Here is a 57,671-nt window from a genome sequence, read left to right as displayed (position 1 = left end):
CTTTGAAGATCATATAATTCATCAGAATAGACAAGGAACATTTGCTGGTTGTCGTTTCTTGAGATCTGATCCGGCTTCTTTTGGTCGCTTAGTTTCTTGGCTACTTCTGGAACCGACTGTTTGTCAGCCTGATAAATATAGGACTCCTGATTTCCGTTTTTGGATACGGAGGTCAGCGGATAGCCACCGGTAACGGCTGGCTGTCCGGAGCCGGATGCGGAGCATCCGGTTAAAAGGGAAGCCCCGAGTACAATAGCCAATACAATTTTTATGCTGTTTGACAATCGCTTAATCATATTTAACGCTTCCTTTTTTTCATGACTGAATGATCCTGACGTCCATTGGCAGGACATCCTCTCCCTCATACAACATCATCTGGCCAGCCTGCCATTCAATACGGAGCAGTTTCCAGTTATCTGATTGAAAGTCCCAGAGATAGCGTTCATCGGAGGATGAAAAAGGCGTGTCACCTGAAGAGTGAGCTGTACCAACCGCTTGATCCTCCATATGATACAATGTCTCTTCCATTTCAATGGTCGTTGGAATTTCATTGATGTCTTCAAGACGCCCGTCAATTGCCTTATAAAGCGCGAGATCCAATTTTTCTCTTTTAGTCACCCGTAAATATTTGATTGAACTGCCATCCTTTAAAGTGAAGAAGGCTTCCCGACGCTGCGGAAAAAACATTTTTCCCGCAACCGTATAACTAGAAAGAGAGATATCAACAATATCACCTATAGATAAGGTGTAAGGCGTTTTTTCTTCAATTGGGGGTTCGGGCTTCTTCACTAAATTGATGATTCGATGAAATAGGGACATTTTTTATCTCCTTTCAACTTGCAAAAATAAAACCGACAGCCGTCTTTTGTGATTTTCTCGGCGTGCCGGCTCATTGATTTGCCTATTGTTATCCCTTATTTTTTATGCTGTTCGATGAGCTGTGCCAGCTCATCTTCGACCTTCTTGTCCTTCCCTAGGTTTTCAAACTCTTCATCGATGGACTTCTCTTTTTTATAGACTTCTCCGCTCGCCTCAGCTTCGGCCTCCATCTGCAATGTCTTTTCTTCCATGCGTTTCAGCCCAGCCATCGCGGTATTTGAATCAAAACCAGACATCGTGTCATTAATTTTTTTCTGAGCTTCCGCGGCGTTAACCCGTGCGACAAGAGTTTCCCGTTTATCCTTCAGCTCGGCAACCTGCTTTCGCATCTCGTCTAGTTTTTGACGAAGATTTTCTGCAGACACCTGATTTTGTTCGTAGCGTTCCTTGTACTCATTCATTTTTCGTTCAGCGTTTTGCTTATCCTCGATAACTCTTCGTGCCAGATCCAAGTCTCCTGTTTCAACAGCGAGGTGCGACTGTTCTTCACGTTTAGCCACAAGAGCTTTTTGTTCCTCGTAAAGGGCCTTGAATTTTTTTTCAAGAGCAATTTGTGCAGCGACTCCCCGTTCAGCTTCTTGTAAGTCCTCCTGCATATCGCGTAGATACTGATCGGTCATTTTAACTGGATCTTCTGCCTTTTCGATCACAGCATAAATATTTGAAACGGTAAGGTCACGCAGTCTTTTAAATAGTGACATTTAATGAAACCTCCTGATTGTTTTTCATGTCGATATCGGATCCCCTTAAAAGGGTGACCAACACTTTTTTTACCTTATTGACAAGTACATTCGTCATTTGCTGTTTTATATCAACGATACGCCCCCCCTTCTCTACTGCAATAAGATTACACGTTAAATGTGTAGAAACCATGTAAAAGTGATATTTCTCTAAAAAGAGAATTGAACATGATTTTGAAACATCAAAGCTACCCGCTTTTTTACTTTAATTCATTGTCTTGTTTCTTTTATGGTATTAAAAAAAGTGCCGCTAACCCATTTCGGGCGAGGCACTTCTTAACAATTAATTCTGTCCGACAACATCGTATCCTTGTTCTTCAACTGCTTCCTTCATCTTACTGAACTGAACCCTTGCCTCATCATATTCAACTGAGGCCTTACCTTTTTCAAGATCCACTGAAACAGCAGATACACCATCTAATCCTTTTAAAGCATTTGTAACTGAGGCCTTACAATGTCCGCAATGCATGCCCTTTACATCAAGTGTCGTCTTTGTCATCGTTTCAATCTCCTTTTTTATACTGAAAATTTTTTATTTAAAGATGAATGGACAGATTTAAACGTCAGTGCTGTCCAACAACATCGTATCCTTGTTCTTCGACGGCTTCTTTCATTTTGTCGTATTGTACTTTCGTTTCATCATAGTCGACAGCGGCTTCACCTGTTTTCAGATCAACGGAAACAGCAGATACCCCGTCCAGACCATTCAATGTTTTGGTCACCAGATTCTTGCAATGGTCTCCCATCATACCTTTAACATCAAGCTTTGTTTTTGCCATAAGTCGTCAATCTCCTTTTCATCTTTTTTGATGCTCTACAGCTTCTCAGTCAAAAAACCTTTCAATTTCAGACTTTGACCCGTTTCAGACGTAAACTGTTCGTCACGACGGATACGGAACTAAAGGCCATGGCAGCGCCGGCTACCCAAGGCGCAAGCAGGCCGAGTGCGGCCACTGGAATGCCAACCGTATTATAGAACAGTGCCCAGAACAAGTTCTGACGAATGTTCCGCATCGTTTTCCGACTCAAATCAATCGCTTTTGGAATATGAAGCAGATCGCCACCGACCAATGTGATATCAGCTGCCTCAATTGCCACGTCTGTTCCAGTGCCAATTGCCATGCCGATATCTGCTGTAGCCAATGCCGGAGCGTCATTTATTCCATCACCAACCATGGCTACCTTCAGTCCCTTTTCTTGAAGAATTTTCACTTTAGCTGCTTTTTCCTCGGGAAGAACCTCGGAAAACACATGGTCAATGCCTGCCTGTCTGGCAATCGCCTGAGCCGTCCGCTCATTATCGCCCGTAATCATATACACCGAAAGACCACGTGTCTTTAATTCTTCAATGGCTTGCTTCGAAGATGTCTTGATCGTGTCTGCAACGGCAATAATACCCTGAAGCTTGCCATCGTAGGCAACAAACATTGCCGTTTTTCCTTCAGATTCAAGCTTCTTCATCCGTTCCTCAGTCTCAGAATAAGAAATGCCTTCCTCTTTCATCAGCCGCCGTGTGCCGATTACTATTTCCTTCCCGGAAACTATTGCTTTAATACCATAACCGGCAAGGGCTTTGAACTGATCCGGTGATGGGAGATCCGGGCTGCTTTGCTTTCCATAGGTAACAATCGCCTGCGCCAGCGGATGTTCACTGGCTGATTCTGCCGAAGCAGCAAGTGTTAAGAGTTCTTCTTTTGCTGCGCCATTCAGTGCAATAATGTCAGTAACTTCCGGCTTACCATTAGTAATTGTCCCCGTCTTATCGAACAGAATGGCCTGCAGACTCTGGGTTGTTTCGAGATATTCACCTCCTTTAAAAAGAATGCCGTTCTCAGCCCCCTTGCCGGTTCCAACCATGATGGATGTCGGCGTTGCCAAGCCTAAAGCGCAAGGGCAGGCAATCACAAGGACACTAATAGCCGCAATCAGTGCTGGGGCAAACTGACCGGGAGTGACAAACAGAATCCAGACAAGAAATGCCAGCACCGAAATACCGATCACAATCGGGACAAAGATACCCGAGATACTGTCAGCGAGCCGCTGGATCGGTGCTTTTGATCCCTGGGCTTCCTCAACAATCTTGACAATCCCGGCAAGTGCCGTATCTTTCCCAACTTTTTCAGCCTTCATGGTCAGCGTTCCATTTGCATTCACCGTTGCGCCGATTACTTTGTCATCTTTTCCTTTTTCGACAGGGATGGATTCACCAGTAATCATTGATTCGTCAACAGAAGAACGGCCGTTGACAACGATACCATCTACAGGTATTTTTTCTCCAGGTTTGACACGTAACAAATCACCGACAGCAACCTGATCGATCGGTACTTTTCGTTCCTTCCCGTCCTCAATGATTGTCGCCTCTTTGGCCTGCAGTCCCATCAGTTCAGTAATCGCCGCAGTCGTCCGCCTTTTTGCACGTGATTCAAAATATTTACCCAACAGGACAAGCGTAATTAAAATCGCACTCGTTTCAAAATACAGCTCAGGACTGGTGAGTCCGCCGAACTGATAACGGAGTGTCTCGAACGCGCTATAAAAGTAAGCAGCACTCGTACCCAGTGCAACCAGAACATCCATATTGGCACTCTTATTTAATAGAGCCTTTGTACCACTGATATAAAACTGGCCGCCAATGTAGAACTGCACAATACCAGCCAAGATGAGCTGGAACCATGGATTCATCAGCAACTGAGGGATCGGTAGGCCTGTGTTAAAGGGCAAGTGTGCAATCATGGTGTAAAGCAACGGCAGCGAAAGAACAGCGGACAAGACCAGTTTCTGCAGCTTTCTTTTAAGTTCCTTCTCTTTTTCGTCCGTCGCCTGTTCTTGTTTCGGGACAGCCTTGTAACCGAGTTTCTTGACTTGATCATAAATCGCAGTAGGTTCGGTGATCCCGGGCTGAAAGATCACAGTTCCAGACTCAGTCGCTAGATTAACCTGGGCTGATACTACACCTGCCATACGGCTCAATCCCTTTTCAATACGCGCGGCACAAGAGGCACAGGTCATACCAAGAATATCCGTATCCAACCTTTGCGTTCGCACGCCGTAACCCAGCTTTTCAATCTTTTGTACAATGTCCGTGGGTTTTGCTTTTTCCTCATGGATGGTCACCTTCGCTTTTTCCAATGCGAGGTTGACATTCGCTTCGACGCCATCCATCTTATTGAGCGATTTTTCAATCCTTGTCGAGCAGGAAGCACAGGTCATCCCTGTAATCCCAATCTGCATTGCCTTTGAACTCATCCATTTCATCCCCTTATATCCGTTCATCCAGAAGTCAATGTGAACCCCCAGAATAAATGATTTGTATTTATTCCAACTAAAGATTCAGGTTAGCAGCTCCTGCCATCTTCTTTCAGCTTTATTATACCCATAGGGGGTATGCGCGTCAAATGATAAATCGAGCGATCTGTTATACCTAGTCGTGAGGCTTTTCGTAATTAAATGAAGGCACTGCTTATCCCTTGGTCTCATTTATTCTAATGAACAGATGTGTAGTTTTTGTTAGGATATGAAAAATATCATATCTTTTTTGAAATCATTTGCGAACAAGCACGAATAGAAATGGAAAATCAGAGAAACATCAGGTTTCCTTATTCCCTCAGTTCTAAGGAATGATACGATCTCTGCCTTTTATATTTAACATTTAATAGCTATAGATTTCTTGATCATTACGATCTCTAGATACATTGATTTAAACTTTATTTTTATTGAGTATTTATAAATCTTCACAGTTTCTCCACATTTGTTCGATACACTTGTGGAAACGAGATAAGGAGAGTGTACCCATGAAAAAGTTTCTTTTCGTCGCACTGGCAATTTTCACACTACTCATCATTACTGCGTGCTCTGCGACTACAGAAAATAGCAACAAAACAGCCAACAAGCAGGCTGCGAGCAGCGAATCAGCTGCTTCAGAATCACCCAAAATATTGAGAGGGCCAAATATTACGCTTGTTGCCGAAAAAGGGACACAAAAATTGAGCAACGGCGTTACTGTCCCAGTTTGGACGTTTAACGGATCAGCACCCGGACCGGAAATTCATGTACAAAAAGGCCAGAAAGTGCGTGTCACCTTAAAGAATGAGCTTTCTGCACCCGTTTCGATTCACTGGCACGGTTATCCAGTTCCTAATAAAATGGATGGTATCCCAGGTGTCACACAAAACGCTGTAGCCCCAGGAAAGAGCTTCACTTATGAGTTCGTTGCTGACAAAGCAGGCACTTATTGGTATCACTCTCACCAGGATTCAGTGAATCAGGTGGACCGAGGGTTATATGGGGCCTTCATTGTTGAAGATCCTAAAGAAAAATATGATAAGGATTACACCCTAATGCTGGACGAATGGGTGACCGATAAAAATCAGATCAACAGTCAGATTAAAGCGATGACACCTGCGGGTCAAAGCAATAAAAACAACGGAGATTCCGGAATGGGCAGCATGCCCGGCATGGATATGGGCGGTTCAGATCAAGGCAGCTCAAATAGTGGTGGCAGTAGTGGAATGAATATGGATAATATGGACAACAGCAGTTCAGATAGCGGAAACAGCAACGTCATGAATATGCCCGGGAATATGATGGCCGATAATATGAGCATGTACGACTTGTACACGATTAATGGAAAAAGCGGCAGTCTGGTTAAACCTCTGACGGTCAAGAAAGGGGATAATGTTCGGCTGCGTTTCATTAATGCCGGCTACCTCCCGCATAACATTCATATCCATGGTCACAACATTAAAGTAATTGCAACTGATGGTCAGCCTATAAACAATCCGCAGGCCGTTAAAAACCAGGTCATTTCCATCGCACCAGGTGAACGATATGATGTAGCCTTTACTGCGGACAATCCGGGAAAATGGTATATCGAAGATCATGGAACAGCAAAGGGTACGAACGGGATGAAGGCCTTAATTGACTATGAAGGTAGCAAGGCTACAACCGATCAACCTAATGCAAGCACACAATTGCCGGCTATAAACTTTGCTGACTACGGGTCTAAAACAAAACCTGAGTTTACGCTGAATCAAAAATACGACGTCACCTATACCATGAACCTTAATGCAGGTATGAACAATAATGGGATGATCTATACGATCAATGGGAAAACCTTCCCAAATACAGATCCGATTAAGGTTAAAACGGGGGATCGCGTGAAGGTCAAGCTGGTCAATCGTGATCATATGAATAACCATCCAATGCATCTCCATGGCCACTTTTTCCAGGTTTTGAGCAAAAATGGCAAACCGGTCAACGGTTCCCCCATTTACAAAGATACGTTGAATGTAAAACCGGGTGAAACTTATGAGGTTGCCTTCCTAGCCGATAATCCGGGTAACTGGCTGTTTCACTGCCACGATCTGCATCACGCGAACGCAGGGATGATAACCGAGGTCCAGTATACAGATTTCCATTCAAGTTATGTTCCAAGTTCTTCGAGTAACAATAAACCAGAGTAAGTATTCTTAAATTAGAGGCTAAACGATCATGTTACAATAGTCTCAAAGGTGGTGGTAGATATGATGGGATGGAATGGTGGTATGATGAGTGGTTTTGGCTTAGGTATGGGTTTTATCGGATGGCTTGTGCAACTATCACTGTTTATTGCCGTGATCTATCTAGTGATTACCCTAATTAAAAAAATGAATCACCATTCAGACACCAATAAACAAGGGTACGCGATTTTAAAAGAACGATTTGCCCAAGGTGAAATCACAGAGGATGAATACAAAAAAATGAAAAAGATCTTGGATGACTGATCATGAGATAGGTCTTAAATAAGTGTGAGGGGGAAAGTCAATATGACTTTCCCCCTCACTTTTTTGCATGAGTAGCTACTAATTCATAGAAAAATTAAAATCTGCAAAATGAGCATCGGTATACCTTGAATAAAAGGAGAGGAAAGAACGAATAATGATCAAAATATAGATGAATTATCGAGATATCAATTCATCTTCAGTCACCCATTTATGGTTTTTTATCACTTTTCCAGTCTTAGTATCAGTATAATTGACCATATAAATATTCGTTTGCTTAGCACTGTCAATTGTTGCTTCTGCGCCCATCATCCCTGGCATATGGCTGGCATTTAGCTTAACCTTTGTCCCCGTTTTGAGAAGTCCTTTGTTGTGAGTCTGTAACTCTTGCTGGATAACCCACTTATGATTTCTAACCACCTTCCCACCGTTAGTTGGATGATAAGTAACAGTATACACATTAGTAGTATAAACTCCGGCAACCGTTCCTTTAGCATTCATCATACCGGACATATGATCTGTTTTCAGCGTCACTTTACTCCCCTTTTTAAATTCAGGATTCATTGTTGCCACAAGGCCCTGTGGAACATCGCGATCCGACATAGCGTGCTGATCATGATCTCTATTCATATCATGGCTCATGGAGCTTGAACTGTCATTTGTTCCCTGGTTTGTGCTACACCCAGTTAACGCCACAACAAGAACTAATAAAAAAAAGGATACGCAGAATTTTTTTATTGCCAACGCTGATCACTCCTGACACAATAAAATTAATCACATCAGGTAATATACCCTTTAAGATGAAAATAAATCGTATGCCCTGTCAGATTTGGGAACTGCGATGTCTCCCCTTCCAGGGCTTGTACTTACGTTATAATAAGGTTATAGAGTTCCTACGGAGGTATGCCAGTTGGCTAGTAAAGAGCTCGATAAAATCATTGAAGAATACAATACATACGAGATGCGGAATCAGTTTATCATACCTAGTTTATCAATGATGAACGCCTTAAAGCATTTTGTACCATAAAAAAAGCATTACTAAGGTGGTTACTGAAATTGAAAACAGTACCCTTGGCAATGATTTTAAGAGATACTTTAGTCCACCTAAAAAAAGAAAAAAAGCCCGAAAGAAAAATGCATTCTCTCATTTCCCCTCGTATTTTTCCTGTCAAGACAAAAAGACAGCCCGAATAAACTCTTCTTTTATAATGCTACGAAGTTGAACCATTAAGACTGTATGAGAATATTTCACCGAGTCCTGAAAAAACCTACTGGCAGCCGGTGGGTTAATATTAGGCACTTATTGAAAAAAGTAATCAAGAAGCTAAACTTCTTTTTTTCATCCAATACTTCTACTGATATTTTTAACTTTTCTGAGATAAATGGCTTAACTTCTTTGAACTAACCGAAATATTTTTTATTTAACAATCATCCAATTTTTATCTTTTTGCAGAGTCAAATCAAGCTGTGAAATCTGCGTCGCCTTTGTTTGCTGATCGAGATACTTCACGGATACTGAAACCTGCACTTGATTGCCCACTTTCCGATACACCGGATTGATCATCTCTGAAAAGACATAGTCCTTGCCAATCGGTTTCAGCACATTGTCTTTGACATAGTAGGACAGTTCTTCTTTACTTGCAGTAGGATATAGTTTAAAGAACGTTTTTAAAAATACGTTGATTTCTTCTGTCGTACCTCCATTCACCGTACCATCATTTTCTACTGCTTTTGGCTCATAACCTGACTTCACAGGAATCTCACAAATGGTGGGATTTCTGACGATGACCATGTTTCCGGCTTTATCCATATAGACTCCCACCTCATAAGAGGCATTCACCGCCTTTTTTGTGTCGCCCTCCGTTATCAGCTGATCAACGGAAAAAATGACGGCATACTCGTGTTCATCGATTTGCCTTACCTTCCAGATTTCCACGTCGTTAACTGAAGAAGAGGTAGGAATGTCCCTGCGAATGGTGTCGATGTTTAAATCCTGTAATTCTTTAGTCAGATACCCTTTGAGAGCTTCTGTCCGTTGGTCGATTACATTCTGGTTGTTTTTCCATGAATAATAGACTTTGGCAAAGTTTTTGATGAAATTTTCGATCGGGTTGATATTTATCACTTGTTTTTCAATCACTTTTGTTTCATGAACCGTGTGCCTATTGATGGCGGTAAAATTTTTGTAGATGCCAAAAGCAACACTGCTTATCAGCAGAATCCACAGAAAAATGACCCATTTTCTGTGGATTCCGACTTTCATCACGTGGATCTTTGGGGACTTGAGCTGCTTTTCTTTTTTTCTTATTTTCATAGCTTAAATCTTCCTTTCTATTTGTTTTTGATCCGACCGGCGCTGACTAGGTGTTTCTGCCAGTATGAGGTTGTAAGATCGGCATACCCAATCGGATCACCAGCTTGATACATGCGATTGTTACCGACATAAATACCGACGTGTGTGATATAAGTAGCTGCATTATAGGTATCGTGAAAAAACACCAAATCCCCCGGTTTCGCTTCCGATAGCGGAAGATGCTGCGTGACGTCATACTGTTCCTGAGCTGTCCGAGGCAGTCTAATGCCCGCTTTTCCAAAGCTCCATTGCGTCAATCCACTACAATCAAAGGACGTGTTGGGATTGTCTCCCCCAAACACATAGCGCCAGCCTTGATATTTCAAGGCTTCGTTCATGATTGCCTGAACGGTGGCATTGTCGAAATGTGCCACGGTCAAATATTGCGAGACCAAAGCGACATAGAACATATTTCCGTAACGGTATCGCCAGCCACTATTTTTCTTCAATGCAATCGGGTTTGTGTAAGAAACTTTTTCCCCATCGGATTTTTCTTTCGCAAAGTTCTCCGCAAGTTCAAAGGTGTATTTTTTACCGTGGCTCGCCACGTAATCGATGAAATTTCCTCCATAGTTGTAAGATTGAATCACGGTATTGATGTCGCCTCCTTTTTTCCTAGAAGACTTTAGTAAAGCCGCAAAATATTTGCACCCTTGCTGAATCGACTTCTCCACAGTAAAGGAATGCTGAGGTTGTCCGGTCGAGGCCATCGACTGCATGACATCTGTGCCACGACCTCCGCTTTCCACCTGCATGATGGCAAGCAAATCACCGACATAGCGTTCGATTTGATATTTCTTGGCATACTTTTCCACCATTGGCTGGTGGGCCAGTACTTCCTGTGACAGATTAGCACCTGCAAGATCGATCCCATTGCCGCTGCCGTCTCCATCCTCTTCATTTGAAATGAAAACAGCGACAAAAATTAGTAGGGAAATCAGCATAGCGAAAACGGCACCGAAGATTAGCCAAACGTTTAATCTCATTTTTGGCTTCCTCTCTGCCTACGAGTCACGCGTTGCCTTGTCTGTTGACCCGTTTCTGTCCGATTATGCCTGAGGGTTGCCTCTTGTTTTTTGATCATCGTGGCCAGTTGTCGGCTCTTTTTTGGTGTAAACGGTTGTCGCGTTGCGTTTGGATGAGTCGGTGCGTGCTCTTTCTGCGTCGCAACTGGGCTTCTCCTGTTAAGATCCTGCTTGGTGAGATCTTGGCGTACTGTAGAATCTGGCATCTGGACGACCGGCCGATTGAGCTCGGTATTTTTTGCTTGGCTTTTTTTCGCCTGATCCTTGAATGAGTGGATTGAGTTTATCGTCCTTTTGTTTGTCTTCAGCGTGGAATCAGGCATTACAGACCGTGCAGGTGCCGAATGAGGCCTTGCCGTTTTTTGCTTCTTGGCTGGTTTATCTTTTGTTAATTTGGTTTTAGGCCGTTCAACGAAATCCTGTTCGGTTGCCTTTTGTTGACGGTCCCGGTTAAGTTCCAGTCGGCGTTGCGCAATCGTCGGACGCTGCTGCATTTGGTTCTCTTCACGGTTCTGTTTTTTGTCCGCGATTTTTTGCACTGTACGACTTTTGGCGTCCTCTGTCTTTTTTGTCATCGTGTCGTGCTTTTCTGTCTTCCCATGAATCAAGACTTGGCGGGTATTCAAAGGTAAAGCCGCTGTTTGCTTCTTTCTTGGATTTGGGTTGTCCGTGCTTCGCTTTATTGTCTCTTTGCCCGCACCCGCTGACCGACCTGTACGGGGCTCAAGCTGGGATTTCTTTGATCCTTGTGTTGGACGTTGGCTGCGGGTTTGCGTCCGTTGGGAAGCTCCGGACCTCGAAGCTTTTGCCCTTGCCCCAGGGCCAGCTGCCGCACCGGTTGCTCCGGCCGTAAAAAAGCGACCCATTTTCCGCTTCCATCGCCGCGTCTCGCGATGTAAGAACCGATAAGGCCGTTGCAGGATTTGGCTTCCCATCTGCTGAGAATCACTCGCCTGCAAGTGGAATAGACCCATAAGGTCACCCAGTTTGGCGTAAATACCTGCAAAAGTCACAATCTGTAAAAAGGCAATCAGGAAAAACGGGAATTCTCCGGATAGGGCGTAAAGCATGGTGGAAATGGAAAAGGCAATCGTGACAATTAGCGTAATGCCTGCCCGTGTCATGATGACATTGAAAAGCTTCATGATGGCCTGTTTGCCCATGCCATTAAAGCCCGGGATCATGGAAAGCAGAAAACTGATGGGCAGGAAGAGGGCATAGATGATGAACAGGATCTGCGAGAAAATCATGATCCCCGAAAGTAGAAACACGAAGATGGAAATCCCGATATTGAATAGAAACAGGAAGAACACCATCCCCAAACGTGGGGTCGCCTTGGTGAGTGTCAGGTTCTTATTGCCTTCTTTTTCAATTTCCTCTTTAACAACCGCTTCCCGGTCTGCGCCGTTGTTTGCGTCCGGATCTGCGGACAGCAGCTTTTCCACCCGTTTCTGTCCGATTTTAGTCATATCAGAATTGCCATACTGTAGAAGCAGCCAGGGCTGCTGCACTTGTATCGAAAACAAGTTATCCCGGATGAGGGCTGCGCTGTCCTGGCCATGACTTCCCGAGTGTGGCATCACCATTTTTGTCCCCAGCGACAGACTAGCCTTGCTGATGTCCGCCGAAAATCCATTGATTTTGCCGATATAGTCTGGGGCATAGGCAATAAAGGAAGCGGACAGAAGAAAAACCACCAAAAAGTTCATCACGGCGTGAATCACTTTGGTGGTCTCTCGCTTGATCAGCCCCACATAGGCCACATAGATCCCGAGGATTAAAATAAAAATCAGCAGGAACCCTGGATAAAAGCCAGAACTATGAAAGCCGCTGGGCGAAATTCCTGCCAATGTTTGCATGTTTTTTCCAATCGCGTTTGCAGTCTTGGAAACGAAATCTAAGGAATAGGCTTCCTGTACGAGATACCCTGTCGCATTGGACAGGTAAAGAGAAAGCGTCCAAATAAAATTAGTGATCGCGTATAGCCCATACATGACCTGTTTGCCAATGCCATCGGTCCAATTCCACGGCAGCCAGTCCCATGAATTATCCACATAGAAATCGAGCTGGTAATTGCCCAAAGGATATTTAGAGTAAGCATTCTGAGCACTGACCGTATCATCGACAAGACCGGCCGCATGGGCAATCGTTCCAAGCAGTGCGAAGAAAAGCAGCGATCCAACCGTGACCAAAAGAACAGCCATGAAAATTTTACGTCTCTTTTTCAGGTGCATTTAGGTCACCTCTTTTCTGACCGGTGGACGGGTGTCAAAGGCATGGAGCAGTTCCTCAAAGACCGGATGAATCTGGATGACACCTACACGGCCATACAAGTCAGAGATAAGGCACTGGCCATTTTCAAGTTCACGTAATCGTTTCTGGTTTTGTTCATCCTCCTTGTCCACGCCGAAGAATTCCAGTGTCTTCTTGATTTCGTGTATATCCGTCGAACGAAATGCAAATTTCAGACCGATATTGTTTTTCATCTTCTCATCCAGTAAATCATCTGCGTTCTGGGTTACGAAATAAACACCGGCATTCATGGCGCGACCAGCCCGCACCAGCTTGTTGGAAAGGGTCTTCCCCTGTGCCACCTGCAAAAAGCTCCAGGCTTCATCCAAGTCCACCATTTTAAACACGCTGCGGTTGGAGTGAATGAAATCAAGGGCAAAGGTGCTGATGACAATTAAAATCGCCACACTTAAAAGTTCCACAGTCGTGTATTCCTTAAATTCGGTTTCAGCATCTGGAAGCACCAAGTCCGCCACTTGGATGATGTTCAGCTGCTTATCCAGGCTAATCGACTGAACGGTCATGCCATCAGAGAACAACAAGTGTCCCAGGTTACTGTCCTTAATGCTGTCGATATGGTCAGCCATGCTGCTCGCAACGGAGGTGCCCTCCTTGTATAGCTCGTCAATGACGCACAAAAGCCCTCGTCGGTCGCTTTGCGTCACCCGACGGATCGCCTTACGAAGCGTTGGGAACTTCTCACCATCCCGACTGGAAATGCCTGTGAGAAAGGTAAGGATGTCGATGGCGAGGCTCTCTGCGTCCTTCGTCTGTTTCATAATCACATAAGGGTCAAGTAAGCCCTTGTTGCGTTCCTCTCTGGTCAGATTGATGATGTTAATTTCCTCGGCAATTTCCGGTAGCGTTTCCTTCCACCCACCACGCTCGGATTTGGGATCTAAGATCACCGCCTGTCCCCCGTAGAGGACGGCATAATAGACGAGTAAGTTGTTCGAGAAGGATTTTCCGCCGCCAAGGGAACCAAGAAAAGCCGCTGCAAGTGCATTAGTGACAGACCCTTTCACGCCTTGTGCTGCAAGGCTCGGCTTTAAGTAAACGTTACGCCCGGTGTCCAGATTATAGCCGATATAGATCCCCTCTGGTTCCCCAAGCATCTGCGCGGCCCCAAAGCCCAAGCTTGCAAGAAAGTCACTGGTCACATACTGGATATAATCATTCATATACCGCTTGCTGGCAGGAAGGAACTCACCGTGCAGCCCGATCATGTCTCCGAACGGTCGCACCAGTTTAATGCTTAAATCGTCGTAGAAGTCCATGACTTCGTTACATCGACGCTTCAATTCGTCCAGATCCGGCGCTGCTACCCGTATCACGTAACTGAGCTTATACATCGCTTCTTTGGTCTGGTCGAGATTCGCTTCCAGCTCGCTGACACTATCCAGGGCTTCCATCACGTCGTTACCTGACTCATTATTAGACTGCCAGGCATGGTTATCTAAGTCTTTCAATTCTTTTTTCTTGTTTCGAACCGTCGTTAAGGCTTTCTTATTCGTGACAATGTCCACATTCATCGATGTATCAATTGGAAACGTAAATTGTTGTTGCTGATAGTAAAAAATTTCTGAGGAGGGGAAGTCCAGCTCTCGTACAATCGAATTGATCGTGAAATAGGAAACATAAGTCGTCTGGTCTTCCTGCTCGATTTTCAAATATCTCTGGTTTTCCTCGACAAGGCAGCGAGTCGGCTTGATGAGGTCATACCGCTTCACCAGCATTTCCTGCTTCAGTTTCTTTGCCGGTAAATGGTAGGCATATTCCTCATAGGGCGAACCCGTCTTCCCATAAAGATGTTCAATCAGATAGCCAAAGTCATCTTTATCCAGCCTGCGAACTTTGAATCTGCGGGAAATCTTGCTTTCCAGCAGGTGTTCCATTTTCATAAACCGGTTAATCTCTTTCGTACTCATGCTGACGAAATCGCCCATCAGTTTGTGATTGACCTCGTAAAGGAAATCAGAAAAGGTCATCAGAATGGATTCACTGATCACCTTAAGGCTGACTTCCTGTTCGTTTAAAAGCAGTTTGAAGCCAATAAAAAAGCGATAGTCGATTTGGTTTTCACCAATCATTCCGACTAACGCTTCAGTCTGTTCATCAATTTTCCGGCAAGCAATGTCTCTCAATCTTCCAGAGATTTCTTTCTTGCTTCGCTCCTGCGTGGCCCGAATACTTGATTCTGTAGCAATCTGCAAGGCATGAATTTTCCCGTCACGGCTCTGGGCGACCAACTGACGAAAATGCTCATGCACCTGGTATTTTTCTTCTGGACTCAGAAAGGAGTAGTTGTAGGGAATCAGTTCATAATAGGCGAAACATTCCCCGTCGTGATTAAAAACGAGGTTATTTTCGATGTACTTGATCGGATACAGCATAACGTTCCCTCCTCACGGCGGTAATCGCTCCACCGACGGTCTCTTTTTTCAGCTTCACAGACTTTCCAGCATAGGTGACTTTGGGACGGAGCATATAGGAAAATACGGATTTCAGAAAGCCATAGGGCTTTTTCCCATCAAAGGTCTTCTGTGACATGAACCACGTGAAGCCAACCGGAAGACCCACATATTTCAGCAGGACGCCATGAATGAAAGACAACGGTGGCACGTTCGCAAAGAGCACCACCAGCAAGAGCGAGCAGACAAACCAAGCCATTTGCGTAAAAGTGACCGGAAAGGGTAGTTGGAAGTCATTGATGGCGTAGATCACCTTCTCCACGTTCCAGATGCTAGTATAGCTTCTGATTTTTTTCATCTGTCACTATTCCTTTCTGTTTAAGAGACTTTTTAGTTAACTGACGTATTCAAAAACACCGTGGGAAGTGACGAGAAAATTTCCTTCCAACTCCAAATCCCGTCCATAAGCTTCATAGTCAATATAGTTTTGCAAATGAGAAGGGACTTCACCAAGGGTACCTGACTCTTCCAATAGGTAACGGGCCACATTCTCCATATCATCACAATCGGGATAACAGATGATGTCATCCTTATGCTCCACCATTTCTTCAAAACTGCCAAAAAAGGCGTTCTGGATTTCTCTCATTTCCTCCTCAATCGGTGTTCCTTCTAATTCCTTCGCTAGAGAACACAGACGGTTGATTTCCTCAATGGGCGTGTATTCATCAATATCAAAGGGCAATTCGTAATCGTGGATGGCATATTCTTCATATTCATGATTCAATCCGATACGCTCCTTGACCTCCTCAAAGTCAACGGGTGGAGTGAACCATGCACCGACTAATTCGCCCTCATTGTACTTGCCAAGATTGGCTATATAGACTTTCATTTCCATCTATATATCACTTCCTTTTCCTAAAAATAGATACAAAAAAAGCAGTGGTTTTCGACTGCGCAATGGCTACCCATTAAATTTATTTAGATAAAAGTGCATTTCCCTGTCGCACTACCGTTTGACGTACCTGTTTTTTGGCATGCATAAGAAAAGCCCTTATACATGCCAAAAGAACAGGTGTTAAAGTTACGCACCCACGACTCTGTTAAACAGATTCAGTAAGACATCTTTGACACCTGCCGCATTGAAGACTAATCCCACGGCAATCAAAGCAATCACTAGAAAACCAATCAGCTTGGAAAATTCCCGTTTAAAACCGAGATAAAGCCCGATGACCACAATCGCCATCAAGACGAGAGACTGAGCATTATTTAAAAACCAAGTGTATAAATTCCGTCCAAAATTCATGAGCGATTTCTCCTTTTATACATCCAATTTGTGATTAAAATTTCGTTGATGCATTGTTTAAAGATCATTTTTGCCGATGATGATTCGTGACCATCTGTTCGGCAGCATCGGCCTGCTGCTGGACTATTTTTTCGTGGCGTTTCGTGAGCTTGGCATGCCGGATCATGTCATCAATGACGGTAGTATCTTTGATCTGGTCGAGCCAAAGCGCCACTTTTAATGTCGGGGCCACCTGTCGCTGTAACCAGCCTAAGGTCCGGTCAAAAGAATACGGCTCCGGTTGGGTGGTTAATTTCAATTTCTCCCGGTTTTTTCCGATAAACCAGGCCCAGTTTTCGTTCATTTTCCATGTGCTGCGTCGCTTATTTTCCACTTTGTCCACAAAACGCAGGTAACGGTTGATGATGGAAAAAGCCGTACGCTCCGCATCGTGGTAAGCCATCAGGTCAAGGATGGCGTGATCGGCACGTTCGTTTTTCAGGCGGATTTCAAATCGGTTTTTGACTTCGGCTTCGTCGATAGGGATGTCACTCTTTGCATACTGCTCGTAGTCCTTTTCATAAAGGCAGAAATAGATTTCACTTTTTAGAGAACCGATATAGAGCGTGTGCCCCATGGCTTCCTTTTCCTCTCGGCGGATGAGCTCGCCGCTACGGTAACTTTTAAAGCTGCGAAACACAGAAATACATTCTTCATGTCGGCATTTTTCCGTCAGCTGCGGAATATCCAAAATGTCTGCCTTGTCATTGATCGCTAAGTCCAGCCTCTTGAATACACCGCCCTCGCAGATGGCATCCATGAAAAAGTCGGTCCAGCTTCGGTGTTGGGCTAAAAGGAATCCCTCAAACTGGCGGCAGCCTCGTCCTTTCAGTTCCAGCAGCACACCTTTTTGTTCATCAGGAGAGACCATCACAAAAATATCTCCCAAAGCGTAATGTTCCGTGTAGGAATAGAAGCCATAGTCTTCATGAAGCATGTAGTTCATTTTCAAAAGCAGAATGTCTTCAATGACATGCTTCACATCCGTGGTTGGGAATCGTATCCGCACATAGTCAAACAGCATCTCAAGTGGTGCATCGGGATTGAGCCGTTCCAATGCTTTTAGTAACGCCGTTTTGATGTCATCCGATGGGGAAGCCCTGCTGTTTTCAATATCGTTGAGATACTGTCTGGTCATTCCGGCAACAACCGCCAGGCGATTTTGTGAAAGGCCGTATGAAAGCCGCTTTTCCTTCAGATGTTGTACCCATAAATCATTTTCGCTCAATGATTACCCTCCAATCAAAAAGAGGATGTCAACTGAAAGGGGCATAGTTGACATCCTCCAAAAATTCCAGAAACCTAGACAGAATAGGGTGTTTACTGGATTTTGAAACTGTTTTTTATTGTATTTGTGCCCCCCTGTTAGATACGGGGGGCTAAATCGCTGGCGTGGCTGACGCCACACCAGCAGCAGGCTAGTCCGTCCCTTCGGCTTTCGCTTCGCACGCCGCCTGTCCGTCCTGCCTGCTTCTTATCAGTGTTCCAATCTCTTTTATAAAATTGTGTCCTTTAGGGACTAAAGGGGTATAAAACTCTGAGATGACACTTGTCCCTGTATCCACATAACCTCGCCCTTTGATTTGTTTTAGGAAAAAATCCTTTTCCACCTCACCAAACATCATGCTGTAGCCCATTTCCGACATGCGTCCCAAGGCCACACGGAAGTTGAATTGGTCACGAATCCCATCGCCTAAAAATTTAGCGTCTGGACGCTGGCAGGCAAGGATCAGGAAGTACCCGGCCTGTCTCCCAAGCATGACGATCCGTTTCAACTTGGTTAAAACAACAGAACTCTCTTTCCCAAGCATTTCCATGAACGCCACGTATTCATCAAAGATGAGGAAGTGAGCGGGCAATCCCAGATAAGCATAGTTCTCTCCGGTCTTGTAGCCAGTCATCTGTTTCATGGCTTCACTGCGTTCCATCATACTGTCATAAAACTGGTTCAGACAGGCCATCATGTCTTCTTTCTGATGATGGACATTCGGCATGACTTCAGAAAGATCAGCAAGATCCGAATTTTTTGGGTCAAGGACATAAAGCATGGCGTTTGTGCGCGCTAAGGCTTCAATGAGTGAGAAGATGAAGTAGGTTTTTCCTCCGCCTGTTCCCCCAGCAATGAGCATATGAGGTAACTTATCATACTCCCAATAAACAGACTTCATCAGCTTTAAGCGCCCGTCTTTAGCAGTGACTTCTTCAATGGAAATACGATTCGCAATCGTATCATAGAGCAGGGTATATTCTAGATAAGAATCCTTGAGCTCTTTGTCCACCAGTTCACAGTACAAGCCACTTTCCAGCTTCTTTTCCAAGTGCAGGAGCTGATCCTGATATTTACCCAACGTAATTTCTACGTGGATGTGAATCAGTCCATCTTTGAGCCGGTAATACATCTTTGGGAAATGGCGGATTCTCTCCTTTGGCCTGCCGGATGGTAGGTCTTTAAAGAGCCCGTCATGTTGCACCTGTTCGGATTCATACCATTTATTTTCTAGGATCATTTTGGCTAGCTTTTGGCGGTGCACGAGCTGTTTCACTCTATCTCGATGAAAGTGGTAATAAAGGCCGGCCACAAGCATGCTTATTCCTGCAGCTACACTGACACTGAACATGAGATAGGGCGTGATAGCAAACTGCAAGCTGCCTTCATGCAAAAGTCGTACCTTCTTCCAGTCCATTAGCATGAGCCGCTTCCCATGAAAGGCCAGCAACACGAATAGGAAAACAAGAACGAGTGAGGTAGCAGCAAATCGAAAGACAAGATGTTGATCACCCGCTCGAATCCTTTTTCCTTTATAGATGAAATGTTTCATAAATGATCCTTTCCGGAAAATGAAATGGCATTACTTTCCTTTAGTTTGTGGCTGCGGATGGGGGACGGCTTGTTTATTTTTCAGCGCTATGTCCTCGGCCTTGATATACCAGTCCACATCCGCTCCCAAAAATGTGGCAGTCGCTACTGTATCCGCTACCGGGTTGATCAGTTCCACTTCGGCATTATAGTCAAACTCTTTTAACGGGACGGCAGCCGGAATACTGACCTGTATCATGCGTCCTTGTCCACGGGATTTAAGGTCATAAGTCCGTTCTTTAATTTCATCACTGACTGTGCCGTCCTCATTATTCACGCGCACTTCACGGCGGAGTGCGGAGAATTTCAGCGCACCAAATGTCTTGTCCTTATCAATCACAATGCCTTCAGCTAATCTCATTTTTTGCCCTCCTTATGCTTTCACCATATCGTCTGCATGCAGAATATAATTTGTAAAACCACGAGCACCAATTTTATAACCCTCTGCGGTAATTCGAGGATTGATCAATTTCACCTTGTCTTCTACTTCAAAATGCTTTTCACCCGCTTCCGGTGGTAACACCAAAACGATATCGTCCGCTCGCTGGATGTCGGAATACAAATTGTAGCTGCGGGAAAGGATCATCGTGCGACCATTAACCCGGCGCTGTTCTACATTGCCTTCTCCAGCATATTCGAGGTTTCCAAATGTCTTTTCAACGTTTGGAATAATGTGTTTCAGTTCCATAAATCATTTTCCTTTCTGTAAATAATTTTGTTTTGATTAATACGCTGATTCAAGCTTAAATTTTGTCGGGAAAAGAGCGAGATGCTCTGGTGAAAGCACATCCCTTCCAACACCAAAAACTTGAAATAAAAAGGCTGAAATGATTTCTCATCTCAGCACAGGATTGATTAAAATTCGTAGCACAGTAAGGGTACCTTTCGAAACAGAATGACTTGGCGGAAAATAAGACAAAAAAAGAAGGTATATTCTTCAAAATATACCTTCCGAACCTTGAACTTATACGGTTCTCTGACTCCGATCCTTGGCGGAATTTTGGCGGAGATCCTTATCAATTTAAATGTTTTTATCCATTTTACCTTTGCCAAAAATGCTGTTAAATCAACGTTTCGATACCAAACGAGGTATCTACTTTATTCCCACTCTACCATGTACATGCGCCTTATAATCGTTGATGTATCAACGTTTTTCAAGCATGCTGCACTGCCTTGGTGGGGGGAGTGGTGGGAAATGCAATTGCTTTAATTGCTTGATTTCCAGTGAACTTGAATCCTTTTTCTTTAGCTGTTTTAATCGAGATATTGCCAGTCATTTCTTCTGCAATTTGCGCATCTGCACCAGACCATAGATGTGAATAATGCTTCAATGTAATCTCAGGGCTTGAGTGACCCATACGCTTAGATAGGATCAAAACGGAGACATTGAACTCATTTATCAGGTATGAGGCATGCGAATGGCGCAATCCTTTTGCCTGAATTCTACGAACTCCCGCAAGCTTTGCATAACGTGCAATGATTTTTGAAATCGTTGACTTAAGCATTGGTGTGCCATCGTAGCTAAAGACAAAATTGTCAATACCTATTTGCGACTGACGTTCTTTCCACACACGCAGAATTTCAAGCGTATCGTCATCCAATGCAATCGTCCGCTTTCCATCCGCAGTTTTCGTATAATCATTACGCTGCCAGTCATGCTTATTTTTCATAATAAGCATATGATGAACACGGAGCCGCTTTTTCATAAAATCCACGTCATCCCACCACAATGCCGTACCCTCGTTTACACGAACACCCGTCATGTAGTAAACCCATAACATTACAAAATTTAGATGCTCGTAAAAATCATCAAGACAGATCGTTGCGATCACTTTTTCAAAATCACGCTTTGTCCAATACGGAACAATGGCTTTGCTTTTCGGAATTGCCTTCACCTTTTTGGAAATATTCGTTTCTAAGTATTGCATATCGACAGCCATATCCAGACTTTTACGAAACATGCCAAAGATCAAGCCCGCGTATGACTGCGAATAACCTGCACCCCTCTTTGACAAAAGCCATGTCCGATAATTTTGCACCTGCTCAAAAGTCAGAGAACGAAGCGGAACGTTCACAAATCGATCACGGATTCGTTCGAGCACGCCCTTACGTGATAAAAAAGTGCTTTCCTCTACATCTGTTTGATAAGCAGGGATATAAACATTATCCATGAACTGCCCGTAAGTGATGTTATAATTGGCGTATCCCTTGGCCTTGAAATATTCATTTCTAATTCGTGTCAACTCTTTAAAGGCCTCATGGGCGGAAGAAAAAGGTTTGCCATTCTGATCCTTTCTCCCCTTCTTACGAATACGCTTGCCTGTAACCCGGTCAGTCCCTAATTCCGTCTGATAATAATATTTTCCCTGTGCATCGATGCAGACGCCTTTATATTTAGTTGTCGCCATCTGTTGATATCTCCTCTTTAAGCGATACGCCTAAAAGGGATTCAACAACGTCTCGTGGGACACGGCCCAATCGTTTGTTATTGTAGAATGGATACCCCTTTTTTACCATAATTTCTTTGGCTTGTCTAATCAAAGAAACAGCAGTATGAGGTTTGTATCCAATAGCAATTAAATCATCTTTGGTCATTGTTTTCCTCATGATTACCACTCTTTTCTTGCCATATAATCGCTGTAAAATCCAAACATTAATTTGTAAAACGTTAAGAGGTTAATGACAATTAATGCTTGGATTCCATAGTGAATATCTGGAATCTATGATTTGCCCTTTCACCTTGGGATTTCAATCATCAATTTCCTCAAGTTGCTCAAACCATTCTGACACCTGAATCCAATCGTCTTTTGTTAAATCATTGTAGTCCTTTTCGAATAATTCAAATGCGGCGAGCGGGGCATACTCAGTGTCAAACATCAATTCCTTTATTGCCCTTTGTCTGTTCAATATCATCGTTCCTTTCAATATTATTAAAAAACTCTGTAATGTAAGTAATTTCGCCCTTGTAAGTATCATGACCGACGTGAATTGTTTGTGTAGCAAAATCCGCATGGCGATCACTGATACCGCTTTGTTCTAAAATTTCATGTTTAATGCCTGATTTTTCGATTGGATCTTCGATTCCCTTTGATCGTCGATAAATTCTCAGGCCCTTGGGATAAAGATATAGACGTGCGCCCTTAACGAAACATTTTCGGCCCGATCTGTCATCTGTTGGAATATCAAGATTAGACAAATAGGCTAACACATAATTGGCGACTTTATCTGATCGCTTCAAACGTTTCGTTTTTGTGTAACCCTTTCCCCATAACTCTTGCATTTTTGAATTCGGGATCATCAACTTTTTTTCATTCGATTTCATTAGTACGTGATAATGCCATCGTCCAGACGCCTGAGGTTCAATGACTGAAATATAGTCAATATCACTATATAATTTCCGAACTCTTTTCATGAAAGCCTTATAGTCCTTGTACGCGATCGCCGGCTCAGTTACGTTGGCAGCATAGGTCAAGGTGACCCATAACTGATTGACACCACCTTGAAAATTATGTGCAATGAGCCTTCTCAAGTGCCGCATTGTAACCTTAACAGTTTTCAAGTTATCAGCCCTGCTGTTGGCATCTATAGCCATCTTCTTTATTTCGCCTGTCTCCAAATTCGCATAGCGTTTTCCAGATAACACTTTGATAACCTGTTTATGCTGTCCGTTTGAAGTTGTTAATTCGAGCGTATCACCGTAAAAATAAGCCTTTACTAATGCACCGTTGTAAATAACGACCTTTTTGCTTTCTTTTCTCATTTTCGCATCATCACCTCAATAAAATGGGGCTCTTGTATGACGTTTATCAAGTTAAAGGAATCCGCTTTCCGCCTGCGGCGGGCGCGGATTCCTGCAATGGATTCATGTTTGCAGTCGCCCGTATTCATATGCCTGTTGAAACAAACTGAGTAAATCATCACCAAGATTGGATAAATCAGCTGTCTCAATTTGTGAAGGCGTATGCACGACGCCATCAAGCAAGAAAAGTCCTGCGCCTTGTTCAAAATGGATTCTGAAGTATTCAAAGCCGTCTCCAAAAGTCATCATTCGCGCTTGTGTTGAACCGGTACCCAGTAAGATTCGCAAGCCAAGCTGATCCCGAACGTCCGTTGGAATGGCTTGTGCATTCGGCTGCTGAGTGATCAAGATGACAATAATGCCAGCTGATCGAGCTTTCATAACAAGCTGTTTCATATTTGCGTTAAAGACCTTAAGCTCTTTTGAATCAGTGAATGAAGCAGTTAATGCTGCTACTTCATCAATAAAGATATAGGTTGGTTTCATATCAGGAATTGCTCTAAAATCCGCGGCAAATATATGATGCTTTTGAGCATACGTTGAGATTGCATCTTGCCTTTGATGCATTAGCGAGACAAAATGGTTCATCAGTTCCAACGCCTGTTCCGTCCCGGAAGCAACATGACCCTTTGGTAATACACTGTTCAGACTCAATAAATCGGCGCGTTTTGGATCAATAATATAAACATCAGCACCCGCAAGCAGTACTTGAAACAAAAGACCGTAAACAGCATATGTTTTACCGCTACCCGTCTGTCCTGCAATGAGTGCATGGGGAGATTTAGCGACATTCCAAACCGTTTTTTTCATTATTCGCAGTTCATAAAATGTTTTTGGAACAAGTTCCTTAAGATGCAGCGGAACAAATCGTTGACTTACTGATGAATCCCGCAAATAAAATGTGAACCATCTACCTGCATTGTCCTGATCAATATCAATAACAATGTATTTATCAAATTTTTTTCTCAGAGACGCATTAAGCAAAGATTGCGTTTTTTCCAATTGATCTGATGTATTTCCGACAACCTCAATCCTTACGAAGGGTTTCACTTTGTCAAGATTGGGGTGAATGTCTCCAACCTCAAACCCGCCTGACTTTTGTCTCGGATTGATAACGCCTGTGTCAATCATGCCTCTCCGGATTTGTCGAGCCATTAAGAACTGGTTCCAACGTATTCCAATCAATCCACGATTATATGGGTTCCCAAAATAGAGAAAGCGAATGACACAGGCTGCAACCATAATTACCAGTATGGCGATCCCAAAGATAAGGCAATAAGCGCCGATGTTAAATAAAACATCCGTTACAGCCGGCAATTTATAAATTTCATCTACTTTCTCAGCAAACTTTAAAGCCACCAAACTAAGGGCAATAAAACAAAATGATGAAAGCACCCAAAAAGCTGGGTGTTTCATCAAAGTTACGATTGATTTTCGTTCATTGGATGCATATTTTATTTTAGACATTTTCTGCTCCTTATGCCTTGCGCTGTGGTTGAACGAAGACGACATCTTTTGCAGTAACAGTGAGTTCATTTCGATAATCACCATAAATTCTTGCAGATGGTTCAACGAGCTGAACCCGAACAGGATTTGGGATATCCTTTGGTTTGGCGTCAAGAATTTTCACATCAAACTGTTGACCCTTATTAGAGACACCCTCTTTACCGTAATCGGTGTTATCAGCCCATATCACAATAATGTATTTGGCACCAATTATTTTCCCTGAATTGAAATCTTCCAAGTCTTCGGAGTTCATTGCCATCAGTTCCTTCCCTTTAAAGAACCGATCAACATCGAAGGTAGTAAATTGATTCAGTTTTTTCATGATTATTGACCTCTCCTTAAAATTTCCTTCTTGGTAATTGACCTGATCATGTTCAATGCCGCCATACATTTCTGGCAGCATCTTCAAGGATTCGTTTAAAGGCAAGTTCACGTTCCGCTGAATCCTTAATTTCTGAAGACGCGATAATTCCACACCATACTTCAAGGACATATTGTGGTACATGTTCGAAATGATAATCTTCTGTCGCCACCGCGTATGCTGATTTACCCAGGAAGTATTTAACAATGTTTTCATAATAACAAGACTCCATATTCTTCCCTCCCTTTCTTATCATGAAGAATCCGATCTTAGCGATTCAGATGACTATGCTCTCGACAAAGTTTTCATAAATCGCTGAACTGAGTTTTCTTCAATCCAGAATCGTTCTCCAATTCGTAATTGTGAACCTTTGCTCACTACACTTATATGGTAGATTGTTAATTTTGACGGTTCAAAGAAATTTACATAATATGGAATTTTAAATTCCTCTTTTTTTCACATAAAAACCTTTTAGAAAAAGCCTTCGTGTGTTTTTGAAAAGTGATAAACTAATCTTATTTAGGATGTCTTAGGAATTTTTTAGTTTCCAATAAATGGGGGGATTTGTTTGGAAGAATACATAAGCTTTAACGAAATAATTAAAAGGATTGAACGAAAACATGGAATTGAAATTTGCGACGAAAATCACTCAGGTTCAAAAAACATTTTAACCAGACGTCGTCTCCAAGATATTTTCAAAACATGGCTTCGAAAGCAGAATGTAGATAAGAGCGAATTTAAAAAAATCATAGGACGCGGGAATCCAATTGATTATCCAAAAAATTTAGTGGATAAATTTTTATTTGACAATTTTGATTATTTTGTTGCAAAAAAAGATACTGATGTAAAAACAAATGAAGAATATAGGGCTATAATTGAACAAGAAGAAGAGAAGCGACATAATGCATCTGATGAAATGACTTATATGGATGAGTTTCAAAGAGAAATAGACGAACGTGAGGAAGAAACACAAAAAATTATTGAAAATGAGTTCTCATTAATGAAACGGGAGATTATGCTACAAGCAATCTTTTCAAAGTATTTTATGTTAGATGAAGAAAAACTACGGGATGACCTAACAAATAGAGCTTACTTTAAAATGTTTAATATTGAGCTTGATGAAAAAATAGCAAGAAGTATGGACGACTTGAAAAAGCTTAATAATTATTATAATGAGAAACAATGAATTTAATTAAGACGACGGGGTGTCTGTTCATCTTTGAAAAACACTCTTATTAAGATTAGCTTTTTTAATTTCATAGAAATATGATCCATTTTCACAGTTATTTATTTAGGCCAGTTGTAAAATCAAATTAGCCAGTTAGTTTGGGTAATAAAACACCATCATAAAATCCGGTGTTATCATTAAAGCGACGAAACCATAATGAAAGAAGCGGATTTTATAATGGCTTACTCCAAGACTAGCACAGAACATCGTACATTTACACATTTGAATGCTTATCAACGAGGACAAATCCAAGTTCTTCACCAGGAGCAACGCTCTTCCCGTGAGATTGCACGTGAAGTCGGCTGTTCCCACCAGACGGTACTGAACGAACTGCGTCGGGGGACAACCACCCAGATTGGCGCCAACCATCGACGCTTTCAGGCTTATTTTCCGGAGACTGGCCAAGCCAACTATGAACGCAACCGCAGTCATTGTGGGCGGAGGTACAAACTTGAAGCTGCTTCGGATTTCATCGCTTATGCCGAAAATAAGATCCTGTCCTCAGACAAATGGTCTCCGGATGCGGTCTGTGGTGCCGCCAATCGGGATCCGAAATGGAAAAACAAGGTCAGGGTCTGCACGCGGACGTTATACCATTATATCGATTGCGGATTCCTAAAAGTAAAGAACCTGGATCTGCCCAACAAGCTCCGTTACCGTTCCAAAAAATCCGGACACCGCCCCAACATCAAGCATCTTGGGGACAGTATCGACAACCGTCCCGCGGAGGTTCAGAAGCGAAAGCAGTTTGGCCACTGGGAGATCGATACCGTGGTCGGCAAAAAATCGGGTGAGGACGATGTGCTCCTGACACTGGTGGAACGCAAGACCCGTGACACGATCTCCCAAAAGATTGACGGCAAAGATCCGGATTCAGTAGACTATGCCATCAAGCGGTTGATCGATCGATTTGGTCCGTTGTTCGGTCGCGTCTTCCGGACGATCACGGCCGATAATGGCAGCGAATTCTCAGGCTTGACGAACAGCCTGAGGGATCAGGCCACGCACGTCTATTACACACATCCGTACGCCGCCTGGGAACGGCCGACGAATGAGCGCCACAATGGGATGATCCGTAGGTTCATTCCGAAGGGCAGACCGATCGAAAATTACTCTCGGACGTTCATCTGCCAAATGATTCGAGCCATTGACCATCTCCCAAGGAAGATTCTGAACTACCGGACACCTGCTGAGGCGTTCAAAAGGGAATTACGGAAACTGGCGAGCTGAGTGGCTTTTTGTTCCTGCCGCCTAGGCGGCAGGAACAAACCCAGTGGTACCGCCGGATGTCCGGATGGCTAATTTATTATTGCAATCTAGCCAGTTATTTATTTAACAATAAAAAGTAAAGTCTAACTTATTTTCCCAAATAAGTTAGACTTTTTCAGTGCCTTCTTATTTCTTATTTAGCTTGGCACATTATTATCCAGTGCAACTCTTATAGAATCATCAACAGTTGGTGACCACGTAGATTCAATTTTACCCATTTTCAACATCCATACACTATATCCCTTATTTGATAATGGAGTATGAGGATCTCGCCATTCTCCTTTAGTAATTAACCTGATCTTTACTTTTTTTCCATCACCAATAGTATCTAAGTTAAATAATTTATTTGTTGAATCTTGTGCAATTAGATGTTCGCCCTTAGTATCCAGTGCACAAATATCGTCCTTTGTCCAAATAACGAAATCTGGATTAAAATTTTTTTTGTTCGAAAAATCTAAGAGAGGAATTTGGAAGTATGCTCTAGACGGATTTCTCAACCATTTGTAACCAGTTCTATCTATAGCTTTTGCAAAATCGATCTCCATTCCATTAAAATCACTATATCCTTCATGTACAGCGTTATTGAATTTAATCATTTTATCTCGATTTATTGGTATTTCAGACACAAATGAACAGTTTAGATTATTTTGTATTATATTTGAGTGTTCAACGTATGCTTTAATAACTTTATTCGCAGTATCTTTAATATGTGCAGCAGCGTTACTACTATATTCTACTAAAGCATCAAACTTCGATAATTCTATATCACATATATTAAGAGCATGTCGATGACTTTTTTGAATTTCCCTTGCAAAAATCCAGCGAGCAGCAACTTTATTGCTATGTTGTATTTCTACCCATTCTTCTTTTGAATCTTTTTCATCACCAATTGTTTTTAATACTTGTATTCGTCCCCCAGTTCCAACAGTGTTTATTGAGTCTACAGAGTAATCATTCATTTGTTTAATAATGTCATCAATATAAGTTTTTGCCTTTTGAGAGTACACGGAAAATTCGGGAATGCTAAGCTTATACTTTGGTTTTAACAATGGTCTTTCTGTTAAACCCTTCCCTGAAGAATAATAAGTTAATTTTATCTCTGGAGAATCCGCAGTTATTTTTTGTTGAATTTCTAACAACTCATTTTCAAACGTACTTTTTTCATCCGTTCTAATAAAAAAGTTAGCTGTATTTAAAGATTCTAAAGGAAAATGAGTTGCTGTTGGTTGGCGCAATACTCTTCCTATTATTTGAGTAACTTGTATGTTCGAACCCATATCTTTATCAATATAAGCAAAATAAACTGACGGATCATCCCAACCTTCTTGGAGCGTTTGATTAAAAATTATATGTCTAAAATTCCCATTAACGAAGTTGGTATAATCCGAATCACCTCCTGAAAACAATACAAAATCTTCTGGTGGTGGAAACTTTTTATCAAATTTCAGATCACAATAAACTGCAATTTCTTTAGGGTCAATTCCTTTTTGTTCAACTAAGTATCTCCAAATAATAATAGGTCTTGCTTTTCTATCAATAAATGGCTGCTTCACATCGTCTTTTTCAGCACCAGTTATTACATTTGTATTCGTAACATATATAGCCTTCGGTTTAAATGGAGTATTAAGATAATCACAGTCACTTTCAAGTTTTTTAAAACTTACTATCATATCGTCTAGAGTGACTTCAGTTGGAGACAAATATCCTCCAATTAGTAAATTTTTCTTAATTAATCCAGATTCAACGACATCAGAGCTCTTAACCTGCGTCGTAAAATCCGAATCTACCCACCCTTTATCCTTGGATAATCTTTCAATAGTGTTTGACAACTTTTTAGGAACTCTAACAGTTGCACTTGCCGCAATTAAGGCGTCAGGATCCAAGTCCAACAATAATTCAGTTTGCTGATCGGATAAATTATGTCCTTCGTCGTAAACAACAATTAAGTCTCGTTTAATTCCCTCAACGGTTTTTCGTTTTTTTAACATATCCCAAAGTGATTTCTCTGCTTGATCAAGCTGCACTTGAAATATCTTCCTATCCCCTTGTTCCTTGTCTTTCTGGTTAAACTTTCCTACTGTTGCTATTAATAACAGAGTGGAATCAGCCACCTCAATATCTTTCTCTGTAGCGTCCAAAATAGGCTTAACTTTAGAATTGTCTATTAAATCAGCATATTTTCCAGTAGATAGGTTATTATAAGTCTGCCACACAACTACTTTACCTTTAGAGAGCCATAAAACAATAGGCTCAACAGATAACGAACTTCTAATTTGCTGAAGTGCATCAGCCAAAATCAGAGTTTTTCCACTTCCTGTTATTGACGAAAGATTTTGATAGAATGGAACTAATTGAGTTCTTGTAACCGTGAGTGGATCCATCATGTAGTCTTTAAATCTATCAGCAATCTTTGAAGATGCTTCGATCTGGAATGGTATTAGCTCCATATTTTCTATGCCTCACTGTCATTGTTGTACGAATCATTAAGCTCATTTAGTCCAAGATGTAGCAATATTTTATCGGGAACTTTATAAAATTTAACACTATTTGTTCGGAACACTTCATAACGTGCATAAACATGATAAGGCGTAGTAAGCATTTCTTTTGATGCTTCTTCTACTATTTTTTTATAAGTTTGTATATCTAATTGACCTACTTTATCTCCATTCCATATAATAAAATATCCTTCATTATCTTCATTCTTACCTACAAGATACGAATACTTATTATTATCAATTCTTATTAAATTAGGCGCAGCACGTCTCTCACTTTCCCAATGTGATGTAATAACTAGATCTACAAGTTCATCCTTCTTCATTGATAAAACAGTTTTAGCATCAATCGTTTTTGTTAACTTTCTAAATTCAAAACCAGCATTTAATGGTGGATACTTTTGAATGAGATTTCCATTTTTATCTGGACGAACTCCCTTAATTACTCTTTTCAATCTTTCTTGTGTCAAGGTTCTTGCATATTTATCTCCATTAACTGAATTTCCTTGCTCAATTAGAATGAATCTCCTATCGCTATCTGTTTCATTATTTAGTTCGACCACAGCATGGCCTGTGGTTCCTGAACCAGCATACGGATCCAATACTAATCCTTTAGGTGGACACCATAATTGAATTATTTTTTTAATTAGCTTAAGAGGTTTAACCGTTTCAAAATTATTCCCTTTACCAAGTATACTGTCTAATTCATTGATGCCAGTTTGGCTGTGGCCTGATTCTTGGTAGACCCAAGATTGCGCACCCATTTCAAAAACAGAATCATACTCTTCGTCCGCCCAAAAAGTTAAGGGCACTTGCCCCTTTTTTACATTATTTAAGTATCGTTTGATCCTTGGAACTCCTTGACCATCTTTTAAAAATATTATACTCGGAAGTGGTCCATTTTTTACCTTATCACTTGCAAGTTCAGAACATTTTTCAAGAATTTCAGCTGGTGTATATAACGAACCATTTTTAACTATTGTTCCTTTAATTACGAGCGACTTTGACGTTGAAAGAATATTTTCTGGATCTTTTACTTCTGAATATTTGCTCCCATATTCTTCAAGCATTTTCTTAATATCTTTTTTTTTGAATCTCCAATGACAATTATCAGATGGATAGAACATTTTCCCAGAGAATGGGGATTGAATTCCAAAATAAGTACTATTAGAAAAATCCTTGGCTTGAAGATCACCACTCGACCAAGGTCCTAATGGATCATCATCTGGATTGCTATATCTAGAGTCTGCGGATTTACTTCTTGGCAATAAACCTGTACGTGTAATACTTTTATCTTTTGCATAAACTAAAACATACTCAGTTGCCGATGAAAGGTGAGTTGAGTCGTTTTTTGGTGAGTAAGTTTTCTGCCAGTTAATAATGCCGACTCTATTCTCTTCTCCAAATACTTCATTAAGCATCATTCCTAGATGAAATAATTCATTATCATCAATACAAATTGCTAAAACTCCACTTGGATTAAGCATTTTCCACATCATATGTAATCTTGGAAGCATGGCCTTCATCCATTTAGTATGTTTTGAACCATCCTCTGATGCTACCAAATTTCCTAATTCCGGATCATTAGGGTCTTGATCCCATTTATCATTGTACCTAAAATAATTTCCAGTATTATACGGAGGATCCGTTAGGATTAAATCAACTTGACCTTGGTACTTATACAAAGTAACCATGGCTTGAAGGTTCTCACCTTCAATCAATAGATTTTTTGATTGTTGAGCGTCAGTTCCTACACTTAATTTTCGATTTACTCGTGTTACTCGAGGACGAACTTTTTTATATATTTCGTCTGCTATTCTTTTTCCATAAAAATTTATTGAAATCCCACCATTAACCATACTTTTTATGATCTTTAATAAATCATCTTTTGACAAAAATTCCAAATTATTTGTATCGATAAGATGTTTGGCAATCATATGTCTTTTCTCTCCTATCAACTAAAAGTCGTCCAGTGTAGGGAACATATGTTCTTATGAATCGTATTTAACATTTATTATAACATAAAGAGTTAGGATTAATAAGCATACAATTTCAAAAACCCACTAGATTTTTTATTTCTGGTGGGGTTTTGGTGGGGAACCAAATCATATTTAATTGATTTTATCCATTCTATAACATTCAAAACGTTGTTAACCCGGCGTATTCGCTTCAAATTTAGTTTTACAATTATTCCCACTCAATCGTCGCCGGCGGCTTCGATGTAATGTCGTAGACGATCCGGTTGACGTGTTCAACTTCATTGACGATCCGGGTTGAGATCTTCTCAAGCACGTCCCACGGGATGCGCGCCCAGTCGGAGGTCATGCCGTCGATCGAGGTAACGGCGCGGATGGCGATGCAGTGATCGTAGGTTCGGCCGTCGCCCATGACGCCGACGCTCTGGATGTTCGGGAGCACAGTGAAGTACTGCCAGATGTCGCGGTCGAGTCCGGCGTTCTTAATTTCTTCGCGGAGGATGGCATCTGATTCACGGACGATCTCCAGCTTGTCCTCCGTGATCGCGCCGAGCACGCGGATGCCGAGGCCAGGTCCCGGGAACGGCTGGCGCCAGACGATGTCATCGGAAATGCCGAGCTCTGTACCCAGTTTCCGCACTTCATCTTTGAACAGTGTATTCAGCGGTTCGATTAATTTAAATTTCATATCTTCCGGCAGGCCGCCGACATTGTGGTGCGATTTAATGTTCTGAGACGAACCGCCCGCGCCGCTTTCCACAACGTCCGTGTAGAGTGTGCCCTGCACGAGGAAGGAAATATCCTCAAGTTTATTGGCTTCATCTTGAAAAAGATAAATAAATTCATTGCCGATAATTTTACGCTTGCGTTCCGGATCGCTGACGCCTTCCAGTTTGTCCAAAAAACGCTTTTTGGCGTCAACATGGATAAAATTCATATGGAAATGATTTTTGAACGTATCGACAACGCCTTCCGCTTCACCCTTGCGAAGCAGGCCGTGGTCAACGAAGACGCAAGTCAGCTGCTTGCCGATCGCTTTGTGGACAAGCACTGCCGCAACTGACGAATCCACACCGCCGCTCAGCGCGCAGAGTACTTTGCGGTCGCCGACCGTTTCGTGGATTTTCTCGATCTGTTCGTCAATAAAGTGTTCCATCGACCAGCTTTTCTCCGCGCCGCAGACCGAGTAAACAAAGTTTTTCAGCAGCTCGTTGCCGTGTACAGAGTGGCGTACTTCAGGGTGAAATTGAACCGCATAGACTTTTTCCGCCGGATTCGCCATGGCCGCAACCGGACAGGACTCACTGCTTGCTTCAATGACGAAACCTTCTGGAAGCGTTTTAACCAGGTCGCCGTGGCTCATCCATACTGTTTGTGTTGCCGGCAGGCCATGGAAAAGCGGGTTATCGGTATTCGCGGTAATATCCGCTTTCCCGTATTCCCGATGTGTCGCACGCTCCACAGTCGCTCCATAGTGTTTGCTGATGAGATGCAAGCCGTAACAGATTCCCAGGATCGGGATGCCTAGATCGAAAATAGCCGGATCACAATCCGGGGCTCCCGCGTCGTAGACACTGTTTGGTCCGCCTGAGAAAATAATGCCCTTAGGATTCTTTTCTTTAATTTGTTCCGCAGTCAGCGTATTCGGAAACAACTCACTGTATACGCCTAAATCGCGAATACGCCTTGCGATCAGCTGGTTGTACTGACCGCCGAAGTCCATAACGATAATCAAGTTATTCGGTTCTGCCATCCTTCTGTTCCACCCCATCCATTTTGATCGGTCACTTGTTTTCTCAAGTCGTCTATAAGATATTATCCATTTAAAAAGCCGGAGGCCACAAGGCTTCCAGTTTCTGGTTTACACGACGCATTATTCACCAATGTTCAACAATTTGATGCTTTTCTTATTTTAACAATGAATACAGGGTTCATCAACCCATCAAACCAAATACCTCAGATAGACATAGACGGTGCAGATCGCGATCGACAGAAACATCACCGGAAGGCCGGCTTTCATGAAACCGGCGAATGTGATCGGATAGCCTTCTTTCCCCGAGATTCCGGCAACGACCAGATTCGCGCTCGCTCCGATCAGCAGCCCGTTGCCGCCGAGGCAGGCGCCGAGCGAAAGGCTCCACCACAGCGGCTCCAGATTGCCGATGCCCATGTGCCCCATGTCCTGGATCAGCGGAATCATCGTTGCAACAAATGGAATGTTGTCGACAAAGGACGAGGCAACGGCGCTCATCCAGAGAATGAGAAATGTCGTCGGCACCATTTTTCCTCCGGTCAGACCTAGCGCGAGATTGGCAAAATGAGCGATCACGCCGGTCTCCGCCAGCCCGGCGACGAGGACGAACAAGCCGGTGAAGAAAAAAATGGTTGTCCATTCCACACCGGAAAGGGCCTGCTCCACGTACCGTTCACCGGTCAGCAAGAGGAGAAGAAAAGCGCCGGCAAGTGCAATGGTCGCCGTCCCGACCCCGAGTCTCTGATGCAGAAAAAAGCCGAAAATCGTCAACAGCAAAACGGATACCGACTTGATCAGAAGCGGCACGTCCGTAATTTCATCGCGGGCATTCAGATCGTCAAGTCTTTCCGCCGCGTCCTGATGCGCGTGAAGCTGCCTCCTGTAAAAAAAAATCAAAAAAGAAATCACGGCAAGCGCGACGATCAGAATCACCGGTGTCAGATTCGTTATAAAATCCATAAAGCTCAGATCCTTAACCGCGCTTCCGATCATGATGTTCGGCGGGTCGCCGATCATCGTCGCCGTCCCGCCGATATTGGACATGAAAATTTCCGACATTAGAAACGGAACCGGCAAGAGTTCGAGTTCTCTGGCAATACTGAAGGTCACGGGCACAACAAGCAGCACTGTAGTCACATTATCGAGAAATGCGGAGCCGAACGCCGTAATTAGTGAAAACACAATCAGCAGGGCGACAGGCCGCCCATTCACCTTTTTGGCCGCCCAAATGGAAACGGCTTTAAACAGACCTGTCCGGGCGGTGACCGAGACAAGAATCATCATGCCGATAAGAAGTCCGAGGGTGTTGAAATCGATATGGCGGATTGCGGTATTCTGGTTAAGAATGCCCAGAAACAGCAGCAATGAGGCAGCCAGCATGGCCACAATCGTCCGATGAACTTTCTCGGCCACGATGAATCCATAGGTGAGAATAAAAATGGAAATGGCTAAAATGGCTTCGCTTTGCAACGAAAACAGATCCCTTCCAAGATACGTTTATTGATGAGTGCTTAGAAAGTACGTCTATAAATTAGAAAAAATTGAGTATCCCTTTAATTCATTCAGATTTGAGTTTTTAAAAGGATAGGATGAATGCTAAAAAGCGATTTTTCTGTATAAGGGCGATAATCTTCGGGTTCAGGGCGATTCTTTAACCTCTTGGGGCGATTGTCCCCGAGCTTGGGGCGATTCCTTTGCCTTGGGGCGATAGCCTCTGAGTTCAGGGCGATTCTTTGATCTCTTGAGGCGATTGTCCCCGAGTTTAGGGCGATTCCTTTGCCTTGGGGCGATAACCTCTGAATTAAAGGCGGATTGGAAACTTTTCCATCGCCTGCTCACCAACTGTGCAACGAGACAGACGGTGACTGATTATGAACTAACAGGATAATCAGTTTAGAAAAATGGATGCCCGGTTTTGCAATTCCGTTTTTCTCGCCTGACCGTTTTGACCGGTGTCATCGATTTGCCGCTTCAGGAAATGTTTTTCCAGGAAACGGAACGGATCAGCTGAAGCTGAAACAGGTGGGCAATAAAGGGCGCGTAAACGTTTTTCCGGACAATGACCTGAAATTCGCCGTTTTTCCGCGAGTAAAACAGGATATCCGTATAAATTTTATCGCTGTCGAAGAACTGCCTGACTGCGCGCAGACGGTTTAATGCCTCGTCCGTTTTCGCCTTGATCAGGAATTCAACATCACCTTCATTTTTTTGTTCGGTCAAAGCGATCAGCGAATCGTTGACCTGATAGACCAGCTTATCCATTTTTATGGGGGCTCCCTTCCGCTACATCAGATATCTGAAATAAATATAACCCATGGCCATGATTACTGAAACAAGCATCACGGGAAATCCGATCAACAAATACCGGGCGAACGAGATCGAACGTCCCTCTCTCGCCGCGAGCCCGGCAACAATCAGGTTGGCGCTGGCTCCGATGAGTGAACCGTTCCCGCCAAGACATGCGCCGAGCGCCAGACTCCACCATAGCGGATCAAGGTTGCCGATGCCCATCCGTCCCATATCCTCAATCAGCGGAATCATCGTCGCAACAAACGGAATGTTGTCCATAAACGCCGAGGCCGCGGCGCTCAGCCATAGGACAAGAAAAGAAGCGGCGGTCAGATCGCCCGCGGTTAGATGAATCGCCGATTGTGCAAGGCGACTCATGACACCTGTTTCAATCAAACCGCCGACGAGAACAAACAGGCCGAGAAAGAAAAAAATCGTCGGCCACTCGACGGAGCTGAGCGCGTGTTCCAGTGTCTTTTCTCCCGTCAGCATCAGGAGCAGGAAAGCACCGGTCAGCGCAACGGTTGCAGATTCCGCGTGGATGACTGGGTGGATAAAGAAACCCAAAATGGTCAGCATCAGTACCGAAACCGCCTTGATCATCGTAATTTTATCCGTAATTTCATTTTTCGCATCCATAGCCATCAGATGTTCTCTGGCCTGATCGGAAGTCTGCAGCTTTTTCCGGTAAAGGATCATTATCAATAGCAAAACCGCCGTCCCGATTAATAGTGAAATCGGCGCGAGATGGATGATAAAGTCCATAAAGCCGATATTTCTGGCGGCGCTTCCGATCATGATGTTCGGCGGATCGCCGATCATCGTCGCCGTTCCGCCGATATTGGCCATCAGAATCTCTGTAATGAGATACGGCATCGGATCCAGTTTCAGCTGCCGGACCATGCTGAAGGTCACCGGAACCATCAGCATGACTGTGGTTACGTTGTCCAGAAAAGCTGAACCGACGGCCGTCATCATGGCAAATATCATGAGCAGTGGAAGCGGCCTGCCCTTTACCTTTTTTCCAAGCCCTATCGCCACATACCTGAACAAACCTGTTTCCGCCGTAACCGATACGATGATCATCATCCCGACCAGCAGGCCGAGTGTATTGAAGTCAATATGATCAAGAGCCGCATGCTGGCTGATCATCCCGAACAGAATCATCAGCGCCCCGCCGGCCATCGCTAGAATCGTCCTGTTGATTTTTTCAAAAATGATGGCACTGTAGGTAATAATAAAGATCGTGATCGCCAGATAAGCCGCCGTTCCCATGCTGATCCTCCCCCTATCCCGTATGGCGTCAAAAAAAGCAAAAAGAGCCCGTTTTGACAGGCTCCTCCAAATTCAGTCATCTTATTCGATTGCTTCTATATTCAACGATAACGGAAGATACACATGGTTGTCAATCTTATTCAAAGAATATGTCCGATCAATCCTCCCTGTTCGCGGCCCGCAGCCCGCACATAAAGAAAACTTGGCGAAGCCAGAGGCTTAGTTGCACTTATAATCCGCTGAATTTTAAACTTTTAGTATAAAAAAGAAACCCTTAATAAAAGGGTCCAATTGTATAAAACAGGGGGAAGTACAATGCTTTTATGAACATCTAAAGCATACGGCTCCTTCCTTAAAAATAAATTAACCTGTCCTAAAAGCAAAATTTTTTATTTTTTAGCGGCGTGGACGTTTGGGCAGCTTCCTGTTTTTACATGATATATTTTCAAACCAGACGCTTAAAATAAAGGCGAATCCGATCCAGGAGGTGAAAAAACATGGCACAGCAGGGAAACAATATGGGTAATAACTTTTTGCCGTTTTTAGCTGCATGCGGAGCCGGCGCGGCAACCTATGTATGGCTGCGAAATAATCAGGGCGGTATTCAGCAGTTCGTTCAGCAGCCGATGCAGCAAATGGGCAAAACCGCGCAGCAGATCGCCGGAGCGTTTAACCCTCAAGGTTAACTGTCCGCGTCCAACCACCACTGATTTAATATTTGAACAAGCCCTCCGCTGAAAACAGCCCGGGGCTTGTTCAGTTGCATTCCAGACCATCTATGTCTGCGCACAAAAAAGCTCTCTGCAGCATCGCAGAGAGGTGAGTTGAAAAAGGATGGCAATTGTTACAGAAGGTAATTCATATTATACAACTAGGAATTATCATATTTCAATATTAAAAGGGGAAAAAACTGCTGCGATCCTGAACGATCTCAAGAGATCCTGTTCCCTTCTTTTTACCCGTGCTGTCTCTTTCTTTCGAAACGGCTTTTTCTGACAATCACGTTTTACCGAACACATGTTTTTAAAAACGGTATGAAAAGAACATACATTCGTGTATAATAAGATCAAAAAGGTGATTCTATGCTGACTGATTTTGAAAGAAAGATTGCCCAAATCATGCGAAACGATTTGGCAATGAGAAGAATGACACTGGTTAACGATCTGGAACAGCGCACCGGCCATGACGCAAAAGAAATTGAACAGGCCATTGAAAAAGTGAAGCATACGAGTAAGACAGACGGGGGTCTGCTGCCATGAATAAACTAACCAAGGGAAGCAATATGCGCTGGGAATCCAGCCGGATGATGCTGCCGGAACATGTTCAGGTACTCAGACAAACGCATGCGGACCTGGAAAAAATTGATCATCCGTTATTGGACGAACAAGAACTGGAAAAATTAAACCGAACGCTCTGTGAAGCGATGTCCGGAAGAAAGCGGATTACGCTTAGTTATTATAAAAACGGATATATAAAGGTTTGCATCTGCTGCGTTGAAAAATTGGATCCGATTGAACGGCAGCTGAAGATCAGTGACTTATATGGGCTGAGCAGGCGCATTTCATTCACGGATATCGTCGGTGTAAAGTTAAATGATCCTGCGCAGGGTTCGTTTAATGATGCATGAGATAGTGAACTACCATCTATTTCCTTGCCCTATACTGCAAGCACGGGGATATTTTTTGAAATTACGGGAAGTTTATTAACATCAAAATGGAAAGGGGTGCTTGGAGAATGCCCAATGTTATGGAAATCGCGGGATCTGCTATACAGAGACTGGGATCATTCGTTGATACCCAAAAATTGCCGATAACCATCGGCGAAGCCATGTCATGCTGGACCTACAGCGCCTATCTGGACGGTGTCATTGTACATGAACAAATTGCTTTGAATACAACTAAAGATAGAGAGCTCTTGCAATTATTTAAAGACGCTGTACAAGTGGCTCGTTCACATAAAAAAGAGGTGAATGAATTTATGAAGCAGGAAGGGATTGTGATGCCGGAAGGCACCCAAGACAAACCTGTTTCGGACCCGGACGCCATTCCGAACGGAGTAAAGTTCTCGGACAAAGAACTCATTAACACGCTGCAGATTAATTTAGTTGCCGCCATGAATGAGTGCGCGCTCTTTGCCAGCGAATCTGTTCGGACGGATATCGGGTTAATGTTTTTTAAATTTCAGGTGGATAAAATGTTGCTTGGCCAACAATCCAAGAAGCTGGCTCAAAAAAAAGGATGGTTCCAAATGCCGCCCGCTTACAATTCACCCGGGTTAGACTAATTGTCCATTTAATTCAGATACCGGTCCCCCACCAAGTGTGAGGGACTTTTTATTTAAAACGTTCACACGCAGGGCCCAAAAATTGTTTGGATCAACACTGTTTTTTAAAATAGCCTTTAATCAGCGTTATTTTAAATACAGTCTCTGGCCCGGGTAAATCGTGTCGCTGCTTAAATAATTGATGCTTTTCAAAGCGGCCACACTTGTGTGATTGGCCTGTGCGATGCCCCAAAGTGTATCACCGCTGGCGACGACATGAACCGGACGGCCTGCCGGACTGTATGCCCCGCCCGGAAGCTTCAGCACCTGGCCGACGCGAATGAAGTTCGGATTGCTGAGATTATTGAGTGCCGCTAGAACCCCAACCCTCGTCCCGTATTTGACTGCGATTCCGCTCAGTGTATCGCCGGGTTGAACCGTATACGTCCCAGACGCCGCGAGGTTTGGTGCCGGATTTGCGGAAGCTTTAATCCGTAGCACCTGCCCAATATAAATAAGATTCGGATTGCTGATTGAGTTGAGTGAAACGAGCGTCGCGACGCTTGTGCCGAATTGAGCCGCGATTCCGCTCAGCGTATCGCCGGCTCGGACGGTATACGTGTCCGGCACCACAGGTTTTGGCGGCACAGAAGGCGGGTAGGAGGGCTCAGGATTAGGTGCCGATCCGGACGCCCCGACATTGATCAGCTTGTCGTTATAGGCAATGTCCTCGTCCACATTGCCGGCAATACCGGGAACGCTCGCGCTTGACGTATGCTGCCATACATCGGCCGTCCGGTCAAACGTGGAATTGTACTGAGCGATCCATTTCAAAATACCGGAACGCAGCTGAGATTCAACCAGCCGGTCTTTCATGAAATAGAGCCCGCTGTATATACCGAGTTTTGTATAGCCTGCCTTTGCCAATTCGTCCAGGAACGCATTGACATAACCGGTCAGTGCGGATGCGTTGGGATCAAGACTCTTGTCCTCAACATCGACAAACACGTATCCCTGCACCGGGACCCCGGCAAGATTCTTTATAAACCACCGTGCCTCTGCTCTCGCGTCCGCATCACTGATGCCGTGAAAATAGTGGTAGGCATGCGTCACCAGTCCGGCCGCGTTAGCCTCCGTAATATTCTGCTTGAAACTCGGATCGGCATATCTCACGTCAGCCTCCGAGCCTTCCGTAGCCTTGGCAATCACAAACTGATAGCCTGCGCCTCTGACCTTCGAAAAATCAATGTTTCCCTGATAATGGCTGACATCAATGCCTTTATATTGTGCCATTTATGGCCATCTCCTTTTTTATAGTTTATGTTTGTCCTTTCTTGGCCGAAAAGGCAAATAAAGCAGAAAAAATAAAAAGCGCTATTGCCGCCGTGTCAACCATTTGCAAACTTTTTCCTCTCAGTATGCTCCGCCCCCCTGTCTTCAGGCAAAATTAAAAAACTTCTTCAGGTCCTTACGATTTTATTTATCGGAAACTGATCGTACCGGCAGCTCATATCAGATCACAACTGGATTAAACAAACCGATGAAAAATGGGGCGGACTTTTCTTCACTCGGCGACAATTGGGCCCGTTTAACAATCATCTCAACATTTAGAAGCTAAATTGTGAAAAAATGGGCTGAAAAAGCCTGCCTCCATGTTTTCACAGAAGCAAACAGCCGGACAATCAACAGTAAAGGGCAGAGAATCGACAGAAAACGTTTGAGAATCAACAGTAAAGAGCAGAGAATCGACAGTAACTGGTTGAGAATCATCAGTAAGCGGCCTCGAATCAATAAGTGCGAATAATCAGAACATAATTCGGGTTTTTTATCCGGCACTGACCGCCCAAATCAGTAGAGCGGAACGATGATCTTCCATTGTTGATCGGTTCTCAAACATTCAGGACGTATTTTGCCCGGTTAAATGAGCAAGCCGGATAATCATTTATCAGAATTAAAAAGTTCTTGCCGGACAAATCAAATACTTTGCCCGCAAGAACTTTTGAAAAAGTATATAAATGCTCCCCACAAAAATATAGCAGCATGAACTGTACAAAAAATGAACAATATTTTCCCCGCCTGTATGGTTGTATAATCCGACCCCGTGGAACCAAGTTCCCCATCAGTTGAAACAGGCTTTGGCTCCTTTACAAGGACAAAAAATTGTTATCGGACCTCCTGATGCATGTCTGTCGCAGTCCAGCATTAATAGCCTGGGATATTCGATGAAGAGAGATAGATATATAGTGCAAGATCCATATAGTCAGGGTATGGTTGCTAGAATGGTGCTTATCCATATATTAACTGTCCTCATCACCTCCTGCCACCCATCGCGTATCCTGGCTAACCGATGGATCCGCACACCGTCACATCCTGGCATCCATTATGAAACATAGGATGATCGAAAACAAGTGCGCCTTACCTTACGGGCTTCGGCAAACATATACCCCCCGCTGGCAGGGGTCATTCTTGAACGTATTATGAACCGTGTTAGTCACGTGGATAATGACACGATGAAACGATCTGCACGTAACCAAAACATTAGAAAACTTGGCGAAGCCAAGCCCTGACGCAGGCTAAAGCCTTAGTTGCGGGCGCCAGGACGGCCTAATGCCGAACGTGCCGCAGGACAAGGCGATCTGTTCGGTCGCTTACACTGATAATCCTTAAAATTTTATACTTTCCTATAGTGCGAAAAAGGCGTCTCTCTTATGTTCGGAGAACACATGAGAAACGCCTTTTGAATTTATGACCTATTAAGTACCCAGAGAACGGGTCTATATGTCCCGAAATCCTTGATGCACAAGGGCTTCAGAATTTTATCACATCATGCCGCCCATATCACATTAATATTTACGAGAATGTGTGTTCTTATATGGGCGCATTTTATGGTTAAATAATCAATAAATTACATAGATAAAATAGACACGCTTGTTTATCATTAGTCGAATTTCGGCACATAATCGGCACATGAAAAAAATATCCATCCGAAGTTAATGGAAGGATATTTTTATCTGTGTTTTTTAACTTTTTGTGTTGCTGTTAGTTAGCTTTTATAGTTTACCTCATTTACTTTGTAGAACTTTAATAAGGGCCCTACATAATGCTTTTGTTGAACCTGGTACAAATATTTAGCGCTGTATATGATATTCAAAAGGTCAAAAGGTGAACTTTTTAGTTGTGCGGGTGTATATTCCTTAATAAGCTTATACTGTGTCGCTATTCCATTTAATAGATCGTTTTGTTCCTTAAATCTTTGGGGATCAAATGTATATCTACCATAAACCTGATTGCTGAGCAAAATGTACTTGATCTTAGGATTTGTCTCGTAGTACTTCCCGCCGTTATTTAACAATGGGTCTAAAAGTTTAGGAGATGTGGGAAACAGTGGTGAATAGCCTTCGAAATTTGTATTTTCAACGTTAACGTTATTTGCCCGACAATATGACTGTGAAGCTACGCGAGTATCGGGAACAAGAAAATTAATCAATTTAGCCATTGATGTAATCGAAAGATTTAGTAATACAATCGAAAACGCAACATAGAAAAATGTTTTAAAAAGATTGCCCTTTTTTAACCCGTAATTTTTCAGATAACGATAGACAAAATATACGCCGACGGATGAAATAAGCAGCGGTGAAACATACATTGGAACAGCCCATCTTTCCCAATGCAGACCAATATAACTTAGCATGACGAAATAAATAAGCCCAAAAAAGATTGGAATGAGTTTTATATCCACCTTCTTTTTTATAAAGGCATATATGCCGCACAGAAAAAAGAAAAAAAGAATGAGTCCACTATAGGATAGATATGTTTGAAAGTAGAAAAGAAGATTTCCCCAGTATCCTAACCCATCCGCTCCAGGACGTATTGGATTCGACTCACCTATTAATGATGCTTTTACCGCTTGGTAATTGGTAAACAGTACTGGAGAAATAAGAAACAGAAATCCAGGTACCATGATCATTGCCATCAAGCCATGTGCAAATATTCTTTTGAGGCTCCTGTCTTCAATTCCACGCAGAATTACAATGATCGCGACAAAAGAACAAAGAATGAGTCCAGGGTATTTAACGGCAATAAATGCAGATATGGATAGGCATATTAACGCTAAGTTACTTACCGCGGGCTTTTGCATATATCGAATACAAAAATAGATGCACAAAAGCATAAAAAAGCCAGTCGGGATATCAGGCGATGCATAATGGGAATATTCAATAAAACCCGGAAACAAAGCAAAAATAAGTGCAGCAATCAAACCGATCGCTTTTTTAATCTTCACACCGATAAGATAACTCAGAACAATCATACCGACTCCAAACAGAGCGGTAATTACCCTGGCAGACGTAAAAAGAAGATCTTTATGAAACTGTGCCATTTCCTGTATTGGTAATTTATAAAAAACATGAGAGATGAATACGTCAACAATCATATTGATCTGAATTTCAAGGTGATCTGGTCGAGCAAACATGTCTGGCTCAAAAGAATGGTGCTCTGTCATCCGAATGGCTGAGTCCACAATTGTTCCTTCATCTGGATTGAGTGGTACTGGCATACCCCAATTTGCACCCAAAATCCGTATCAATGTTCCTAATATAGTAATTGCTATGAGTGCAATTATTGGTTTTTTTAATATGTATTTTGTCAAAACTGCATCTCCGATCTAAAAAAATTCAATATAAATACTATATCAGTTGTATAAGTAAAATCTAGGAAAAAATTAATGAGATTTAATTATGCGAACGTTTGTTTTTTATTTCCAGTATAAAAGGAACATATATTCGCATATAATATTGACGAGGTGAGTCTCATGGTGATGGACAACCAACTGCGTGAGGATGAAAAACAAATCATTCGAGAATACATCTTTCTATCGCTTATTAAGCTGGCCCTGCAGCGCAATCGCAAGGTCATCAATATCACGAATACCAAGTTTAAGGACCTGTATATTTCAAATATCGACGAGGCCATTCACCGCCTCGCAGCTGATATGCGGAAGAATAAAGACGCTGTGTTCGACCATCATATTCGGATAACTCGACGCGACTGGCTCAGCTACGAAGTGAATGTCCGGGGCCGTGTGTTTACCGTTCATTACCATAAGACCGCCGCTGCCGAGTGGATTGGGGAACGGATTAAAGAGTATTTTCATCATTGAAAATGTCCATACTGTGATCGTTTGGCCCATACCCTTTTATCCCATACCCTACGTTTCGGCGTAGGGTATTTTTTTGGAAAAAAATACTACAAACAGTTGACTATTATAACACATGTGTTATAATGAAAGAGTGGAAGGGAGATGAAAAAGGTTCTTGATGTGCTAAACGGCTTAGCAACTCTGACAGTGAGTGCCATCATTATCAGAGAAAAGCTGAAAGCAGACAAGAACCCCCGGCGAATAATCCCGAGGGGCGTAAGCCCCTCACCCTTATATTTATTATACCCTAGCGCTGAAAAATTATGAAGAAAAAATATAAAGCCATTGCCATCCCTGCTTTTGTAACTTTTGTATGGGCTACTACTGCTGATTTTTCGCCGATTTACATGAAGGTCCTCGGATTGCTTGTCGCTGTTGCATGGATTATTTTGCTTATACTAACCCTAAAAGGAAAGAGCTGATTAATATGCCAGGGAAAAAAACCAGTGAAGCGCAGATAAAGGCGTCTCGAAATTGGGAAGCAAAAAACCATGAGCGTAAACGGTACATGTCCAAAAAATCAACGGCCAAATCGTTTATAAGGATCGATGCTAACCAAGCAGACCTTGATGAACTGAAAGATCTCATCCGTGAGAAAGAGGAAAGTTTAAGGTCGTCTAATAAAGAGTAAATATGCAACATATCTATTCCCCGCTTCCCTGCGCTATGACGCGGGGATTTTTGTGTATAAAAAAAGAGCCCGCGTGTTCGCAGTCTCCCTGTTATGGTTATTGGTTAACCATCGCCGATTCTGTGAACAACGGCTGCTTTAAATACGTCACCGTGATCTGAACAGACTTGATGCTTGGATCATATTCTCTAACTGCCTGAAATGCTGAAAAAATGTCTCTTCTCCCCTCGGCAATCGCTTCATCTGCTGTCCACTGACTCCCATCCCATCCCATTTCATCTGCTGAGATGATCAGCATGCGATTTTTAATACTATATTCGTTCACTCGATCCTTAAATATACGTGTCATAGCATGATGAAGAGTTAACGGTTTCCCAAGCGCATTATAAGTTGCAAACAAGACAAATGACAGAAACAAAGTGATGATGATGACATCTAATATACGCCGTATTCTCATCTGCTTTCCGCCCTCTTTTTCCACAAAATACCACATTTCCTGTATGCTATTATAAACCTTATGTATACCCGGCATAAAGCCGGGCGATAATGCAATTAATATTTCAACTTTTCTCCTGGAAAGATTAACGATGAGTGAAGTCCATTCATCGCTTCCAGATGGGCAAGCGTTATGTATTTGGATAATGAGAGCCCCCACAACGTGTCACCAGCTGGAACCTGTTGGATTATAATACGTTTTAGTTACACTGATCGTTTTTTCTTTAAAATCAATATTTTTCCATTTCAGCGCCGCTAATTCACCCACACGAAGACCTGTCTGATGAAGTTGTCTCTGTCCTTAAAACCCATAAATCGTTGCAGAATCAATTGAAACTTCTATTGCAAGATCGATACCATGATGAGGGATTCGTTTTAGGTAGGACCTATGCACCCTATTTTGGTTATCCCATGTACGTTCATACGATTGAATCTCGAATGAAGACCATTTTAAAAAAACACACGGGAATTCAAAAGGTACTAACACCACATTCGCTTCGCCATACACATGCTTCTTTATTAGCAGAAGCTGGAGTTGACTTGATTCGTATCATGGAGCGTCTTGGTCATGTCGATGATGATACGACCAAAAAAATCTATTTACACGTCACAAAGACACGAAAAAAAGAGGCTTCTCAAAAGTTTGGAAACCTCATGAGAAACCTCTAATTTCGATTATTATTCAATTTATGGCACATATTTGGCACATAAAAAGTTGATAATCATCTGAAATCCTTGATGCACAAGGGCTTCAGGATTTTATTACATCATGCCGCCCATGCCAGGGCCGCCTGCAGGCATGCCTGCTTCCGGATGTTCTTCCGGCTTGTCGGCTACGACTGCTTCGGTCGTCAGGAGCATGGCTGAAACTGAAGCGGCATTTTGCAGAGCCGAACGTGTCACCTTAGTCGGGTCAACGATACCGGCAGCGATCATGTCTACCCATTCGTCTTTGGCTGCGTCGTAGCCGATGCCAGGTTTTTGGCCTTTCAGCTTTTCAACAATGACGGAGCCTTCCAGACCCGCATTTTCGCCAATCTGACGAACCGGTTCTTCCAGTGCGCGAATGACGATGTTCACGCCGGTCTTTTCGTCGCCTTCAGCCTGGACCGCGGCTACATCCTTAATCACGTTGGCAAGGGCCGTGCCGCCGCCTGCGACGATACCTTCCTGAACTGCGGCGCGTGTCGAGTTCAGCGCGTCTTCAATGCGCAGCTTGCGTTCCTTCAGTTCAGTTTCCGTAGCCGCACCGACCTTGATAACCGCAACGCCGCCGGCCAGTTTAGCCAATCGTTCCTGCAGTTTTTCTTTGTCGAAGTCGGAAGTGGTTTCTTCCAGCTGTGCTTTGATCTGTCCGACACGTCCGGCAATCTTATCGGATTCGCCGGCGCCTTCTACAATCGTCGTATTGTCTTTTGTGACAATGACTTTGGCTGCCGTTCCCAATTGTTCAATCGTCGTTGATTTGAGATCCAGACCGAGGTCTTCAGTGATGACTTCTCCTCCGGTCAGAATCGCGATATCTTCAAGCATCGCTTTTCTGCGGTCGCCGAAGCCCGGAGCCTTGACAGCAACTGCATTGAAAGTGCCGCGGAGTTTATTGACAACGAGTGTGGCCAGCGCTTCGCCTTCAACGTCTTCAGCAATAATCAGCATTGATTTGCCCTGCTGAACGACTTTTTCGAGAACAGGCAGGATTTCCTGAATGTTCGAGATCTTTTTGTCAGTAATCAAAATGTATGGATTTTCAAGGGAAGCTTCCATCTTGTCCTGATCGGTAACCATATAGGCCGATGCATAGCCGCGGTCAAACTGCATGCCTTCTACGACATCCAGTTCTGTTGCGAAGCCCTTGGATTCTTCAATCGTGACAACACCGTCGTTGCCGACTTTTTCCATGGCTTCGGCAATCAGTTCGCCGACTTTTTCATCCGCTGAAGAAATAGCGGCAACCTGTGCGATCGATGCTTTGCCTTCGATCGGTTTTGAGATCTTTTTCAGCCCTTCAACGGCCGCCTGAGTTGCTTTTTCAATCCCGCGGCGGATGCCCATCGGGTTTGCTCCGGAAGTTACGTTCTTCAGGCCTTCGCGGATCATCGCCTGAGCGAGAACCGTAGCGGTCGTCGTTCCGTCACCGGCCACATCATTTGTCTTGCTGGCCACTTCGGAAACAAGACGCGCGCCCATATTTTCAAATTTATCTTCAAGCTCGATTTCTTTCGCAATCGTAACACCGTCATTTGTAATCAGCGGTGAGCCGTATTTTTTGTCCAGTACAACATTGCGGCCTTTCGGTCCAAGCGTCACTTTCACTGCATCTGCCAGAACGTCAACGCCGCGAAGCATAGAGCGGCGGGCTTCTTCGCCAAACTTAATTTCTTTTGCCATCGTGGATAGTCCCTCCTGAATATTAATCGATTGATTTATTCAATGACTGCCAGAATGTCGTCCTGACGAACAACCAGATAAGTCTTGCCGTCATATTTAACTTCCGTGCCGGCGTATTTTGAGAAGAGGACTTTTTCTCCCTCTTTTACATCAAGCGCAATGCGCTCGCCTGTATCGGAGACTTTGCCTGCACCGACAGCGACGACCCGTCCTTCCTGCGGCTTCTCTTTCGCCGAGTCCGGCAGCACGATACCACTTGCAGTTTTTTCTTCTTTTTCTTGTGGTTCGATAACGATGCGATCACCCAATGGCTTTAACATGAAAAAAATACCCTCCTTAAATTAAATGTTAAGTAAAGTACTTTGTTAGCACTCTATTCGTCCGAGTGCTAATCCATTTAATATAATAATCAATTCCATTTTGATTTGCAAGTTTTTCATAAAAAATATGCTTGCGTCTTGCGCCGGGTCTCGCCGCTTGGTTTACGGCCCGGCAAAACCGCAGTTTCCGGACATGGTTTGTCTATAGAAAAAGACTTGCTGGAAACTGGTCTTGCGGACCGAAGGCATATATTCCGGCCATAGACGAATAGTATTGGGGGATGGACAGCCCGTGCGGTACTATGTACTGCGGAAAAATGAGATGAACACACGACTGTGTTAAAATATATAAGGCATGAATGCGGCGGCGTATCTCAATCATCCCGCCCATAACCGAAACCCGCGCCGGGCCTTCCAATGCTCTGATAAAAATTTTAGAGAACACGAGGTGTCGTACTTGACGAAAAGATACATATCCATCGCCATTATTTACCTGATTTGTTTCCTGTCACCCCTGATCCCCGGTTTCCTGTGGCTGACCGGATTCTTTCCCAAGGGCCAGGGTTACGGCATCGTCATGACCGCTATATTTTTTCTGACCTTGATCATCGTGCTGATTCTCCTGCTTCCCGAGCGCCACATGAGAGCAGGGGGACGCGCGCCGGCAAGTGTGTCCCTGCTATGGGCGATCGGGGGTGTTATCGCTCTGTTCGCTCTGCAGATTCTCGCCTCTCTCATCAATATTTTCATATTCGGCGAACCGCCGAAATCGGCGCACACGCAGAATGTTGTTCAAATTGCCCGGATGTCGCCGCTATTTCTTCTGGCGGTTGCCGTTATCGGCCCGATGCTGGAAGAGATCGTCTTCCGGAAAATACTCTATGGCAGTCTTCGTAAAAAGATGGGCTTCATTCTGGCCGCATCGATCAGTTCCATTATTTTTGCCTTCGGGCATCTGGATATACAGCATCTTCTCATCTATTTCGTCATCGGGTTCTTTCTCTGCTATGCCTACAGAAAGACGGGAAGGATTGCCGTCAACATGTTCATGCACGCTGCGATGAACGCAATCGTTGTCGCGATCAGCCTGAATGTTCCGGCGCCGGCATTTCTTCAACTGATGGTTCATTAAAAAAACACGGGATCCCGCAGGGTCCCGTGTTTTTATTGTTCAGCATCGCCGTCCAGCGCCGTGAGAATTTCCGGACCTTCTTTTGTGATCGCCAGCGTGTGTTCGTACTGAGCGGAAAGCGATCCGTCGATGGTCCGCGCCGTCCAGCCGTTGGCGTCGATCTTTGACCGCCAGTCGCCAATATTGAGCATCGGTTCAATCGTAATCGTCATGCCTTCTCTGAGACGGAGCCCGCGCCCGGGTCTGCCGTAGTGAGCCACCGGCGGATCTTCATGCATCGTCGGCCCGATGCCGTGGCCGACAAACTCGCGCACAACACTCAAACCCCTGGACTCGGCATATTCTTGAATCGCGTGGCCGATATCGCCCAGCCGATTACCGACAATGGATTGCTTGATGCCCGCATACAGGGCTTCCTCCGTTGTCTTCAGCAGATGCTCCGCTTCATCGGAGATGGTTCCTACCCCATAACTCCACGCCGAATCCGACAGCGCGCCGTTCAGGTTGACCACCATATCGATCGTCACAATATCACCGTTTTTCAGCGGCTTTTTATTTGGAAATCCGTGACAGATCTCATCATTGACTGAAGCGCACGTCGCAAATTGATAACCCTCGAATCCCTTTTCTTCGGGTATCGCCCCATGTTTCTCAAGAAAGTCGTTGACAAATTCTTCGATTTCCCATGTGGTGATGCCGGGCTTAATCATTGATTTGATTTTCTTGTGCGCCAGCGCGAGCAGCTGACCGGACTTTTTCATCTCGGCAATTTCTTTTTGTGATTTTAACTGTATCATACTGTGTATTCCACCCCTGTATTGTCTCCCCAAGGACTATGTTTTAAAAGATTATCAATCTTCGCCGCTTTTTCAGCGATTCCCCGGAGCATCACGTTTGTATTTTACCACTTTATCCATGCAAGTATCATTCGGATTGTTTCTCCTCCATCCCGTGATTCAGAAAGTAGATCAGGGCCTGAAGCTCCACCGTCATATCGACGTGCCTCACATACACATCCGGCGGAAGAGAGAGTCTGACAGGGGAAAAATTCAAAAAACCGCGAATCCCCGATGCCATCGCCTGTTCAGCCACACTCTGCGCTTGATCCGCCGGAACTGTCAACATGGCCGCGGCGATGTCGCGGTTGTCATCGGTCGCCAGATCCCTCATATGATGGATGACCGTACCGCCAATCTGCTGCCCGGTTTTCGAAGGATTAATATCATAGGCCTTTACGATCTGCGTATTATTATTTTTTTTAAAATTATGATTCAGGAGGGCTGTTCCCAGGTGACCGACACCAATCAAGATCACCTTGGACAGTTCGTCCTGATAAAGTGTTTTGCCTAAAAAGTCAAGCAGCCGCTGGGTATTGTATCCATATCCCTTTCTCCCCAGCGCCCCGAAATAGGAAAAATCCTTTCGAATCGTTGTTGAATCCACCTGCACGATCTTCCCCAGCTCGGAAGACGAGATCCGTGTCTTTCCGATAGACACGAGACGCTGCAGAGACCGGTAATAGATCGGCAGCCGCTCGGCCGTCGCCTGCGGTACTCTTTGATTTGACATCGTTTCAACCCTCCCACGGAATACCCGGCGGCACACACTTTTTCCTGCATCATCCGGCGATATTCGGTACCGGCCGGGACATCCCTTCTACACTATACATCATTCAGTACTTGATTTGTTCGAATCCTTACGAGATTGCCCTGCTTTTTCTCAGACACGATCCTCCCGCCGGGCAGTTGCCGAATAAAACAGGATTAGGCTACAATAAAAAAGAACCCTGCCTGACTAATTAAAAGCAAACGCCGCACATTCGGCGTGCCCTGGATTTTTGAGGTGAAAGAGAATGATACTCCTGCAAACAAACAAGATCAGCAAATCTTTTGCCGCTGAACTTATTTTATCGAATATCTCGATTGAGGTGAAGTTTGGAGAACGGGTCGCGCTTGTCGGACGAAACGGCGCCGGAAAATCGACTCTCCTGAAAATCATCGCGGGCGCTATGAGCGCCGACAGCGGCGAAGTGATCATCCCCAGGGACAGGACGATCGGTTACCTGCCCCAGAATGCCACGCTGAATTCTGAAAAAGGGATTTATGACGAACTGCTTACGGTTTTCAGCCCGCTCATCGCCATGGAAAAGAAACTCCGGGGGATGGAAGAGCAGATGGCCGATCCCGGACGATTTTCAAACGGCAAAGACTATGACCAGCTGCTCAAGACCTATGACGCGCTTCAGGCAGACTATAAATCGAGTGGCGGCTATACCTATCAATCCGACATTCGCAGTGTTCTGAACGGCCTGAACTTCGGCGGATTTCCGGACACGACACCTGTCAGCAACCTGTCCGGCGGCCAGAAGACACAGCTTGCTCTCGGCAAACTGTTATTGATTAAACCCGACCTGCTCATTCTTGACGAACCGACCAACCACCTGGACATTGAGACGCTTACGTGGCTTGAAGGATACCTTCAGCATTATGCCGGGAGCGTTCTTGTCGTCTCGCACGACCGCTATTTTCTCGACAAAGTGGCCACCAAAGTCTATGAGGTTGCCAATCATTCTGTACGCAAGTATACCGGCAACTATTCTCGCTATCTTGATCTGAGAGCGGCCGAATACGAGATCGCGATGAAAAACTACGAAAAGCAGCAGAAAGAAATCACCCGTCTGGAAGATTTTGTACAGAAGAATATTGTCCGCGCATCCACAACTAAGCGGGCGCAGAGCAGACGCAAACAGCTGGAAAGAATGGAGGTTATGGAGAAACCCCGCGGCGACGAGAAATCAGCCAGCTTTTCCTTCATCATTGAAAAGCAAAGCGGACGCGATGTGCTCGCCGCTGCCGATTTATCGGTAGGCTACGCTTCCGGATCCGCAATGATTTCCGGTCTTAACTTTCATATCACGAGAGGCGAACGGGTGGCTCTTGTCGGACCGAACGGGATTGGCAAATCGACCTTGCTGAAATCGATAGCCGGCGGATCAACGCTTCTGTCCGGCGAGATCAGGCTCGGAAGCCATGTCACAATCGGTTATTACGACCAGGAGCAGACCAGGCTGACATCAGAAAAAACGGTACTCAATGAATTATGGGACGACTATCCGCTAAAGCCTGAGAATGAGATCCGGAATGTACTCGGAGGTTTTCTCTTTTCAGGGGACGATGTCTCCAAACTTGTTTCCCAGCTCAGCGGCGGCGAAAAAGCACGGGTGATGCTGGCCAAACTGATGATGCGGCACGACAATCTGCTGATTCTCGATGAACCGACAAATCATCTGGACCTTGACAGCAAAGAAGTGCTGGAGGCGGCGCTCACGGATTATTCAGGCACCATCCTCTTCGTGTCCCACGACCGCTATTTTATCAACAATATCGCCACCCGTGTGCTCGAACTCTCGCGAGCAGGCATTACGGAATATCTGGGCGATTATGATTATTACATTGACAAGAAAGCGGAAAACCTTCAGATCGCCGAACTGGATGCGCAGTCTGCCCCTGTCCAGGAGCAAGCCGATGAACCCGCTGCCGGCAGAAAACAGTTTTTGAAAGATAAAGAGCAGAAAAAAAAGAAACGGCAGCTCGTCCGCTCAATTGAACAGCTTGAAGCCGATATCAGCCGTCTCGAAGAAATCATTGATAAAAACGAACAGTCGCTGCTTACACCCGAAGTTTTCAATGATACCCAAAAAGCCCGGCAGGTTCAGGAGCAGATTGAAAGAGACAAGGAGACCCTCGGCAGACAAATGGAAAAGTGGGAAGAGGCTCAGCTTTCATTGGACGAATTTCCTGAGTAAAAGCGGGATCAAATGTCCCGTATTGGGACCCTGTTTATACCGGCAGGACCAAATGTCCACATTCTGATCTGAGAGATCTTAACAGTTATTAAGGGCCGGCCCGGCCGTCACAAATAAAAACAAAAGAGGATTTTTTTGAAGACCTATATTTTTCTACGAAGGCCGATATATGTTTAGGTTCGGGCCCCCTTGAGCGTTCTACAAAAAGTTTAACGGACCGTTATGCACAAGTCGATATGTTATAATTTTCCAGGCAATAAAAGGAACCGGAGTGAAATTTACATCAAATATTTCACTCCGGTTTGTGTATTTACGGATCTTTTTATGAACGTTGTTATTTTTTAACGAATCCTTGTCATTTTTTCAGAAATCTTCGATCGCCAGATTCGGACTGCCGTTCAGCGCCAAATCCGCCCGCATACCCTTCAGAAAACCGATTGTTCCTGAAGCCGCAATCATCGCCGCATTATCTGTGCACAGCCTGAGCGGCGGAATCACGAGCGGGATACCGCGTGTTTCGGCCGCCGCCGTCATTTCTTTTCTGACCCGACTGTTAGCCGAAACACCACCAGCAACCAGCAGCTGCCGGATGTCATATCTTCCGGCAGCCAGCATCGTTTTTTTCACAAGCACCTCGGCGACGCTGACTTGGAAGCTTGCCGCAACATCAGCTTTACTGATTTCCCGGCCGCGCTGTCTCTCGTTATGAATATAGTTGATGACCGCCGACTTCAGACCGCTGAAGCTGAAGTCGAGCGAGCCTTCTTCGAGCCAGGCCCTCGGAAAGTCGATGGATGCTTTCCCCTGCTTTGCCAGACGGTCGATTTCCGGCCCCCCGGGATATGGGAGTCCGAGCGTTCGCGCCACTTTATCGAACGCCTCCCCTGCGGCATCATCCCTCGTCGTTCCGATCACCTGATAGGAGCCATGCGCCTTCATAAAAACCAGCTCGGTGTGGCCCCCTGAAACAACCAGCGCAATCAGCGGAAACTGAAGTTCATGAACAAAACGGTTGGCGTAGATATGTCCCGTGATATGATGCACGGGAACAAGAGGGATTCCATGTGCAAAAGCGAGTGCTTTGGCCGCGTTCACGCCGACAAGAAGCGCACCGATCAAGCCCGGCCCCTGAGTCACCGCTATGGCATCCAGATCGCCCCATGAAATGCCCGATTCTCGCATGGCTTCCTCGCAGACAATTGTAATCTGATCGACGTGATGGCGCGAAGCCACTTCCGGAACAACCCCTCCGAAGCGCCTGTGAATGTCAATCTGCGAGGCTACCGCATTGGCAAGGATCTTTGTCCCGTTTTCGACCACCGCCGCTGCTGTTTCATCACAGCTTGTCTCAATCCCCAGTATCATCGTTTTCCGGTTTACATTCAAACTCATAGTCTCACCCACATGATTAGTGCATCCTCACCATTATTGGAATAATAATTTTTACGAATACCGCCGCTGCTGAATCCGAGTTTTCGGTACAGATTTTTAGCGATATCGTTGGTCACGCGAACCTCCAAGCTGACGGTTCTCGCATGTTTCACTTTTGCAAAAAGCATCACCCTGCGGAGTAGCGTCTCACCGACTTTGAACCCTCTGTAGCCGCTCAGCACGGCAAGGTTTGTGATATGCGCCTCATCGACAATCACCCACACCCCGCAATAACCGATGACTTTTCCGCCATATTCAGCTACAAAATAGGTGGCGAACTGATTGCTGCTCAGTTCATTTTCAAACGCCTGGCGCGACCATGGAACATCAAAGGCGCTGTGTTCCACGATCATGACCTGATCGATATCGTCAAATGTCATCTGCCGGATATTTAACGCCTCTAGCTGTGCCATATTTATCTCTCCTGCTGCCGGGCCAGCCACTTTGCCTCGGCCTCAGCCAGACGCAGATAGGCAGGCAGAAAGTGATGGATGTCCGGAACCGGCTGTTTTTCCTCTCCAAGCCGTGCAAGTTCGGCCGCATGCGGTACATTTTGCGGCTTATCGCCAAAAACGGCCAAGGGCACTGTGTTCAGAAGATCATTCCACTTTTCCAGATCATTGCTTAAAAAAAGGAGCGGCCTGTTCAGCGCCTTCAATCCTTCAATCCAGTCCTTGATCAATACAAGCCGGTCTGGCATCGACGAAATGACTTTGCCATTTTTGTATTGGTAGAGCCCGGCGAAAACCTGGCCGCGGCGCGCATCAAAAAACGGAGCGATATACCCGCTAAAGTATCGCGCGTTCTGTGCCACAACCTCCAGGCTCGACACGCCGACCAGTTCTTTTTTTAAAGTCCAGGCCAGCATCTTCGCAATCGTCACACCTATCCTCAGCCCCGTATATGATCCCGGCCCTTCGGCTACCACAATCCGATCAAGATCCCCAGGCCCCAGGCCCACGTTATCGAGCAGCCCGGCAATAGCAGGCATCAGGCGTTCCGAATGATTTTTCCGGCTGTTGGTCATCAGTTCGCCGAGCACTTTGCCGCCTGATGTCACCGCAACACCCATGACCAAATTGGATGAATCAATCGCAAGTACGTTCATTCTCTAAAATCTCCCTGTATAAACTTTCAACTCTCCGGCCGTGCGGGATGAGCGTGAGTTCTCTGTCATGATCGTCAATCCGTTTGATTGCAACCGATAAATAGTCTTCCGGAAGCCAGGACGGTATATTTTCCGCCCACTCGATCACTGCGATTCCTTCTCTGTCGAAGTAATCCTCCAGCCCAATATCCTCATCATCGCTGATACGGTATACGTCCATATGATAAAGGGGCACACGTCCGCCCGTGTGTTCCTTTACGATTGTAAAAGTCGGACTGCTGATCTGTTCACTGATCCCAAGCCCCCTCGCCAGTCCTTTCGTGAAAACCGTTTTACCGGCTCCGAGATCTCCGGAAAGCGTCAGAACATCCCCGGACCGTAAGTAACCGGCTATTTTTTCAGAAAAAGCCATCGTTTCTTCGGGGGAATGACATATCCATTGATGCATGGCAATCACCCTCATTACTGATTAAAATGATTGTATCCTGATTTAGCGAGTCTTGTGCAGTTTCCTACCGATCTGAGAAATACTCCCGGCCTGTTCTCAGGATAACCACGCTGCCTATTTGGGAAAGCAGAGATTTTCCCCGTTGAAAGCGGAGCGGAGATATTCTTCGAAGCAAGTTTCCGCCCCACAGCGCAAGGCGGCATCGTCCCGCGCGAAAAATGCACGTCCTCAACCATTATATCCGTACAGACGGGCTGCTCTTCTCCCTGATTGGTCCTGAAACAGGCACCATCATCGCCGATTCCTTTTATGATCTGCGGATGATATTGTTTTTTGGAACAATCGGGCGAATAAAAGCAAATTCATCCATTATCCGTTTCTCCGCTAAAATTCATATAAACATAGTGTACCATAATCAAACAACAATTTCTTTTTCAGAATACGTTTTCAAAACTAAGACCTTTATACATAGAAAACGATCGATCAGACGGTCCGGTTAAAGACTTCCGCACCGACTGTATCGTGATTTCAAACTGCAGAAAAAGAGAGGCGCCTCTCAATGACTGAGAAGTGCCTCTCTTCGTTTTCCTATTGCCTGGCAGTGACCTACTCTCACAGGGGGACAGCCCCCCACTACCATCGGCACAGAAGAGCTTAACGGCCGTGTTCGGGATGGGAACGGGTGTGACCTCTTCGCTATGACCGCCAGACGGCCCGGACCGCGGAACGGTCCTTCAAAACCGGATGCGAACGCTGACGTCTTTTGTTCATCCTTGCTGAGCTTTGGGTTAAGCCCTCGGCCGATTAGTATCTGTCCGCTCCACGCGTCACCGCGCTTCCACTCCAGA

54 protein-coding genes, 1 rRNA gene and 1 pseudogene (1 of these 56 running past the window's edge) are annotated in these 57,671 nt (G+C 44.3%); 13 read left to right on the top strand and 43 right to left on the bottom strand.

Features of this window, described 5'->3' with window-relative positions:
• The 6 genes from IEX81_RS14540 to IEX81_RS14515 all read right to left on the bottom strand — a co-directional run.
• Nucleotides 1–296, bottom strand: the start of a protein-coding gene (locus IEX81_RS14540; RefSeq protein WP_229727633.1) for a DUF4247 domain-containing protein. It extends 520 nt beyond the left edge of the window; 296 of the gene's 816 nt are visible here — the first part of the coding sequence; the start codon lies at nt 294–296; the stop codon falls past the left edge of the window.
• A 19-nt stretch (nt 297–315) separates the two neighbouring features.
• Entirely contained in the window at nt 316–819 is a 504-nt protein-coding gene (locus IEX81_RS14535) for a DUF4178 domain-containing protein (protein WP_188804633.1), read from the bottom strand.
• Between the two features lie 95 nt (nt 820–914).
• Nucleotides 915–1,580, bottom strand: a complete 666-nt coding sequence (locus IEX81_RS14530; protein ID WP_188804631.1) for a PspA/IM30 family protein — start codon at nt 1,578–1,580, stop codon at nt 915–917.
• Nucleotides 1,581–1,902: 322 nt separating this feature from the next.
• On the bottom strand, nt 1,903–2,118 hold the full coding sequence (copZ, locus tag IEX81_RS14525) for a copper chaperone CopZ (RefSeq protein ID WP_047035337.1): 216 nt from the start codon (nt 2,116–2,118) through the stop codon (nt 1,903–1,905).
• Nucleotides 2,119–2,182: 64 nt separating this feature from the next.
• Entirely contained in the window at nt 2,183–2,398 is a 216-nt protein-coding gene (locus IEX81_RS14520; RefSeq protein WP_047035339.1) for a copper ion binding protein, read from the bottom strand.
• A 67-nt stretch (nt 2,399–2,465) separates the two neighbouring features.
• Nucleotides 2,466–4,865, bottom strand: coding sequence for a heavy metal translocating P-type ATPase (locus IEX81_RS14515; protein WP_188804629.1), 2,400 nt, complete (start codon nt 4,863–4,865; stop codon nt 2,466–2,468).
• A 545-nt stretch (nt 4,866–5,410) separates the two neighbouring features.
• Here IEX81_RS14515 and IEX81_RS14510 point away from each other — a divergent pair.
• Together IEX81_RS14510 and IEX81_RS14505 are read left to right on the top strand one after the other, a co-directional pair.
• Nucleotides 5,411–7,081 (top strand): multicopper oxidase family protein, encoded by a 1,671-nt coding sequence (locus tag IEX81_RS14510; RefSeq protein WP_188804627.1) that lies wholly within the window; start codon nt 5,411–5,413, stop codon nt 7,079–7,081.
• Between the two features lie 60 nt (nt 7,082–7,141).
• Nucleotides 7,142–7,381, top strand: coding sequence for an SHOCT domain-containing protein (locus IEX81_RS14505; protein WP_047035260.1), 240 nt, complete (start codon nt 7,142–7,144; stop codon nt 7,379–7,381).
• Between the two features lie 174 nt (nt 7,382–7,555).
• On the opposite strand, the gene IEX81_RS14500 is transcribed toward IEX81_RS14505, so the two are convergent.
• The 18 genes from IEX81_RS14500 to IEX81_RS14415 form a co-directional block, all read right to left on the bottom strand.
• Nucleotides 7,556–8,122 carry a YdhK family protein gene (locus IEX81_RS14500; protein WP_010027048.1) on the bottom strand — a complete coding sequence of 189 codons (567 nt, stop codon included), beginning with the start codon at nt 8,120–8,122 and terminating at the stop codon, nt 7,556–7,558.
• 673 nt (nt 8,123–8,795) lie between these two features.
• Complete coding sequence (locus tag IEX81_RS14495; protein ID WP_047035262.1) at nt 8,796–9,692, bottom strand: conjugal transfer protein; 897 nt, start codon at nt 9,690–9,692, stop codon at nt 8,796–8,798.
• Between the two features lie 17 nt (nt 9,693–9,709).
• A complete protein-coding gene (locus IEX81_RS14490) occupies nt 9,710–10,717 on the bottom strand; it encodes a bifunctional lytic transglycosylase/C40 family peptidase (RefSeq protein ID WP_010026243.1) in 1,008 nt (335 codons plus the stop codon).
• Nucleotides 10,714–12,990, bottom strand: a complete 2,277-nt coding sequence (locus tag IEX81_RS14485) for a CD3337/EF1877 family mobilome membrane protein (protein WP_010026245.1) — start codon at nt 12,988–12,990, stop codon at nt 10,714–10,716. Before IEX81_RS14485 ends, IEX81_RS14490 begins: the two co-directional genes overlap by 4 nt.
• Complete coding sequence (tcpF, locus tag IEX81_RS14480; protein WP_188804625.1) at nt 12,991–15,441, bottom strand: conjugal transfer ATPase TcpF; 2,451 nt, start codon at nt 15,439–15,441, stop codon at nt 12,991–12,993.
• Nucleotides 15,410–15,817 carry a conjugal transfer protein gene (locus IEX81_RS14475; RefSeq protein ID WP_010023712.1) on the bottom strand — a complete coding sequence of 136 codons (408 nt, stop codon included), beginning with the start codon at nt 15,815–15,817 and terminating at the stop codon, nt 15,410–15,412. Before IEX81_RS14475 ends, tcpF begins: the two co-directional genes overlap by 32 nt.
• 36 nt (nt 15,818–15,853) lie before the next feature.
• Nucleotides 15,854–16,354: an antirestriction protein ArdA gene (locus IEX81_RS14470; RefSeq protein WP_010023710.1), complete on the bottom strand. Its 501-nt coding sequence runs from the start codon at nt 16,352–16,354 to the stop codon at nt 15,854–15,856.
• A gap of 186 nt (nt 16,355–16,540) precedes the next feature.
• Nucleotides 16,541–16,762 (bottom strand): hypothetical protein, encoded by a 222-nt coding sequence (locus IEX81_RS14465; RefSeq protein WP_010023708.1) that lies wholly within the window; start codon nt 16,760–16,762, stop codon nt 16,541–16,543.
• 64 nt (nt 16,763–16,826) lie between these two features.
• The gene (gene mobT / locus IEX81_RS14460; RefSeq protein ID WP_010023706.1) at nt 16,827–18,029 is read right to left on the bottom strand and encodes a MobT family relaxase; all 1,203 of its coding nucleotides are present in this window, start codon (nt 18,027–18,029) and stop codon (nt 16,827–16,829) included.
• Between the two features lie 190 nt (nt 18,030–18,219).
• Nucleotides 18,220–19,620, bottom strand: coding sequence for an FtsK/SpoIIIE domain-containing protein (locus tag IEX81_RS14455; RefSeq protein ID WP_188804623.1), 1,401 nt, complete (start codon nt 19,618–19,620; stop codon nt 18,220–18,222).
• Between the two features lie 30 nt (nt 19,621–19,650).
• A complete protein-coding gene (locus tag IEX81_RS14450) occupies nt 19,651–20,019 on the bottom strand; it encodes a YdcP family protein (RefSeq protein WP_093674659.1) in 369 nt (122 codons plus the stop codon).
• 12 nt (nt 20,020–20,031) lie between these two features.
• Complete coding sequence (locus IEX81_RS14445) at nt 20,032–20,346, bottom strand: YdcP family protein (RefSeq protein WP_093674660.1); 315 nt, start codon at nt 20,344–20,346, stop codon at nt 20,032–20,034.
• Between the two features lie 466 nt (nt 20,347–20,812).
• Complete coding sequence (locus tag IEX81_RS14440) at nt 20,813–22,066, bottom strand: tyrosine-type recombinase/integrase (RefSeq protein ID WP_188804621.1); 1,254 nt, start codon at nt 22,064–22,066, stop codon at nt 20,813–20,815.
• Nucleotides 22,053–22,265, bottom strand: coding sequence for a DUF3173 domain-containing protein (locus IEX81_RS14435; protein ID WP_188804619.1), 213 nt, complete (start codon nt 22,263–22,265; stop codon nt 22,053–22,055). Before IEX81_RS14435 ends, IEX81_RS14440 begins: the two co-directional genes overlap by 14 nt.
• Nucleotides 22,266–22,527: 262 nt before the next feature.
• Nucleotides 22,528–23,418, bottom strand: coding sequence for a rolling circle replication-associated protein (locus IEX81_RS14430; RefSeq protein WP_188804617.1), 891 nt, complete (start codon nt 23,416–23,418; stop codon nt 22,528–22,530).
• A 102-nt stretch (nt 23,419–23,520) separates the two neighbouring features.
• Nucleotides 23,521–24,924, bottom strand: coding sequence for an FtsK/SpoIIIE domain-containing protein (locus IEX81_RS14425; protein WP_188804615.1), 1,404 nt, complete (start codon nt 24,922–24,924; stop codon nt 23,521–23,523).
• 10 nt (nt 24,925–24,934) lie between these two features.
• Complete coding sequence (locus IEX81_RS14420; protein ID WP_188804613.1) at nt 24,935–25,285, bottom strand: hypothetical protein; 351 nt, start codon at nt 25,283–25,285, stop codon at nt 24,935–24,937.
• A gap of 52 nt (nt 25,286–25,337) precedes the next feature.
• Complete coding sequence (locus IEX81_RS14415; protein WP_188804610.1) at nt 25,338–25,556, bottom strand: hypothetical protein; 219 nt, start codon at nt 25,554–25,556, stop codon at nt 25,338–25,340.
• A gap of 336 nt (nt 25,557–25,892) precedes the next feature.
• Here IEX81_RS14415 and IEX81_RS14410 point away from each other — a divergent pair, with 336 nt between their 5' ends.
• Nucleotides 25,893–26,510 carry a hypothetical protein gene (locus IEX81_RS14410; protein WP_188804608.1) on the top strand — a complete coding sequence of 206 codons (618 nt, stop codon included), beginning with the start codon at nt 25,893–25,895 and terminating at the stop codon, nt 26,508–26,510.
• A 219-nt stretch (nt 26,511–26,729) separates the two neighbouring features.
• A complete protein-coding gene (locus IEX81_RS14405) occupies nt 26,730–27,782 on the top strand; it encodes an IS30 family transposase (protein WP_188804606.1) in 1,053 nt (350 codons plus the stop codon).
• Nucleotides 27,783–27,958: 176 nt separating this feature from the next.
• Here IEX81_RS14405 and IEX81_RS14400 read toward each other — a convergent pair whose 3' ends face one another.
• The 6 genes from IEX81_RS14400 to IEX81_RS14375 form a co-directional block, all read right to left on the bottom strand.
• A complete protein-coding gene (locus IEX81_RS14400) occupies nt 27,959–30,268 on the bottom strand; it encodes a DEAD/DEAH box helicase family protein (RefSeq protein WP_188804604.1) in 2,310 nt (769 codons plus the stop codon).
• Nucleotides 30,269–30,273: 5 nt separating this feature from the next.
• Entirely contained in the window at nt 30,274–32,250 is a 1,977-nt protein-coding gene (locus IEX81_RS14395; protein WP_188804602.1) for a site-specific DNA-methyltransferase, read from the bottom strand.
• A gap of 250 nt (nt 32,251–32,500) precedes the next feature.
• A complete protein-coding gene (gene guaA, locus IEX81_RS14390; RefSeq protein ID WP_188804600.1) occupies nt 32,501–34,042 on the bottom strand; it encodes a glutamine-hydrolyzing GMP synthase in 1,542 nt (513 codons plus the stop codon).
• Nucleotides 34,043–34,231: 189 nt separating this feature from the next.
• Nucleotides 34,232–35,512 carry an ArsB/NhaD family transporter gene (locus tag IEX81_RS14385; protein WP_188804598.1) on the bottom strand — a complete coding sequence of 427 codons (1,281 nt, stop codon included), beginning with the start codon at nt 35,510–35,512 and terminating at the stop codon, nt 34,232–34,234.
• A gap of 501 nt (nt 35,513–36,013) precedes the next feature.
• Entirely contained in the window at nt 36,014–36,304 is a 291-nt protein-coding gene (locus IEX81_RS14380) for a hypothetical protein (RefSeq protein ID WP_188804595.1), read from the bottom strand.
• 21 nt (nt 36,305–36,325) lie between these two features.
• On the bottom strand, nt 36,326–37,606 hold the full coding sequence (locus IEX81_RS14375; protein WP_188804593.1) for an ArsB/NhaD family transporter: 1,281 nt from the start codon (nt 37,604–37,606) through the stop codon (nt 36,326–36,328).
• Between the two features lie 497 nt (nt 37,607–38,103).
• Here IEX81_RS14375 and IEX81_RS14370 point away from each other — a divergent pair, with 497 nt between their 5' ends.
• The 4 genes from IEX81_RS14370 (at nt 38,104) to IEX81_RS14355 (ending at nt 39,889) form a co-directional block, all read left to right on the top strand.
• Complete coding sequence (locus tag IEX81_RS14370; RefSeq protein ID WP_188804592.1) at nt 38,104–38,292, top strand: hypothetical protein; 189 nt, start codon at nt 38,104–38,106, stop codon at nt 38,290–38,292.
• Nucleotides 38,293–38,688: 396 nt separating this feature from the next.
• Nucleotides 38,689–38,865, top strand: coding sequence for a hypothetical protein (locus IEX81_RS14365; protein ID WP_188804590.1), 177 nt, complete (start codon nt 38,689–38,691; stop codon nt 38,863–38,865).
• Nucleotides 38,862–39,233, top strand: a complete 372-nt coding sequence (locus IEX81_RS14360; RefSeq protein ID WP_188804587.1) for a YolD-like family protein — start codon at nt 38,862–38,864, stop codon at nt 39,231–39,233. The genes IEX81_RS14365 and IEX81_RS14360 overlap by 4 nt, the downstream gene beginning before the upstream one ends.
• Before the next feature lie 107 nt (nt 39,234–39,340).
• Nucleotides 39,341–39,889: a DUF3231 family protein gene (locus IEX81_RS14355; RefSeq protein ID WP_188804585.1), complete on the top strand. Its 549-nt coding sequence runs from the start codon at nt 39,341–39,343 to the stop codon at nt 39,887–39,889.
• Between the two features lie 126 nt (nt 39,890–40,015).
• On the opposite strand, the gene IEX81_RS14350 is transcribed toward IEX81_RS14355, so the two are convergent.
• Nucleotides 40,016–41,161 (bottom strand): LysM peptidoglycan-binding domain-containing protein, encoded by a 1,146-nt coding sequence (locus IEX81_RS14350; RefSeq protein WP_188804584.1) that lies wholly within the window; start codon nt 41,159–41,161, stop codon nt 40,016–40,018.
• 1,750 nt (nt 41,162–42,911) lie between these two features.
• Nucleotides 42,912–44,516 carry an ArnT family glycosyltransferase gene (locus IEX81_RS14345; protein ID WP_188804582.1) on the bottom strand — a complete coding sequence of 535 codons (1,605 nt, stop codon included), beginning with the start codon at nt 44,514–44,516 and terminating at the stop codon, nt 42,912–42,914.
• A 162-nt stretch (nt 44,517–44,678) separates the two neighbouring features.
• On the opposite strand from IEX81_RS14345, the gene IEX81_RS14340 reads away from it, so the two are divergent.
• Nucleotides 44,679–45,026 (top strand): YhjD family protein, encoded by a 348-nt coding sequence (locus tag IEX81_RS14340; protein ID WP_188804581.1) that lies wholly within the window; start codon nt 44,679–44,681, stop codon nt 45,024–45,026.
• A 466-nt stretch (nt 45,027–45,492) separates the two neighbouring features.
• A complete protein-coding gene (locus tag IEX81_RS14335) occupies nt 45,493–45,696 on the top strand; it encodes a hypothetical protein (protein ID WP_188804580.1) in 204 nt (67 codons plus the stop codon).
• Between the two features lie 97 nt (nt 45,697–45,793).
• Here the strand turns inward: IEX81_RS14335 and IEX81_RS14330 are convergent, their stop codons facing one another.
• A complete protein-coding gene (locus IEX81_RS14330; protein WP_188804579.1) occupies nt 45,794–46,177 on the bottom strand; it encodes a hypothetical protein in 384 nt (127 codons plus the stop codon).
• A gap of 189 nt (nt 46,178–46,366) precedes the next feature.
• Nucleotides 46,367–46,480, bottom strand: a pseudogene (locus tag IEX81_RS14320) (tyrosine-type recombinase/integrase); the annotation flags it as partial.
• On the opposite strand from IEX81_RS14320, the gene IEX81_RS14315 reads away from it, so the two are divergent.
• Nucleotides 46,435–46,860: a tyrosine-type recombinase/integrase gene (locus tag IEX81_RS14315; RefSeq protein WP_308424092.1), complete on the top strand. Its 426-nt coding sequence runs from the start codon at nt 46,435–46,437 to the stop codon at nt 46,858–46,860. The pseudogene IEX81_RS14320 and the gene IEX81_RS14315 sit on opposite strands and share 46 nt — an antisense overlap.
• 93 nt (nt 46,861–46,953) lie before the next feature.
• On the opposite strand, the gene groL is transcribed toward IEX81_RS14315, so the two are convergent.
• Together groL and groES are read right to left on the bottom strand one after the other, a co-directional pair.
• Complete coding sequence (groL, locus tag IEX81_RS14310) at nt 46,954–48,579, bottom strand: chaperonin GroEL (protein WP_188804574.1); 1,626 nt, start codon at nt 48,577–48,579, stop codon at nt 46,954–46,956.
• Between the two features lie 35 nt (nt 48,580–48,614).
• Nucleotides 48,615–48,899 carry a co-chaperone GroES gene (gene groES / locus IEX81_RS14305; protein WP_188804572.1) on the bottom strand — a complete coding sequence of 95 codons (285 nt, stop codon included), beginning with the start codon at nt 48,897–48,899 and terminating at the stop codon, nt 48,615–48,617.
• Nucleotides 48,900–49,356: 457 nt separating this feature from the next.
• On the opposite strand from groES, the gene IEX81_RS14300 reads away from it, so the two are divergent.
• Nucleotides 49,357–50,031 (top strand): CPBP family intramembrane glutamic endopeptidase, encoded by a 675-nt coding sequence (locus tag IEX81_RS14300; protein WP_188804570.1) that lies wholly within the window; start codon nt 49,357–49,359, stop codon nt 50,029–50,031.
• Nucleotides 50,032–50,063: 32 nt separating this feature from the next.
• On the opposite strand, the gene map is transcribed toward IEX81_RS14300, so the two are convergent.
• A complete protein-coding gene (gene map / locus IEX81_RS14295; RefSeq protein WP_188804567.1) occupies nt 50,064–50,828 on the bottom strand; it encodes a type I methionyl aminopeptidase in 765 nt (254 codons plus the stop codon).
• 127 nt (nt 50,829–50,955) lie between these two features.
• A complete protein-coding gene (locus IEX81_RS14290; RefSeq protein ID WP_188804565.1) occupies nt 50,956–51,600 on the bottom strand; it encodes a redox-sensing transcriptional repressor Rex in 645 nt (214 codons plus the stop codon).
• A 283-nt stretch (nt 51,601–51,883) separates the two neighbouring features.
• Here IEX81_RS14290 and IEX81_RS14285 point away from each other — a divergent pair, with 283 nt between their 5' ends.
• Nucleotides 51,884–53,836, top strand: coding sequence for an ABC-F family ATP-binding cassette domain-containing protein (locus IEX81_RS14285; protein WP_188804563.1), 1,953 nt, complete (start codon nt 51,884–51,886; stop codon nt 53,834–53,836).
• 363 nt (nt 53,837–54,199) lie between these two features.
• Here IEX81_RS14285 and tsaD read toward each other — a convergent pair whose 3' ends face one another.
• The 5 genes from tsaD to rrf form a co-directional block, all read right to left on the bottom strand.
• Nucleotides 54,200–55,228 carry a tRNA (adenosine(37)-N6)-threonylcarbamoyltransferase complex transferase subunit TsaD gene (tsaD, locus tag IEX81_RS14280; RefSeq protein WP_188804561.1) on the bottom strand — a complete coding sequence of 343 codons (1,029 nt, stop codon included), beginning with the start codon at nt 55,226–55,228 and terminating at the stop codon, nt 54,200–54,202.
• Nucleotides 55,225–55,680, bottom strand: coding sequence for a ribosomal protein S18-alanine N-acetyltransferase (rimI, locus tag IEX81_RS14275; RefSeq protein ID WP_188804559.1), 456 nt, complete (start codon nt 55,678–55,680; stop codon nt 55,225–55,227). The genes tsaD and rimI overlap by 4 nt, the downstream gene beginning before the upstream one ends.
• 2 nt (nt 55,681–55,682) lie before the next feature.
• On the bottom strand, nt 55,683–56,375 hold the full coding sequence (gene tsaB / locus IEX81_RS14270; RefSeq protein WP_188804557.1) for a tRNA (adenosine(37)-N6)-threonylcarbamoyltransferase complex dimerization subunit type 1 TsaB: 693 nt from the start codon (nt 56,373–56,375) through the stop codon (nt 55,683–55,685).
• Nucleotides 56,356–56,823 carry a tRNA (adenosine(37)-N6)-threonylcarbamoyltransferase complex ATPase subunit type 1 TsaE gene (gene tsaE, locus IEX81_RS14265; protein ID WP_188804555.1) on the bottom strand — a complete coding sequence of 156 codons (468 nt, stop codon included), beginning with the start codon at nt 56,821–56,823 and terminating at the stop codon, nt 56,356–56,358. Before tsaE ends, tsaB begins: the two co-directional genes overlap by 20 nt.
• Before the next feature lie 593 nt (nt 56,824–57,416).
• A 5S ribosomal RNA gene (rrf, locus tag IEX81_RS14260) occupies nt 57,417–57,533 on the bottom strand.
• Nucleotides 57,534–57,671: the final 138 nt, after the last annotated feature.

Origin of the sequence: Sporolactobacillus putidus, from assembly GCF_014647035.1 — a bacterium.
Taxonomy (GTDB): Bacteria; Bacillota; Bacilli; order Bacillales; family Sporolactobacillaceae; genus Sporolactobacillus; species Sporolactobacillus putidus.
The sequence above is the reverse complement of the archived record's forward strand: the minus strand, read 5'-3'. Positions and strand labels throughout refer to the sequence as shown.

Bases quoted from the DNA above. Each gene is read 5' to 3' on its own strand.
- tsaD (WP_188804561.1), bottom strand. From the start codon at position 55,228: ATGAGTTTGAATGTAAACCGGAAAACGATGATACTGGGGATTGAGACA.
- IEX81_RS14445 (WP_093674660.1), bottom strand. From the start codon at position 20,346: ATGGAACTGAAACACATTATTCCAAACGTTGAAAAGACATTTGGAAAC.
- IEX81_RS14335 (WP_188804580.1), top strand. From the start codon at position 45,493: ATGCCAGGGAAAAAAACCAGTGAAGCGCAGATAAAGGCGTCTCGAAAT.
- IEX81_RS14285 (WP_188804563.1), top strand. From the start codon at position 51,884: ATGATACTCCTGCAAACAAACAAGATCAGCAAATCTTTTGCCGCTGAA.
- IEX81_RS14290 (WP_188804565.1), bottom strand. From the start codon at position 51,600: ATGTCAAATCAAAGAGTACCGCAGGCGACGGCCGAGCGGCTGCCGATC.
- IEX81_RS14490 (WP_010026243.1), bottom strand. From the start codon at position 10,717: ATGAGATTAAACGTTTGGCTAATCTTCGGTGCCGTTTTCGCTATGCTG.
- IEX81_RS14415 (WP_188804610.1), bottom strand. From the start codon at position 25,556: ATGGAGTCTTGTTATTATGAAAACATTGTTAAATACTTCCTGGGTAAA.
- IEX81_RS14425 (WP_188804615.1), bottom strand. From the start codon at position 24,924: ATGTCTAAAATAAAATATGCATCCAATGAACGAAAATCAATCGTAACT.
- IEX81_RS14430 (WP_188804617.1), bottom strand. From the start codon at position 23,418: ATGAGAAAAGAAAGCAAAAAGGTCGTTATTTACAACGGTGCATTAGTA.
- IEX81_RS14435 (WP_188804619.1), bottom strand. From the start codon at position 22,265: ATGAGGAAAACAATGACCAAAGATGATTTAATTGCTATTGGATACAAA.
- copZ (WP_047035337.1), bottom strand. From the start codon at position 2,118: ATGACAAAGACGACACTTGATGTAAAGGGCATGCATTGCGGACATTGT.
- IEX81_RS14535 (WP_188804633.1), bottom strand. From the start codon at position 819: ATGTCCCTATTTCATCGAATCATCAATTTAGTGAAGAAGCCCGAACCC.
- tcpF (WP_188804625.1), bottom strand. From the start codon at position 15,441: ATGCTGTATCCGATCAAGTACATCGAAAATAACCTCGTTTTTAATCAC.
- IEX81_RS14475 (WP_010023712.1), bottom strand. From the start codon at position 15,817: ATGAAAAAAATCAGAAGCTATACTAGCATCTGGAACGTGGAGAAGGTG.
- IEX81_RS14375 (WP_188804593.1), bottom strand. From the start codon at position 37,606: ATGGGAACGGCGGCTTATCTGGCGATCACGATCTTTATTATTACCTAC.
- groES (WP_188804572.1), bottom strand. From the start codon at position 48,899: ATGTTAAAGCCATTGGGTGATCGCATCGTTATCGAACCACAAGAAAAA.
- IEX81_RS14370 (WP_188804592.1), top strand. From the start codon at position 38,104: ATGGCACAGCAGGGAAACAATATGGGTAATAACTTTTTGCCGTTTTTA.
- IEX81_RS14455 (WP_188804623.1), bottom strand. From the start codon at position 19,620: ATGAAACATTTCATCTATAAAGGAAAAAGGATTCGAGCGGGTGATCAA.
- IEX81_RS14470 (WP_010023710.1), bottom strand. From the start codon at position 16,354: ATGGAAATGAAAGTCTATATAGCCAATCTTGGCAAGTACAATGAGGGC.
- IEX81_RS14505 (WP_047035260.1), top strand. From the start codon at position 7,142: ATGATGGGATGGAATGGTGGTATGATGAGTGGTTTTGGCTTAGGTATG.
- IEX81_RS14395 (WP_188804602.1), bottom strand. From the start codon at position 32,250: ATGATTGCCAAACATCTTATCGATACAAATAATTTGGAATTTTTGTCA.
- IEX81_RS14530 (WP_188804631.1), bottom strand. From the start codon at position 1,580: ATGTCACTATTTAAAAGACTGCGTGACCTTACCGTTTCAAATATTTAT.
- IEX81_RS14350 (WP_188804584.1), bottom strand. From the start codon at position 41,161: ATGGCACAATATAAAGGCATTGATGTCAGCCATTATCAGGGAAACATT.
- IEX81_RS14360 (WP_188804587.1), top strand. From the start codon at position 38,862: ATGAATAAACTAACCAAGGGAAGCAATATGCGCTGGGAATCCAGCCGG.
- IEX81_RS14450 (WP_093674659.1), bottom strand. From the start codon at position 20,019: ATGAGATTAGCTGAAGGCATTGTGATTGATAAGGACAAGACATTTGGT.
- IEX81_RS14515 (WP_188804629.1), bottom strand. From the start codon at position 4,865: ATGAGTTCAAAGGCAATGCAGATTGGGATTACAGGGATGACCTGTGCT.
- IEX81_RS14440 (WP_188804621.1), bottom strand. From the start codon at position 22,066: ATGGCGACAACTAAATATAAAGGCGTCTGCATCGATGCACAGGGAAAA.
- tsaB (WP_188804557.1), bottom strand. From the start codon at position 56,375: ATGAACGTACTTGCGATTGATTCATCCAATTTGGTCATGGGTGTTGCG.
- IEX81_RS14510 (WP_188804627.1), top strand. From the start codon at position 5,411: ATGAAAAAGTTTCTTTTCGTCGCACTGGCAATTTTCACACTACTCATC.
- IEX81_RS14465 (WP_010023708.1), bottom strand. From the start codon at position 16,762: ATGAATTTTGGACGGAATTTATACACTTGGTTTTTAAATAATGCTCAG.
- IEX81_RS14485 (WP_010026245.1), bottom strand. From the start codon at position 12,990: ATGCACCTGAAAAAGAGACGTAAAATTTTCATGGCTGTTCTTTTGGTC.
- IEX81_RS14420 (WP_188804613.1), bottom strand. From the start codon at position 25,285: ATGAAAAAACTGAATCAATTTACTACCTTCGATGTTGATCGGTTCTTT.
- IEX81_RS14380 (WP_188804595.1), bottom strand. From the start codon at position 36,304: ATGGATAAGCTGGTCTATCAGGTCAACGATTCGCTGATCGCTTTGACC.
- IEX81_RS14340 (WP_188804581.1), top strand. From the start codon at position 44,679: ATGGTGATGGACAACCAACTGCGTGAGGATGAAAAACAAATCATTCGA.
- IEX81_RS14355 (WP_188804585.1), top strand. From the start codon at position 39,341: ATGCCCAATGTTATGGAAATCGCGGGATCTGCTATACAGAGACTGGGA.
- guaA (WP_188804600.1), bottom strand. From the start codon at position 34,042: ATGGCAGAACCGAATAACTTGATTATCGTTATGGACTTCGGCGGTCAG.
- IEX81_RS14400 (WP_188804604.1), bottom strand. From the start codon at position 30,268: ATGGAGCTAATACCATTCCAGATCGAAGCATCTTCAAAGATTGCTGAT.
- IEX81_RS14405 (WP_188804606.1), top strand. From the start codon at position 26,730: ATGGCTTACTCCAAGACTAGCACAGAACATCGTACATTTACACATTTG.
- IEX81_RS14495 (WP_047035262.1), bottom strand. From the start codon at position 9,692: ATGAAAATAAGAAAAAAAGAAAAGCAGCTCAAGTCCCCAAAGATCCAC.
- map (WP_188804567.1), bottom strand. From the start codon at position 50,828: ATGATACAGTTAAAATCACAAAAAGAAATTGCCGAGATGAAAAAGTCC.
- rimI (WP_188804559.1), bottom strand. From the start codon at position 55,680: ATGGCACAGCTAGAGGCGTTAAATATCCGGCAGATGACATTTGACGAT.
- tsaE (WP_188804555.1), bottom strand. From the start codon at position 56,823: ATGCATCAATGGATATGTCATTCCCCCGAAGAAACGATGGCTTTTTCT.
- IEX81_RS14520 (WP_047035339.1), bottom strand. From the start codon at position 2,398: ATGGCAAAAACAAAGCTTGATGTTAAAGGTATGATGGGAGACCATTGC.
- IEX81_RS14365 (WP_188804590.1), top strand. From the start codon at position 38,689: ATGCTGACTGATTTTGAAAGAAAGATTGCCCAAATCATGCGAAACGAT.
- groL (WP_188804574.1), bottom strand. From the start codon at position 48,579: ATGGCAAAAGAAATTAAGTTTGGCGAAGAAGCCCGCCGCTCTATGCTT.